The following is a 57671-nucleotide window of genomic DNA, read 5'->3' on the forward strand; positions in this document are numbered from 1 at the left end:
GAGTAGAAGTTGTTCATATGGATGGAGAAAGTTATCGGATGAAAAATCGTCAACAGCTTTTCGAGGCGGAAATGTAAAAGGCATCTTAGCGTAAAGTGTAAAAAACTACTTGACGGTTACAGCTTTTATATAGTATAGGCTATATCCAAAGCTTAAGACTTGGATTTTATAACGTCCTATTATACGGAATCGCTCTAGCTATTTTGTTATCAATTCAAGTAAACTTATCTTATAAAAAGAATGATTACTTATCCAACGAGTTAGACGTAACCGAACAAGCTTATTTGGTAGCGCAAATAAAGCCCCACTTTTTCTTCAACACATTAACAAGCGTTATGTCGTTATGTTATACAGATGGAAAAAAGGCTGCTTAATTATTATCACATTTCAGTAATTTTCTAAGACATTCCTTTGAATTTAACGCTAAAGATGTTTTTATTACGGTTGAAAGAGAATTGAAACTATTAAACTCTTATATCGCCATTGAACAAGCACGCTTCGATGAGAAATTACAAGTCGTGTTTGAAGTGTATGAAGAAGTTTTACAAGAGTCTATACTCCCTCTGTCAATCCAACCTTTAGTAGAAAATGCCATCCTTCATGGTATACGTCCAATAGATGAAGGTGGAATTATTACAGTGTCTATCAGTAAAAATGACACACATTTAAAGATTGCGGTTATTGATAATGGGATTGGGTTAACTCCAGAAAAAATATCAAACATAATAAATGATAAAACAACTAAGCAAGGTATAGGTATTTCTAATATTAATAAACGATTGGAAAAGTTTTATCAGACACAATTAACAATTGAAAGTGAATTGGGATTATGGACAAAGGTACAATTTGAGGTACCAATTAACTAAAAAAGGAGCTTAATTAAGTGTTAAAAGCTGTAATAGTTGATGATGAAAGATTAGTCTCAAATTTTTTGAAAATGCAATTAGAACATTCGAATTTAGTAAACGTTGTTGAGGAATTTATCAGACCCATCGATGCATTAAATGAAATTCCAGTGATTAAGCCAGATGTAGCTTTTCTTGATATCGAAATGCCAGGAATGAATGGAATTGAACTCGGTACGAAATTGTTAAATAAATTTCCGAATTTAGAAATTGTTTATGTTACAGCTTATAATCAATACGCCGTAGAAGCTTTTAAACTTTACGCGATACACTACATATTAAAACCATCCGACGAAGAAGATGTTCTTGAAGCAATACAAAGATTGATTGACAAGAAGAGTTATCAGATGATGCAAAGTGATAATTCATTAAAAATCGAACTCCTTGGACATATAAAAGTTTTCCAGAACGATAAAGAAATTCGTTTAAAATGGACTACTGTAAAAGTTGAAGAATTATTTTCTTTAATGGTCCTACATCGAAAAAATGGCATAGAAAAATGGCAAATTATCGAGAAGCTATGGCCTAGTATCGAAATGAAAAAGGCAGAACAAAATCTATACACAACCATTTACAGACTAAAGAAAACTTTTTTAGAAAGTGGTATTCAACTCACGATTGAAAACATTAAAGGTAAATATTATATAGAATTATCCGATTGTTCAATAGATATTGAAGAGAAAACAGATTGGAGTATTGATCAACTTTTTGGAGATCGGGTTTATAAATGGAAGCAAGAATTAATAAGAAGCTAAAGAATAATAGAAAGGAGAATTTGAGTACACTCAAATTCTCCTTATTTGTTAGACTAGAGTTGTTTCAACTTCTTTTGGTTTAACGGGTTTTTTTGAACTGGCTAATTCAGCACATTCTTTAAAGGCGAAATGTTTACATCCAAGACAAGCGCTTCTGTTTATACAACCTAATGCGCAATTGATTGCATCTCCTGTATGAACAAAGAAGTTTTGCTCACCAATTTCATTCGTTAAACCACTTTGATCCATTGCAAGTTTTAAAGATGGACGAACTTCAGTTACTAACAACGTTCCCCCGTGACTTTTAAAATCAGTAATAATATTTCTGAAATATTCCTCTCCCGTTGTATCAATGAAAGGCACTTTTCTTAATCGTAAAATAAGTACTTTAGGTTTTGCATTAATAGAAGACAAGATTGATTGCTCAAAGGTTTGAGCAGCCCCGAAGAATAACGGCCCTTCCACTGTGTAAATACTCACTTGTGGACAATCATGGTTTGGACTTACAACATGAGGTAATACTTTCCCATTACTGCTTTCATGATCTGGTAAAACTTTCGAAACAACTAACATTTCACTCATACGTTTTGCAAATAGAATAATCGCTAGTAGTAGACCAACTTCAACAGCAACAGTTAAACTTGTAAATACAGTTAAAAGGAACGTAATTACTAAAACTAATGAATCCCCAGATTTTAATTTTAATATATGAGCAAAATGTTTTCGCTCACTCATATTCCAAGCAACCATCATTAATACTGGTGCTAAAGCTGCTAATGGAATATGTGTTGCAAGAGGTGCAAAAACAAGTAACGTTAATAAAACGAACACCCCATGAATAACACCAGACATTGGTGAAGTAGCACCGGATTTAATGTTTGTTGCTGTTCGAGCAATTGCTCCAGTAGCAGGTATACCTCCAAAGAATGGTGTCACGATATTTGCAATCCCTTGCCCGATTAACTCTCGATTACTATTATGTTTACTGTTTGTCATACCATCTGCTACAACTGCAGATAATAACGATTCAATACCACCAAGCATGGCAATAACAAATGCAGGTCCAATCAACATTTGTATTCTATCTAAAGTAATTTCCGGAATTCCAAAGGACGGTAATGAATTTGGAATTGCTCCATAAGTAGAACCAATTGTCGCAACTTGACCACTGAAAAATAGTGCAGTTACAACAGAAGAAACAATAATTCCTACTAATGCTCCCGGAACTTTTGGTAATACTTTTGGTGTTAATAACATAATAACGAAACAAATCGCAGCAACTAAAATACTATAAATACTCATAGTATTTAAGTGACTAGCAATCTCTTTCATATTATCGATAAAACGTTCGTGTTGCTCAATCCCTTTTAGACCTAAGAAATTAGAAATTTGACCGGTAAATATGATGACAGCAATACCAGCTGTAAATCCGATTGTTACTGGTCTAGGTATATATTTAATTAATACCCCTAGTTTGAAGACTCCCATCAATACGAGCATGACGCCAGCCATCAATCCTGCGATTAATAAATTCTCGTATCCATAAGAAATAACGATTCCTAATAGAATTGGAACAAAGGCACCAGTAGGACCCCCAATTTGATATTTTGACCCACCTAATAGTGAAATTAAAATCCCCGCGATGACTGCGGTATAAATTCCGTACTCGGGCTTTACACCTGAAGCAATTGCAAAGGACATTGCTAATGGAATTGCGACAATCCCTACAATTGTTCCAGATAATAAATCCTTCTTAAAATGATCAAATGAATACCCCTCAAATCTCCCTGTCCAAAACTTACTCATGTTATCCCTTCTTTTAATAGAATTTCACACAAAATTTCTCTTTCAGGCAAAAAATATCTCGGAAGTGAATATAGGTTAAATTATTCATATTCTAACATATTTTTGGAAAATAGAAAGAAAAAATTAGTAGCAAGTATGCTACTAACTTTTATTATCATTAAGTAATAATTGTCCTCATAATACCATCGAAAGATATTATTGACCAGTTATTTTTTAATGATATCTTTTATTAATGTTGGGGCTTCGACAGGTTCATTTGAAATAATAATATGTTTATACAATTTCTCAATTACTTCTGGAATATCTTCTTTGTTCGAATGGATTGTAACAAGAGATTCCCCATCCTTGACAGAATCCCCTACTTTTTTATGAAGTACTAATCCAACTGCTAAATCGATTGTTGACTCTTTAGTAGCGCGACCTGCACCGAGTAACATCGCTGCTACACCAACATCATCTGCTTCAATTTTTTCAACGTATCCTGATTGTTTAGCCGGAAGTTCAATTTGGAATTTCGCTTGAGGTAAAAGAGATGGATCATCAACAACCGATGCATCTCCACCTTGAGCAGTAATAAACTTCTTAAATACGTCTAAAGCTTTTCCGTTCTGAACTACTTCTTCAAGTAGTACTCTAGCTTCTTCTAATGATTTGGCTTTATTACCGAGTACAATCATTTGCGATCCAAGTGTATAGCATAATTCCATTAAATCTTTCGGACCGTTACCTTTTAATGTATCAATCGCTTCTTTTACTTCAAGGGCATTCCCAATAGCAAAGCCAAGGGGTTGACTCATATCAGAAATAATGGCCATTGTTTTTCTACCTACATTATTCCCAATTTGTACCATTGCTTGGGCTAAAGCTTTTGCATCTTCGTAAGTTTTCATGAATGCACCGTCGCCTGTTTTCACGTCTAAAACAATGGCATCTGCACCTGCAGCAATTTTCTTCGACATAATTGAACTCGCAATTAAAGGAATGCTTGGTACTGTACCGGTTACATCACGTAAAGCATACAATTTTTTGTCAGCTGGTGTTAAATTTCCACTTTGCCCTATTACCGCCGTTCCAATTTCATTTACCTGTTTCATAAATTGTTCATTGGAAAGTTCAACATGAAACCCTTTAATAGACTCTAATTTATCGATGGTTCCACCTGTATGCCCTAATCCACGTCCGCTCATTTTGGCTACAGGAACGCCCACTGCTGCAACCATTGCTGCAAGGGAAAGAGTTGTTGTATCCCCTACTCCGCCAGTGGAATGTTTATCCACTTTAATTCCTTCAATTCCAGATAAATCGATTTGGTCGCCTGATTCAACCATCGCCATTGTTAAATCAGCTCTCTCACGCTCATTCATATCTTGGAAATAAATTGCCATCATTAAACTACTTACTTGATAGTCAGGAATCGAACCATCTGTATAACCATCAACAAAGAAACGAATTTCTTCAGTAGTTAGCTCTTCCCCATTACGCTTTTTTTCAATAATATCAACCATTCTCACGGCTTTAACCCCCTACTTCAAATTCGATAAAAAACTTGTGCCAAATTGTGGTGCAGCTACATTAAAGTTTTCTGCAATCGTCGCAGCAATATCAGCAAATGTTTTACGTAAAGGTAATTCTGTGCCTTGTTCAAATCTTGGTGAATAAACAATTAACGGAACAAATTCACGTGTATGGTCTGTACCTGGGAATGTTGGGTCGTTTCCATGGTCAGCTGTAATAATTAATAAATCATCCTCATTTAATGCCGTTAACACTTCTGGTAAACGGCGGTCAAATTCCTCTAAAGCTTCTCCGTATCCGATTGGATCACGACGATGGCCAAAGTTCGCATCAAAATCAACTAAATTTAAGAAGCTGATTCCGTGGAAATCTCGTTTTACCACTTCAGCAAATTTATCCATTCCGTCATCATTATTTTTTGTGCGGACTGCATCTGTTACGCCTTCACCGTTGAAAATATCAGAAATTTTACCAATAGCAATTACGTCAAGTCCTGCATCCTTTAATTCATTCATTGTTGTTCGTCCGAATGGTTTTAAGGCATAGTCGTGACGATTGGATGTTCTTGTAAAGTTACCAGGCGTTCCGATAAATGGACGTGCAATTACACGACCCACTAAAAATTCAGGGTCTAACGTTAGTTCACGAGCAATTTCACATATTTTATATAGTTCATCTAAAGGAACAATTTCTTCGTGGGCTGCAATTTGTAACACTGGGTCTGCAGATGTATAGACGATAATAGCACCTGTTTCCATATGTTCTTTACCTAGTTCATCAATAATAGCAGTACCACTTGCAGGTTTATTCCCAATTACTTTTCGACCGATTTTTTCTTCTAACTGTTGGATTAATTCTTGAGGGAAACCTTCTGGGTACACTTTAAACGGTTTGTCGATATTTAAACCCATAATCTCCCAATGCCCCGTCATTGTATCTTTCCCGACAGACGCTTCTTGCATCATACCGTAAAACGCTTTTGGTTGCTCAGCTTTTGCAATTCCTTTTAATTCACGAATATTCGATAAACCAAGGGATTCCATATTCGGCATTGTTAAACCGTTCATTTTTTCTGCAATATGACCTAATGTGTCTGAACCTTCATCTCCAAAGTTTGCTGCATCAGGCGCTTCTCCAATGCCTACTGAATCCATTACTACTACATGTATTTTTTTAAAGGGTTTCATCATTTCGTCCTCCTCTTACAACGTTTATATTACCTAATTTGGCAAAAGAAATAAAGGTCAGACATCCGACAGACAATATTTTTTATGCATTATCTTAAGCTCTCGGATGAAATTGCTTATACACTTCGGATAATCTCGTCTTACTAATATGTGTATAAATTTGAGTTGTTGAGATGTCTGCATGTCCTAACATTTCTTGCACTGCTCGCAAATCCGCGCCATTTTCGATTAAATGCGTGGCAAAGCTATGTCTCAAAGTATGGGGTGTAATTTCTTTTTTGATATTTGCATTTGTTGCATGCTCTTTTAAGAGTTTCCAACAACCTTGTCGAGTTAAACGTTTTCCTCGCTGATTTATAAAAAATGCATCGGTTTTTGGATATTTACCTTGCAATTTATTCCGCGCAATTTGTAGATATTGATCACACGCTCGAATTGCACCTTTTCCAAGAGGCACAATTCTTTCTTTTCCCCCTTTTCCGTAAACGCGAACAAATCCCATCGTTAAATGGACATCCTCTAGGTTTAGTCCAATACATTCACTTATACGCATCCCTGTACCGTATAAAATTTCGAGCATTGCTACATCTCTAATGCCTTGTGGTTTATCACGGTTTGGTGTAGAAATTAAAGCATCAATTTCTTGGATGGATAAAACTTTTGGTAGTTTTTGTTCAATTTGAGGCATTTCTAAGTGTACAGTCGGGTCTTGCTCTGTCACTTTTTCGCGTAATAAAAATTGATGAAATGAGCGGATTGAGGAAATGTGACGAGCTATTGTACGTGCAGAAATTCCCTGATTCCGTAAGTTTTCTAAATGGATTAATATATGTGTTCTTTCTACGTGATTTAAACTTGATAGTCCCTGTTCTTTATTTAAATGATTTATATAATTCTCTAAATCTCGTCGATAGGAAGATAGTGTGTTAGTTGATAATTGTCGTTCAACTTGCAAAAAGTGAAGATAATCGTTTAGTGGATCTGTAAAATTTCTCATTTGGACAGGCCCCATTTCTATTTGCTACTTTTTATTTATTCTACCATGTAATGTCTAAAAACAAAAAAATCCCCTAGCGCAATAGGCACTAGGGGAAGTACTATTTACAGGTGACAATTAGGGCAATCTTTACATTTTGATGTGACACTATCTATTTTACAAAGAAGCTGGTAAATCTCTAAATCTAAGTTTAATAATTGATCCGTAAATTGATTTAGTAATGTTAATTCTGCATCACTTTTCCTTAGAACACTGTTTGTTATTTCCCCAAGCTTCACAATTAATTCTAATCGTTGTTCGTTTGTTTCAAGTAATCGTTTTTTAATGTCATGAATATCTAATTCCTTTTCGTAACTTGCTCTAACCAACCTGAATTCCCCCTTAAATTTAACAAAAATCCCCATCAATATAGTTATTACTGAAAATAAGTAACAATACATTAGTATTAAAGATATTATGGGGAGGTTCTAATTTATGCGTTCTAGCCACAATTGTGGAAAAATCGCCACAGATTCTGATGAATTATAGAATGCAGTTCCCCAGCAATTGATGGAGAAGATAACTTTCCATTTGCTCATCTTGTGAAAAGGAAATAAATAATGATAGGTATGCAGATTTTCAAATTCTATTCGTTGGATGAAGGTACTTGGCATTATGAGCGGGAAAAACGATATGTCTTTCAGTTAGTTGATGGTGTTCTAAAAATCGCAAACATTGAGGATACAAAAACTGTTTCAAAAACAAAGTTAGATTAAAAGTGAAAAGGTGTACTTAAGTCACTATCTTAGGTACACCTTTTAATTATTTTTCTTCATTTTGTTGGTCATGGCAACGATGACAAATTCCGTGGAATGTTAATCGGTGGTCTTTAATTATAAAGTTCCAACGTTTTTCTACGATAACTTCAACGTCATCTAGTAAGTCTTCTTGAATTTCGTCAACAGCACCACATTCGATACAAACAAGATGGTGGTGGAAATGCTTTGCCCCTTCTTGTCGCAAATCATAACGGGACACGCCATCACCGAAGTTAATTTTGTCAACAATCTTTAATTCTGTTAATAATTCTAATGTACGGTATACTGTCGCAAGACCGATTTCTGGTGCTTTATCTTTTACAAGTAAGTAAACGTCCTCTGCACTTAAATGGTCTTCTTCATGTTCTAATAGCACTGCAACTGTCGCTTCACGCTGCGGCGTCAGTTTGTAGCCAGCACTATGTAATTGCTTTTTTATTCGATCAATACGGCTTTCCATAAGACGCCCTCCTAAACTCATCTCATTATACCAAATGAGTGAAAGCTATTACAAGAGAGGGATACTTTATTAATAAAAACTTCAAAGCTTTCATGTCATTAGCTTGGAATAATATAAGTAATGACTAAATTTTCACCGATACAAATAATGGATATTGCAATAATTAGTGTAACAAAAAGCCTTTGGGAGAAGAAAAATTTTCGGTTATTGCCAACTTTCTTTGATGCATATACGGAACAAAGAAGGAAAAGTAGAATGCAATAAAGAAATTGAAAAGGAAACCACCATACACTATAAACTAATAGTGATTCTTGTTGAGTTAATAGAAATACCGAACTAAATCCAAAAAAAGTAGCTTTAACTGCTACGACAAAACGTGCTAACACATGAAAATAAGGATGAGTCGTGAAAAATAATACTAGGACAATCCAAGGTATAAGGGGAAAAATTGTATTCCATATGGTGATTTTTTCTAATTCCAAAACTCTCGGATCTATATATTTAATTAACTCCATGGCCTTGTCCAGGGGAAATAACTGAAAACAAACGACACCGCTTACAAAGCTAATTGCTAGAATCACTGCAAATTGGATTACTAGAGTGGAACGATACATAAGCATTCTCCTTTCGTTGTTACCATCTTATGCTCGTCCTCTATCAATATACCCTCCAATTTTCAATCCATTCTATCAAATTTACTTTTTTATAAGAGTTTATAAACTAAAAAAACTTGCCTAATTTGTTAGGCAAGTTATGATTTATTTAATTTCATCCAAAGCACTGCAAATGCTGTTTTTGCATCATAAATGCGACCGTCTTTCACCATTTCTTCTGCTTCTTCTACAGATACTTGCATTAGTTCAACAAATTCGTCTTCATCAAGCTCTGCCTTTTCTTCAATTTCAAATAATTGCTCCGCTACAAAAAGGTGTATTACTTCATCCGCAAATCCAGGCGATGTTGCAAAGGTTTGAAGACAACTTAATTTGTGACAGCCGTACCCTGTTTCTTCTTCTAGTTCTCTTCGTGCAGTGACTTCAGGTGCTTCTCCTGGTTCAAGTTTCCCCGCAGGAATTTCGATAATCGATCTTTCCAATGCTTTCCTGTATTGTTCAACAAGAATTAATTTTCCTTCATCCGTAATTGCAATAACCGCCACTGCCCCTGGATGATTTACGATTTCTCGTTTAGATTGATTGCCATTTGGAAGTAGAACATCATCAACTTTTAATGAGATTACTTTCCCATTAAAGATTTGATTAGAACTTATCGTTTTCTCTTCAAATTTTTTCATTAAGATTCCTCGCTTGTCGTGTTCATTACATTCATTGTACCATTGTAGTTAGAAATTTGTATGGCAGAAAGGCGTGTAATAAATGAAAAAAAGAGCTCTTGGGAATAGCTCTATCGAAATCACCGAATTAAGTTTAGGTTGTATGTCTTTACCAACTACTATTGAAGATGCGAAACCAGTGATCTATTCTGCCATTGATTATGGTATTAATTATTTTGATACGGCAGACCTGTATGATCATGGGATGAACGAAGAAATTGTCGGTGAACTTTTAAAACCACACCGTAATGAAATTGTACTTGCTACAAAGGTTGGAAACAGATGGAATACAGGAGAAAATGGATGGAGTTGGGATCCTTCCCCTTCTCACATTGAAAACGGATTAAAGGAAAGCTTACGTCGATTAAAAACGGATTATATTGATGTTTATCAATTACACGGCGGAACAATTAACGACCCCTGGGATGACATTATTGAAACATTTGAACAACTAAAGGAACAAGGGTATATTCGCGAATATGGTATATCTTCTATACGTCCAAATGTGTTTACATCATTTTTGAAGAACAGTAATGCCATTTCAAATATGATGCAATATAACATATTAGATCGCCGCGCTGAGGAATGGTTTGAACAAATTGCTTCTGCAGGTACCTCAGTCGTGACAAGAGGTTCCATTGCGAAAGGCATTCTTACAAGTGACTGGAAAAATAGAATACAAAATTATATGAGTTATTCTAGTGAAGAACTACAACAAGTTATCCAATCTTTAGAATCTCATTACGAAGATATACATGCTCTTGCATTTGCATTTAATTTGAAACATCCTGTAGTTGCATCAACAGTAATAGGAGCCCGCAATAAAGAACAACTTGAACAAAATATCAAGGCATACGAAAAAGCACAAGGTATAACAGACTTATCCTTCGTTAATCAAATTACAAAGAAAGATGTTTATACCGATCATCGATGAAAAAGTATATTTTCCTCATCATTTCAGTCCTTATCGTATTATTTATGGTTTCCAGTATGTCTTATGAACAGCAAACGATTGTACCATCTTTGCAAGTTTTGTTGAAGGACGAGCCATTCTATGATTTTCTAAGTAAATTCGAATTTTATTATTGGGGTAGAACGATTTCAGTTGAAACTCGTGGCTATTATTACTTTATTGAATTTTTAGTAAGAAAAGGACTACATTTTGTCGGTTATGGATTTGTCGGATTATTGTTCTATTTATTCTATCGCAAGTTCAAGTTAAAACTTGCGATTATTTATGCCATTGCTTCTACATTTTTAGTTGCTTCCCTAGACGAATTTCGCCAAACTTTTGTCGCAGGAAGAACTGGAATTTTTCAAGATGTATTATTAGATACAGCAGGTGCCATTACTTTCTTATTACTATTTAAAGTCATTTACTCAATTAGATATTTGTTTAAAACTAGTGAAGAATAATAATTTGCTCCCCTTCTGATGGGGAGTTTTTTGTATTTTTCAAAACTTTTTTATCCTCATTCTAGCTATATCACACAGCATTTTTCTACATAACTATATTAAAATTCATATGTCCGTGTCGTATTTCTAGTTATATAGCATTGAAAAAAACAAAATAGATTGATAATATTGAACACAACATTTGGAAGTAAATTAAATAACCGCGATGAACGCTATGGGGTAACTATAGCCGGAGCAATTTCTGGAGAGAACGCATTTGCGTCGCCGAAGGGTTCACAATCTCAGGCAAAAGGACAGAAAAGTAACAAGTATAAGAAGTAATACTATTTTGTCTTACTATTTTTATATATTTTATTTGTTATTTTTTATGTCTAATGAGATGGGATATCCTATCTCATTTTTTTATTTTCTATGGAATATGGTAATAAAAAGGAGGCATTCTTGTGGCACAGCAAGAATTAAAACGTGACTTAAAAAATCGTCATGTCCAATTAATCGCAATAGGTGGAACAATTGGGACAGGCTTATTTTTAGGTTCTGGAGCAGCCATTGAAAAAGCTGGTCCTTCAATTATTTTCGTTTATTTAATTATTGGTATTGCATTATTTTTTGTCATGAGAGCATTAGGAGAACTATTATTATCAAACACTCGCTATCAATCGTTTAATGATTTTGCCGTTGATTATATCGGTCCTTGGGCAGGATATGTTACAGGATGGACCTATTGGTTTTGCTGGATTATGACTGCAATGGCCGATATTATTGCTGTCGGAATGTACGTACAATATTGGTTTGACATTCCGCAATGGATTCCAGCCCTTGTATGTTTAGTTATTCTACTATTTTTCAATCTACTGACTGTAAAATTATTTGGTGAATTAGAATTTTGGTTTGCAATCATTAAAGTAATAACAATCGTTGCTTTAATTGTTGTGGGAATTGTCATGTTAGTTATTGGCTTTGAAACAAACACCGGTACTGTTTCAGTAAGTAATCTTTGGTCACACGGTGGTCTCTTCCCGAATGGCATTACTGGATTTTTATTCGCCTTCCAAATGGTTGTATTTTCCTTTGTAGGAGTTGAAATTGTTGGTGTGTCCGCAGCTGAAACTTCTGATCCAAAGAAGAACATCCCATCTGCCATTAACAAAATTCCAATGCGTATTTTGTTATTTTACATTGGAGCCATCTTTGTCATTTTATGTATAAATCCTTGGACAAGTCTTAGTGCAGAAAACAGTCCTTTTGTACAAGTATTTAGTTTAGTCGGAATTCCAGTAGCAGCTGGGATTATCAATTTCGTTGTTCTCACTTCTGCAGCTTCTGCATGTAATAGCGGACTATTTTCAACGAGTAGAATTATGTTCAACTTAAGTAAAAATAACCAAGGTGCAAAATCTTTAGGTAAATTAAATGGAAACTCTGTACCAAGCAACGCTCTTCTAGTTTCAACGGTTGTTGTATCAATTGGTGGATTATTAAGTTATGTGATTCCAGATTCTGCATTCAGTGTTGTAACAACAATTAGTGCCATTTGTTTTATTTGGGTATGGGCTATTATTTTAATATCACATATACGTTATACAAGAAAACGACCTGATTTACATAAAAAATCAACGTTTAAAGCTCCATTAACACCATTTATCAATTATGTTGTATTGCTATTATTTTTAGCAATTTTAGTTATTATGTTTATTTCTGAGGATACTAGATCTGCATTATTACTTACACCAGTTTGGTTTATACTATTGTTGTTTACTTATGGAATGAGAAAAAGCGCTAAGTAATCTTGATGATTACTTAACGCTTTTTTCTTTTGGCGGGATTATTTTTGATTTTGGCGGGATAATTCACTATTTTGGCGGAATTATCGTTTAATTTGACGGGATATTTTACCACCAATTAAAATTTCGAACCTTTATCTCCGTACTTTTCTAATAGCTCTTCAAAGCTCATATTTTTCTCACGTTGTTTTCGTTCAAATGCTAGTTTTGCTTGACGCTCTTCTTCTTTTGCTTGCTCTTCTGCAACTAGGCTTTGTTTCGCAGCTTTTAATTTTGCTAACACATCAGCATTTAGTTGATCTTTTAATGTTACAGAATCATCTTTATTAACCGTTTGTTTTTGTTTCTTTGCCATTTTCTTCACCTACTCAAAATAAAGTCACTTTTAGTTTAACATTTTTTAGCCAAATTTCACGAAAGAACTCTCTAATATAAAGAACCTATTAAAGTATATTTGCGTAAAATAATAATAACCATTCATGTATTAATACACTCGTATGAAGTGAATAGGAATATTCAATACTATGTAGGAATCGAGGTGTTTTTAATGAAACGAAAAAAAGTATTATGGCTATCTAGTATTATTACTACTCTCTCTGCTATCACTACTGGTTTTGGATTTATGGTGACGAATCGTTTAATGTATATAAAAAAGAAAGATGATCATTTCATTTACGATCGTGAATTAAAAGCACAACGTTTTGATGAAAATTGGTTTAACAATTGTCCGAAAGAAGAATTAAGCATTGATTCTCCAAACGGATATCCAATAAAAGGGATTTTCTTTAAACCCCTTAATACAAACAATACCATTATTATCTGTCACGGTGTAACGGAAAATAAAATTAATTCCGTTCGATATGCACGTATGTTTGAACGTCTAGGATTCAATTCTTTTGTATTTGATCATCGCCGACATGGTGAATCAGGTGGAAAGACAACAAGCTATGGATATTATGAAAAGTTCGATCTTGCAGCTGTTGTAAAAACTGTAAAAACTCTTATTGGTAATGATGCGATACTTGGTATTCACGGTGAATCAATGGGTGCAGCAAGTATGATTTTATATGCGGGATTAGTGGAAGATGGCGCAGACTTTTATATAGCAGATTGTGGTTTCTCTAATTTTTCCGAACTGATTGCTCAAATTGTGAAAAAGGAAACCATTTTACGAACAAAACTGCCAATTCATTTAGCAGACTTTTTCTTAAGATTGCGAGACGGTTATTCTTTAAAAAGCATTACACCAAAAGAGGCAGTAAAAAATATTCAAGCTCCAATGTTGTTCATTCATAGCATGGAGGATGATTTTATCTTACCGTACATGACAAAAGAAATGTACGAAGAAAAAAGCGAACCGAAAATGTTAAAGCTTTTTGAAAAAGGTGCTCATGCCCAAAGCTTTAATCAAAACCCACAAGAATATGAAGAGGTTGTATCGGAGTTTTTACAAAATTATGTACTCGTCAAAGAGTTGGAAAAGGAAATATCATAGTAAGGAGTGCTCATCGTGATGTGTAGCACTCTTTTTTGTTGTATATATGAATAAAACTTTCTGCTGATTTTCCACAATTTATATCTATCGATAATTTGAATACTATTTTTTTCTGAAATCCCCATCAAAATTTATATTCATTGAGGGGATGAATACATTTTCTGCTGTAATCTTCTTCAAATTTTGTATTCATTGTGGGGATGAATACATTTTCCGCTGTAATCCTCATCAATTTTTGTATTCATTGTGGGGATGAATACATTTTCTGCTGAGATCTTCATCAATTTTTGTATTCATTGTGGGGATGAATACATTTTCCGCTGTAATCCTCATCAATTTTTGTATTCATTGTGGGGATGAATACATTTTCTGCTGAGATCTTCATCAATTTTTGTATTCATTGAGGGGATGAATACATTTTCTGCTGTAATCCTCATCAATTTTTGTATTCATTGAGGGGATGAATACATTTTCTGCTGAGATCTTCATCAATTTTTATATTCATTGAGGGGATGAATACATTTTCCGCTGTAATCCTCATCAATTTTTGTATTCATTGTGGGGATGAATACATTTTCTGCTGAGATCTTCATCAATTTTTGTATTCATTGAGGGGATGAATACATTTTCTGCTGTAATCCTCATCAATTTTTGTATTCATTGTGGGGATGAATACATTTTCTGCTGAGATCTTCATCAATTTTTGTATTCATTCAGAGTTTACATATCATAAAATGAATATTCTTTCCTTCTCTCTTACATAGATAGATATAAATTATAATTGCCCCCCCACTTAGAATCGGTTCTCAGATGTACAAATAACAATTCAGCAAGATTCCTACCCATTTAAATCACCATCAACCATCATCATCCATTTTAAAACAAAATAAAAACAACAGTTCATTCAAATGAAGACTGTTGTTGTTTGTTTTGCGATTATTTATCTTGGAATTTGTTCATTTGTGCCATCATTTGACGAACTTGTTTCTCAGATGGTTTACGTCCCATTTGAGCCATCATGACACGAATCATTTGTTCATTAATTGGTGGGTTTTCTTTTAAATATTTCATCATATATTGACGCGCTAAATAGAAACCAAGTGCTGTTCCTCCAGCTAGTGCGATAATAACGATAATAATCCAAATCCATGTAGCCATTTGTGCCTACCTCCTCCACTTACGAATACATCGAGATAACTCTCCATGAAGGATTATACACTATAAATTTTATGGATACTAGCTTTTCACTTGTTTTTTCTATTTTTTCGACAAACTCAATCTAGTAAGAAACATGCTTAACTGGTTTTAACCAACCACATTCCGCTTCTTCTTTGTTAAAGGCAATAAAGGAATCATTCATTTGACTTAAAGAATGAAACAAATCTAGATCCAACATCCGTGAGCCTTCGCAAATTGCTTCTATATGGTAAGTACATAATTTTAGTTTTAGGCCACCTTTAAATTGGTGTTCAAATATAAAATAATCATCTTCCCTTTTTATATTTGGAAAGCTCTTTTTTAAATGTTCATATATAACACTTTGTTCTAAACTTCCTTCTATTGGTTCGCAGATAAAACTTAGCTGCTTACTAACAGAGGACTCGAGAGCTTGCCCTTTTGATGATACCATTTCTAGAAGCAATCTTTCTCTACCAAACACAAAAGATTGATATTGTTTTTTTATATTAAAAATCGAATATTTTCTCATATGCGTCCTCCTCTCTTTAAACTCATTATATAAGAAGAAATCTGAATTTTTTGTCAAAGAGTGTCATGATTTCATTTCTATTTTTGTCAAATAAGAGGGAAACTAACTTTTCGTATTGTTGTCCTAGTTCCTCTCAGCCTCTAGACCTAGTTGAAAATGCAATTCCAGTCCGTTTTAAGAAATTGGCAGGAGAGATAACATAGAGACATAACGAAAGGAGCTAGAAAAAATGAAAAAATTACTTATCTTACTTGCTGGAGGAATTGCTGCTATTGTTGCACTTAGTCTAACGGGGCCATTACTTGGATTTGCTTTTTCAGCATTGTTAGTCTTTGCTGGTATGCACTACTATGTAAAATCGAAATCAACTATTTCGAAAATCTTCTATGTAGTACTAGGGTTAATCGGTGTATTCTCAGCAATTTCAAATATTCCAGCGTTAATTGGTCTTGGTGCTTTAGCGGTAATTTATGTTCTATATAAAAAATGGAACAATGAGGAAGTTTCTTTTAGCAATGTAACAATTAAAGAAGATGATCCATTCACAAACTTTGAAAACGAATGGGCAAAACTTACAAAATAAGGGAGAGGTAAAAATGATGGGTTTATTAAAAAGATTTAAGTATACAATTGAGGCAGATTTACACGAAATGTTTGATAAAAAGGAACGTAAAAATCCAATCGCAATGTTAAATCAATATATCCGTGAAGCAGAAAAACAAACAGAACAAACTGGTAAATTACTAACACGTCAGGCACAATTAAAAGAGCAGTTAGAAAAAGAATTAAAAGAAACAACAGAAATGTTAGAAAAGCGTTCAAATCAACTTCAACTTGCCCAAGCAAATGGCGAAGAAGATTTAATTCTATTCGCAACACAAGAAGTGGAAGCTTACAAAACTCGCCAAGTTACTTTAGCTACAAGTCTTGAAAAAGCGGATGAAGAATTTATTTCTTTAGAACGCAAATTTGAGACAATGAAGCACAAAATTAAAGATATGAAAGTTCGTCAATTACAACTAATGGGTAAAGAAAATGTTACTCGTGCTCACCATAAAATGGATAATGTTTTAAAATCAAATGATGAAACGGATTTTAACGAGCTATCTTCATACATCGATAATCTTGCAAACAACATTGAAAAAGATTACGAACGTACTCAACTTGAAGCACGTTTAGCACAACTAGAAAAGACAAAAGCACTAGAAATGACAGAACAAAAGTAATTCGAACATGATATAATTGTCAAGGAGGCGTCTGAAAAGTCATTTTGAGACGCCTCCTTTGTGACTGGCGCTTTGCTTTCGTCACAGATAAATTGCGACGAGGATGGTGGCAATTTTTATTGCGACCACCGCAGGAGCAATATTTTCTAACATTTTATTAACAAAGTAATGAAAAGGGCTGTGTCTTACTACACAGCCCTACCTATGTAATAATGTAAAAAGGAGGGACCATTTTGAGCAGATTTAGTACAGATCAACTTACATTCATTACAATAATCGTATTATTAATTGTGTTCGTCGAGCTCACAATTTTTAATAATGGTGGCGCCTTTTTACTTATTGTTGGAGCACTACTACTCTATTACAGTTTTTCGAAAAATAAAAGAAGCTATTTTTGGCTAGGATGTTTCTTCTTATTTATTGCAGTTCTTACAGTATGGAGTTTACGTTTGCTCATTGTTGGCATACTCATTTATTTGCTATATAAACATGCTACAAAAGAACAAAAATATGTAACGGTTGATACAAACGATTTTCAAGTAAAGTCTATCGAAACGAATGAACTAATTGGATCAACTGCACCTCCAGTTGATAATTATAAATGGCAAGATGTACAAATTCAGCGTTTTATCGGGGATATTACCATTGATACGACAGAAACAATTTTACCTGCCGGAACATCCGTTATATCCATTCGTCAATCCATTGGGAAAGTGACGATTATTGTTCCTTATGAAATACCGTTCCGCCTACAATTTTCAACGATTTTAGGCGAAGCAAAACTACTTGGAAAAGGAAAAAAACGATTAATTAATGAACAGTTAGTGTTTGAAGATGGAAACCCAGAAGATGCAAAACGTAAACTAGTCATACATGTGGCAACATGGCTTGGCGATGTGGAGGTGATTCGTAAATGATTTCATTCTTCTTTCGTACTATCACACTTTTCTTTCTATTAACTGGCATGACATTTTTCTTCTGCTTTTTATTTTTCGGAGAACCCAACGAAAAAAATTGGGACATTTTATGGGAAAAGAATTTTGAACAATTACCTTATATCGCAATCATCTTTACTTTTATAAGTTTCTTAAGTATCGTTATTAGTCTTTGGATGAGTTCCGTTGCAAGATCAAGGGAATCTGCAGCAACTCGATATGTAAAGCAAGTGGCGGAACCTGATTTTTCATTAAAGAAGAAAAATGTCTCCCACGCATTGAAAAAGGCCTTACTACAAGCAAATGAACTAATTGATACTCAACGAAAAAGTTTACAACGATTAACAAACGAAAAAGCAGAAGCCAACGATAAAGTCATTCAAGAACGAATCATTGCTGAACGCCAACGACTAGCACGTGAATTACACGATTCTGTCTCTCAACAACTTTTTGCAGCTTCCATGTTACTTTCTGCCGTAACAGAGCAAGAGGAAGAATTAGGAAATTCCAAACATACATTACAGCAAGTGGAGAAAATTGTTCAACAAGCACAACTCGAAATGCGCGCTTTACTGCTACATTTAAGACCAATTGCATTACGAAACAATACACTTGCTCAAGGATTAACTGAATTAATTGTTGAATTGCAACAAAAAGTTTACTTTAATATTGTTTATAAAATAGAAGAAGTTGCATTATCGAAGGCTGAAGAAGATCATTTATTTCGAATCGCTCAGGAAGCATTATCCAACACGTTACGCCATTCCAAAGCAACTGAAGTGGAATTGCTGTTAGTGGCAAGGGACAACTTTGGTATTTTGCGTATTCAAGATAATGGGCAAGGATTCAATATGGAAGAAGATAAATCCACTTCTTATGGTCTAAAAAACATTGCAGAACGCGCTGTAGAAATTGGTTGTACGTACAAAATCGTTTCTGTACCAGATGTTGGAACGATTGTTGAAGTCAAGGTACCGTTAAAAACAAATATTGAATCCGATGAGCTAGATACGGAAGTCAATGCAACGGAGTCTGAATAATTAGCCCCCTATCAAAATAAATGAGGTGATAGTTTGATAAATGTATTAATAGCAGATGATCATGAAATGGTTCGAATCGGAGTATCTGCTTATCTTTCCGCACAACCAGACATGACGGTTGTGGGAGAAGCAGAAAATGGCGCTAAAGCCGTTGAACTTGCTTTACAATTAAGACCTGATATTATTCTAATGGATAACGTGATGCCAGTAATGACAGGAGCCGAAGCCACAGCACAAATTATTCAAAAATGGCCAGAAGCAAAAATAATGATGGTTACTAGTTTTCTAGATGATGATAAAGTGTATCCTGCTTTAGAAGCTGGAGCAATCAGTTATATTTTGAAAACATCTAATGCAAAACAAATCGCAGAAGCCATTCGGAAAACGATGAAAGGCGAAACTGTACTCGAACCAGAAGTAACAACAAAGATGATTTCAAAAATGAGAAGTGGTACTGCAACCGCGCTACATGACCAATTAACAGATCGGGAATCCGAAATTCTCTTATTAATAGCGCAAGGCAAAACAAATCAAGAAATTGCCGATGAATTATTTATTGCATTAAAAACAGTAAAAACTCATGTGAGCAATATTTTAGCAAAACTCGAAGTACAAGATCGTACACAAGCGGTTGTTTATGCTTTTCAAAATGGATTGGTCAAATAAAAAAATTTACGGGCATTCACGAATTGACATGAATACCCGTTTTATTTTTATATTTTAAATTGCTCCACTTCTACTTGAAGTCTTTCAGCTAATTCCGCTAAAAATTCTGCACTAGAAGATATCTCTTCATTTGCCGCGATTTGTTGTTTTGATGCTGCACTCGTTTCTGTTGAAAGTTGTACCCCATTATTTGCAAGATTCTGAATCTGATGGACGTTATCTAATACCGTTTCCGCCATCCCATGAATTTGTTCAATCGCTGTTGAAACAGATTCTACCCGGACCACCACATCCCCTACACTTGTTTCAATTTGATTAAACACCTCAAGGGAATCACTTGTTTTACTCAATCCTTGATCTACTTTATCTCCACCAACTGCAATGACTTTAACAGCTTCACTACTTGCGGACTGAATTTGTTGAACCATAGATGTAATTTCTATTGCGGAATTTTTCGATTGCTCTGCTAACTTACGAACTTCTTCAGCAACTACCGCAAACCCTTTACCATATTCCCCTGCACGAGCTGCTTCAATGGCTGCATTAAGTGCAAGTAAATTTGTTTGATCTGAAATCTCTGTAATTAAAGATGTAATCCTTTGAATTTCGTTGGATTGCCTTTCTACCTTTTTCATAATATTTGAAGTTTCACTAAAGGCATCATGAATATTATTCATGTGATGAACTACATCCGTTACAACAGCAGATCCTGACTTAACTAATTTTTGAACTCCATTTGCCGACCCTAGCATTAATTCATTATCAGAAGCTATTTGTGAAACCGCGTCATTTAACTCAGCAATAGCTTGTACAGCTGAATGCATCAAATTCGATTGTTCTTCACTTGTTAACATTTGTTGCTCGGCTGATGATGAAACCATTTGAGAAGATGCTAATGTTTCTTCAGCCGTTGAAGATAACTGCTCAGCGTTTGTTGCAAGCTGAATAGACGATGAACGAACATTTGTCACAACATTTCGTATGTCAGCTAACATCTTATTGAAGGTTTCAGCCATTGTGCCAGTTTCATCGTTATTTTTTATTTTTATAGGTTCAATTAAGAAATTTCCATTCGCTACTTCTTCAAGAGCTTTGGTAACTTTTAAAATTGGTGACGCAATCATTTTACTTATGAATGATGAAATTAATATGCCTAGTAATATACTAATAATTGTAACAATAGTAAATCCTGTATTCGCTGCTTTTCGGAAAGATTCCAAATTTGTTTGTGACACAAGAATATCGTTCTCAAAAATTACTTTTAATTCATCTAAAGTGCCTATTAACTTTTCATTCAATATTTTTGATTCAATAAAAGTGGCTTCATTTAATCTACCTCTTTGAACTTGTTCTATTAATTTATCATTCGTAGCAAAATATTCTTCAGAATTCATTTTAAACGTTTCAATTAATGCAGCCGATTGGTCATCGATTCCCAGTGCAAATACCGCATCAATAGCTGTCAGTCGCTCCTCGATTGTAGAATTAATAATATCCAAGGATTCAGGATCTTCAAAAGACACATACTCCAACAATGTAGCACCTATAATTCTTTGACTTTGTTCGATTTCAGTAATCTTTGCAATCTTCTGCATATCGATTTCTAGTATTTCTTTATATCGATTCGTTAAATCAAATAGACCGACAATCGCTAAAATAGTAACTGCAATTAACAAGAATAAAATTGAGCTAAAACCCATCCACATTTTTTTCTTAATAGAAAATCTCAAGTAAGTGCACCACCTTTTTTAAGCTTCTTACTATTAATCGTACATATTTGGCAGTACTATAGAAAGGGTATTTTCTCATATTATGGAAAATTATACAATTTGAATATTTATTCAATAAAGGACTTTAGTGATACTTTTTCGAGTTTATTCGTCAATTTTATTTTTAAATAAGGTTTAGGGTTATTTTGAGAGATTGGTTGTGGATAAATAAGTAAGAGTGGATTCTAGTGTGTACTTAATTTCTGTGATAAAAGGTAAATTACGATTTGTAGTGACAGTCTTAATTGAAATGAACGTCAAATCTCATGCGAAATTTGATTCTAGTGACCTTCATTGCCTGGTTGAACGTCAAATCTCATGCGAAATTTGATTCTAGTGACCTTCATAACCTGGTTAAACGTCAAATCTCATGCGAAATTTGATTCTAGTGACCTTCATAACCTAGTTGAACGTCAAATCTCATGTGAATTTGATTCTAGTGATCTTCATCACCTGATTGAACGTCAAATCTTATGCGAAATTTTATTCTAGTGACCTTCATAACCTGGTTGAACGTCAAATCTCATGCGAAATTTGATTCTAGTGACCTTCATATCAAAGAGCACATCAAATCTCATGATAGATTACATACAACTGAATTTCATATTACACTTATTTCCAATCCCCCCTCCTCCTCCATACAATATAACTCTCAAAATCAATTTTTCTTCAGCTTCATGGATGTTTTTATAGTTACCCGCAGCATTTATCTAAACCAATAGCTTCTCCAAACAACCAGAAAATCATAAATGAACATTTTATTGTTCAAAACGGCCAAAATTTTGGCCATACCAAGTTCAAAATCTATTAAAATATGCCTTTTTTACAGGTTTAATAGTTGGCATCGGTTTTGCTTATATAAAAGTATAACCAGAAAGGGGAGGAATTTTAATGAAAGCAGCAGTAGTAAATGAGTTCAAAAAATCTTTAGAAATCAAAGAGGTTGAAAAACCAACGTTAGAAAGTGGAGAGGTTTTAGTTAAGATTGAAGCTTGTGGCGTATGTCATACTGATTTACATGCAGCACACGGTGACTGGCCAGTAAAACCAAAATTACCGTTAATCCCTGGTCATGAAGGCGTTGGTATTGTTGTTGAAGTTGCTAATGATGTTTCTTCTATTAAAGTAGGAGATCGTGTTGGAATTCCTTGGTTATATTCTGCTTGTGGTGAATGTGAATACTGTTTATCTGGACAAGAAACACTTTGTGAAGATCAATTAAATGGTGGATATTCTGTAGATGGTGGATATGCAGAATATTGTAAAGCACCAGCTGACTATGTTGCTCGTATTCCAAAAGAAGCTGACCCAGTACAAATTGCACCAATTTTATGTGCAGGTGTAACAACTTATAAAGCATTAAAAGTTTCCGGTGCAAAACCAGGTGAATGGGTAGCAATTTATGGTATCGGTGGTCTTGGTCACATTGCGCTACAATATGCTAAAGCAATGGGATTAAATGTTGTTGCTGTAGATATTAGCGATGACAAATCAAAATTAGCCCTTGAACTAGGTGCTGATATCGCAATTAACGGTCTAAAAGAAGATCCAGTAGCAACAATCAAAGAAAAAGTTGGTGGCGTTCATGCAGCAGTAAGTGTTGCCGTGAGCAAAAAAGCATTTGAACAAGCTTACCAATCAGTTAAACGTGGCGGAACACTTGTTGTAGTTGGGTTACCAAATGATGAACTACCAATTCCAATTTTCGACACTGTATTAAATGGTGTAACTGTAAAAGGTTCAATTGTTGGAACAAGAAAAGATATGCAAGAAGCTATTGATTTTGCTGTACGTGGTAAAGTACGTGCAATGATTGAAACTACTGAACTTGAAAATATTAATGAAGTATTCAAACGTATGGAAGAAGGAAAAATTAACGGTCGCATTGTTTTAACTCTCGAATAATAGCACTTACCAAGGTTGTTCAAGTCGAATTGTTGTCGATTTGGACAACCTTTTTATTTTGGAAAAAAGGGAAAAACTCACTTCTATTGAATTAAAACTATATAAGATTTTTTAGGAGGTACATATGAACGTTCATAAATTTGTATTACCAGAAATCATCTTCGGCAATTATACTCTCTCGCAAATTGGCGATTGTTGTCTACGATTAGGTGCTTCTAATGTTTTGATTGTCAGTGATGAGGGTATAGCAGAAGCAGGCTGGCTCGATAAAGTCGTTGAAAACTGTAAAGAAGCGGGATTAAAATATACAACCTTCACGGATATTACTGTTAATCCAAAAGATTACGAAGTCGAAAAAGGTAGAGAAATTTATTTAGAAAATCATTGCGATGCAGTGATAGGCGTTGGTGGTGGAAGTACAATTGACGCTGCAAAAGCAATTGCATTACTTTCTACAAATGAAGGACATATTCGTGATTATGAAGGTGTTGATAAAATTAAACACCCCCTTCCCCCTCAAATCATGGTTCCAACGACAGCAGGTTCTGGATCAGAAGTTTCACAGTTTTCGATTATCCTAAATTCAGAAGAACGAAAAAAAATGACAATTATCTCAAAGTCATTAATTCCTGATATCGCAATTGTTGACCCTGAAACACTTGTTACTAAAAGTACACAACTGACAATTTCTACAGGCATAGATGTATTAACCCATGGAATTGAATCGTACATTAGTTTAGCTGCAACCCCATTAACAGATGTTCACGCAAAAAATGCAATCTCTCTAGTAGGTCAATATTTACGCTCATCAGTAGCATCTAAATACAATAAAGAAGCAAAAACGCATATGGCAATGGCAAGTCTTCAAGCTGGAATTGCATTTTCAAACGCAATTTTAGGGGCTGTTCATGCTATGAGTCATGCAGTTGGTGGCAGATATCCGGTTTTACATGGTGATATTAACTCTATTCTTCTTCCCCATGTAATGGAGTTTAACTTATTAGCCAATCCAGAAAAATTTGCGGATATTGCCTACTTACTTGGACTTAAAGACCCGAACATTTCGAAAATGGAAGCAGGAAAAATCGCTATTAAACTAGTAAATGAATTAATTGAAGATATCGGTGCACCACAAAAACTTTCTGAATTAGAAGTGAAAGATAGTGAGATAACTGAAATGAGTTATACAGCTTTGCATGATGCATGTATGTTAACGAACCCAAGAGACGTGACCATCGATGACATTGAACAACTATTCAGAAAGGCCTGGTAAATTTGGTATTAAAAGAGCGAGAATCGTTAATCGGTAAATTAACAGGCATCCAATCCTCAAAAAAGAGCTATTACAGTGAATTAAAAGTAATGGTTGAAGAATTAAAAAAGAAAAACATGCAATTAGAAGTCATCAATGAAGTAACCCAAAGTATCAATATCGAAATGTCCATTGATGAAATGTTAAGTAATATTTTTGAGAAAATAAAAGCATTTATCGCCATCGATCGAATAAGTTTAGCACTCTATGAAAATAATGAGCTTTTTTTATCAAATGTCTATCCAATAGACTCCATTCACTTTCCAATTGGACATCAATTTCAAAAGGAAAACTCCCTTTATTGGAATTCTATCCTATCTCTTGAAAAGGTTTTATTCAAGCTAGAAAGTGAGTCGCTAACCTATGAAGAAGAAGCTGCTTATCATTCGTTAGGAATAAAAAGCATCCTAATCATACCTCTTGTTAGTAAAAAAGCGGTCATTGGAGTATTAAGCATTGGGAGTAAGGAATTAAACCACTTTAGTGAGTCTGATTTATCATTTTTCCAACAGCTTTCAAATCAAATTGCCGTTTGTATTGAAAATGTAAAGCTGTATCAGAAAGTTTTGGATTCAAAAAAGGAATGGGAAGAAACTTTTCGTGCTGTATCAGATTTGATTTTTGTAACTGATACAAATGGCACCATTTTAAAGTGTAATAATTCAGCCAATAAATTTTTTGATTCATATATTATCGGTCAAAACTTGCAAAATCTGCTTGAACTTCCCGATTTAGCGATTATAGAAGAAAATTATTATCAAGAGTTTCATTATAAGCAACATTTGTTTGAATTACGGGCATATCCAATTACTAACAAAAATTATCAAATCTATTCTTATATCATTTACATTATTGATATTACAGAAAAACGAAAAATGGAAGCACAACTCATTCAATCAGGTAAACTTGCGGCGATTGGAGAAATTGCAGCTGGAATTGCTCATGAATTAAACAACCCATTAACTGCTATACTAGGAAACTCCCAATTATTATTACGTGTTGGAAAATCTGATGAGCGAACCAATAAATTGCTATCAGATATTTATGTGTGTGGAAAAAGATGCAAAAACATTATCCAAAATTTACTCACGTTCTCTCGCCAAGACGAATATAGTTTTGAAGATTTCTGCATAAACGAAGCAGTGGAACAAGTGTTAGATATTATTGGCGATCAATTTAATAAGCTCAACATAACAATAAAAAAAGATTTGCCGAAGAATCTTCATTGCGTCCAAGGAAATATCCAACAAATCGGGCAGATCATTTTGAACCTGCTCATTAATGCAAAAGACGCTCTTGAAGAAAAAGATACTGAACAAAAAGTTATCCTCGTTGAATCAAAAGAAGTAATAGAAAATGAAAAGAAATGGGTTGTACTTTCTATAAAGGATAATGGTTGTGGAATTCCTAACCATCGACTACAAGATGTGTTTAATCCATTTTTCACAACAAAAGAACCAGGGAAAGGTACAGGACTCGGTCTATCTGTTAGTTTAGGAATTGCAGAAAAACATAATGGTTTCATTGAAATCGATAGTACTTACATGGAAGGTAGCGAATTCAGAATAAAATTACCAGCGAAATGCCAATAGAGAGGTTGTGTTCATAAATTGAAACATATTTTAATTATGGACGATGAAATTGAAGTTGGAAATTTCTTTAGACATTTATTGGAGGAAAAAGGATTACAAGTAAGTGTTGCAACAAATAAAAATGATTTTTCTACCTTAATATCAGAAATTACTTTCGACCTAGCTTTAATTGATTTAAAACTGCCCGATTCAAATGGAATTGAATTATTAAAACTACTAAAAAATTCACAACAAACTTGTAAAGCTATCATTATGACCGGTTATAGCACCGTCAAAACTGCCGTGGAAGCACTGAAAAATGGCGCGAATGACTATATTGAAAAACCTTTTGATGATTTAGATCAATTAGAAAAAACATTGGACAAACATTTAAATATAGAGCCAATTGCCAACCAAGAAGAGACAAATCAATTAGCTTCTAAACTAGGGTTTATTATTGGACAAAATAAAGAAATGAATGAATTAGCCAAACTTGCCGAAAAAATTGCCAAGAAAAATATCAATATATTGATAGAAGGTGAAACAGGTACAGGTAAAGAGGTACTTGCCAATTTTATTCATAATGTGAGTTTACGCTACAATCAACCGTTTATCCGAATCAACTGTGGTGCCATCCCAGAGACTTTACTAGAAAGTGAATTATTTGGACACGAAAAAGGTGCATTTACAGGTGCAGTAAAGTTGAAAAAAGGGATTTTTGAGATTGCTAATAATGGAACACTTTTCTTAGATGAAATTGGAGAGGCAAGTTTAGGAATCCAAGTACAGTTGTTACGAGTATTAGAAACCGGTGAATATTATCGTGTAGGTGGCGAATCCGTTCGAAAAACAAACACACGAATCATTGCAGCAACGAACAGAGATTTAGCAAAGTCAGTAGAAGAAAAAACGTTTCGGGAAGACTTGTTATATCGATTAGATGTTGTAAAACTAAACCTTCCTCCTTTAAGAAAGCGCCGGGAAGATCTTGAATTATATCTAAAATTCTTTTTGAAAAAGGTAAATGCTAGTCATTTGTCCTTTTCACAAGAATGTTTAGACATTATGAGAAATTATGAGTGGCCAGGAAATGTCCGGGAACTATTTAATATTGTTAAACGCGCAGTCGCTTTAATGGACGAAGATGAAAGCATCATTACACCAACATTTTTACCTGAGAAAATATTGCATAATTCTGGACAACAACCAGAATTACAATATAGTGAAGATGATTTAGAGTCCTACTTATCGAATTGGACAAGGCATATTTTAACGATGTGGGATAGAAATAAAGACATTCAATTAGACGATGTGCTTTATTCGGTGAAAGAATTAGAAAAACAAGTTGGACGTTCATTTGTTTTAAAATCCCTAAAGAATCATGTTGGAGACCGAAAAAAGACAGCGGATTCATTAAAAATCACGCCTCGTCAGTTAAAATATTTATTGAATGAAAAAGGAAAAGTATAGAAAAAATATGTGCCCAAGAAGTAATTACTTCTTGGGCACCTTTTTCTTCTCTTAGGAATTATTGCTTCTGCGGTGGTCGCATCAAGATGCCACCATCCTCGGCGCAAAAGGGAGGTCTCAAAATGAATTTTCAGACCTCCCTTTTTTTATAAAGCTTTTACTTTAGAAACAACATTGTCTACTGTGAAACCGTATTTTTCCATTACAACTTCACCAGGAGCACTTGCACCGAATTGATCGATTGCTAAAACGTCTCCTTCAAAGCCTGTATATTTATGCCAACCGAATGAAGAACCCATTTCAATAGCAAGACGTTTTGTCACCGCTTTTGGAAGTACAGATTCTTTATATTCTGCTGATTGTTGTTCGAAACGATCCATTGATGGCATTGAAACAACAGATGCATCAATTCCTTCAGCACGTAATTTCGCCTGCGCTTCAACAGCAAGAGAAACTTCTGAACCTGTTGCAATTAGGATTGCATCTGGCGTTTCTTTTGTAGCTGGTGAAACCACATATGCACCTTTAGCCACTCCATCTTTTGCAAGTTGTGCTGAATTTTCTAATACTGGTAAGTTTTGACGAGAAAGAACTAGCACAGTTGGAACATTTTTAGATTGAATTGCTAATTTCCAAGCTTCTGCAGATTCGTTTGCATCAGCTGGACGAATTACTGAAAGATTTGGCATTGCACGTAAAGATGCTAAATGTTCGATTGGTTCGTGCGTTGGACCATCTTCCCCTACTGCGATTGAATCATGAGTAAATACATAAGTTACAGGTAGACCCATTAATGCAGATAAACGAACTGCTGGACGTACATAATCCGAGAATACGAAGAATGTACCACCGAATACGTTTAAACCACCATGTAGTGCCATACCGTTTAATGCAGCACCCATTGCAAATTCACGAACACCAAACCAAATGTTACGGCCTTCTGGAGTTTCAGGTGAGAAATCGCCTTCACCCTTCATAGTTGTTTTGTTTGATCCAGCTAGGTCAGCACTTCCTCCAAAGAATGAAGGTACTTTTTTCGCTAATGCGTTAATCACTTCACCTGATGAAGAACGTGTTGCAACTGATTTACCTGCTTCATATACTGGTACTTCTGCATCAAAGTCTGCTGGTAATTCGTTGTTCATTGCTTTGATGAATTGCTCAGCTAACTCAGGATATTCTGCTTTGTAACTTTCAAATTTCGCATTCCAATCTGCTTCTGGTTGAACACCTTGTTTTTCAGCAGCTTCTTTAAAAGTTGTGTAAACTTCTTCTGGAATTTGGAATGGTTCATGTTCCCAACCATATGTTGTTTTAGTTAAAACAACCTCATCTGCACCAAGTGGAGCACCGTGCGAATCTGATTTACCAGATTTGTTTGGTGAACCGTAACCAATAACTGTTTTTACTTCAATTAATGTTGGTTTGCCTTTTGATTGTTTTGCTTGCTCAATTGCTGCATTGATTGCATCAATATCATTACCATCTGCAACATGAAGATAGTTCCAACCATAAGACTCAAAACGTTTTTGGATGTTTTCTGAGAATGATTTTGCTAAATCACCGTCTAAAGAAATATCATTTGAATCGTATAACACGATTAATTTTTCTAATTGTAAATGTCCAGCTAAAGAGATTGCCTCTGCAGCTACACCTTCCATTAAGTCCCCATCACCACAAAGTGCAAATGTGTAGTGATCTACAATTTCATGACCTGGTTTGTTATATGTAGCAGCTAAATGTTTTTCAGCCATAGCCATACCAACAGTCATTGCAATACCTTGTCCAAGTGGTCCTGTTGTCGCTTCAACACCTACTGTATGGCCATATTCAGGATGTCCTGGAGTTTTAGAACCCCATTGACGGAAGTTTTTAATTTCTTCCATATCTAAACCATATCCGCCTAAATGTAATAAGCTATAAAGTAACATAGAACCATGACCAGCCGAAAGAACGAAGCGATCGCGGTTATACCAGTTTGGATTTTGTGGGTTGTGACGTAATTGTTTCGTCCATAAAGTGTATGCCATTGGAGCTGCACCCATTGGTAAACCTGGATGGCCCGAATTAGCTTTCTCAATTGCATCAATAGATAATGTTCGGATAGCGTTAATTGCTAATAGATCCGCGTTTTGTGCCATTATTTGACATCCTTTCTCGTGCTAATGTGTATACTTTTACAGTTTAGACAAGATTGTGTAAGAAAACAATCCTATTTACAGACATTTTCGGATTTATGACATACTTTTTTTGAATTGTGCTACATCATTAAACAATGCAGCTATGTCAATGTATAGCCACGCACTGTTTTAAAGTTTTTACTCTATTAATTCAATTTATTCTTTTGGATATTTTTTATTTTTTCTGGCGTTACTTCATTGCCATTCGAATCATACACTTGCACATTTTCGATTGTATTTCTAAATGAGTTACGGAAGGATTCTAGATATTCTTTACGAAGAAGTGTGCGTTCTTTTGCTTCTTCTTCAGTTAATGTTCCAGCCTTTGCTTTTTTAGATAGTGCATTAATTCGTTCGATTTTTTCTTTGGATAACATATTTCTCTCACCTTTCAATCTTCACTACTTAAAAGGTAAGTAAAAAAGACTGGGAGCGCAAGTAATAAACCTTAACAAATTGGGCATTAATTTTATAAAAAGTCGCTATTTAATAAGGTTTCTTTCTTATATAAATAGATTAAACCATATATTTTTAAGAGTCTTGGGGGAAATTTTGATGAAGAGTTGTAAGCAGGTGCTGTCTTCTAATAAGTAAAAAAATAAGCGGAATTGGTAAACGTTTTGTTCTCCAATTCTGCTTCTATCATGTAGAAGGGGAATTATTAAATTTCGTAGATTATAGGATGAATGAGATAGAAAAAAACTCACTTCAGTTTATGTATATGTGAATTAATCAAGTTTCTTTCTTCTAAACCATTGTGTTGCGATCCATTTTTCGCCTGTAACGACTGGAGCGCCGCCATGTAATGTTAATTCATTTAATGTTTGATCGTTGTAGAAGTATTCAAAGTATACAGCCATTCCTTTTTTAGGATACACTTTTAGGCCAAGTTTTGGGAAATACGTCTCTCCACCATCTTCCACATCACTTAAATATAATACAACCGTACAAATGCGATTATTGCTTGCTGATTTACTTGTTGCTGCGAAATAATCAAAATGCTCTTTATATTCTTGCCCAGGTTTATAGTTTAAAATATGCAAACCTTCCGCATGCTCTACAGGGATACCCACTATAGAAGAAACTCTTTTTTCAATTTTTGACACAATCTCATCATTAACGTCCGTAAGAAATGATCCACTACTCGTTCGGATATCACTAACGACTTTTTCTACTCCAATTTTAGAACGTTGAAGGCGATTCTTTGATAATTCGATGAGTCTATCGCATTCTTCACCATCTAATACAGAACCTAATACAACAACTAACGGTTCTTCGTATTTCGCCAATACATCAATTACTCTGTCCTCTGTTTTAACTTTGTTTCCAGTGAAATTAAAGATTGTTTGTTCCTTTGAACGAATCTCAGCTACATTTGTAGTCATTTCCAAATTCCTCCATTTAATGGAATTAAAAGTTAATATATATGAATTTTACAATAATTTTTGTCTCTTATCATTAATTTTTTATGAAGTTACTAGTTTTATAGGATAAAAATGTATTTTATATAATCACTTTCGCCTACGGAAATTTTTCTTTATGAAATTTTCATTGTATATGGGATTTTACGCAATTTTTTGTTGAGGTGAATCAAAGCAGAAAATGAAATTGACATTGCATTCATGGGAAAATTGTTGAGATGTTTAGTGATAGTTTAAAGGTTAAATGGGGCAAAAAATGGGGCAGTTCTTTATGAACCAACCCCAAGTAAGTTATATATATGCATTTCTTAAATAATTGCAACACTTAAAGAACAAGTGTTAGTCTTCTAGACCTTCTATATATTCAGTGTATCTTCGATGAACTGTTGCCTTACTAACTTGAAACCCTAATCCTCTTAATGTTGAAGCGATTTCTTGGAAAGTAAGTCCCTTTTCCCGCAAATTCACTATTTCTTCAATAGGCACATCAATTCTTTCACGGCCTTCGTGATTTTGACGATTTTTTATATTCAACTCAGGACGATAGCCATTTTCAACAGCTCGTTTCATCCCTCTTTTAATCTTCGCATTATGGATCTTTCGTTGATATTCCTCCACAATCGCCAATATTTCAAGAAGCATTGTATCCATTTCGTTTAATGTTAGTGGACCAGCATAATTTAATGAATAAACGGTTGTTCCACTTTTTTGAAGTAAGTGTAGAATTGCCATTCTTGCATTTCCTCGTCCTAAACGGGTTTCATCCTGTATAAACAATGCAGAAATATTGTGCTCTTTTATATAGTCCATCATATCTAATAGGCCTTCTCTCTCTACATCGTAGCCACTCTGTTGATCTTGATAAGTTGCTAGAACTCGATAACCCATTTGTTCAGCATAACGGGATAATTCTTCTTGTTGTCTTTTGAGAGAAGTTTCCTGTGTATTTTTTTCTGTACTCACTCTTGTGTAAATTACTGCACTTTTATTCATTGATCTTTACTCGCTACCTCTATTGAATGAGAATCCTCATTCATTTTATTTTGGGCAATGTAATGACTATCTTCAGCAATTGGGATAGTGATAACTTGTCCAGCAATAATTATCTCATTGTTTAAGTGGTTTTCCAATTGTACAAGATTAATCCATTCTTGTGGCTTCATTTCTCCACGATAATGTTCTGCTAAAGTCCAAAGTGTATCACCATGTTGAATTTCTATTTGTTCGTATGTTGTTTTCCCGTTATCTGTTATTAATAAAATGCCTACTATTACAACAAATGCAATAAATAGTACAACGATGTAATTATTTTTCTGTAACCAATACATACTATCAACCCCTAATCGAATGTTTGTTCGGAATCTATGTTCCTAATTTAATACGAACACATGTTTTTGTCAATAACATTTTCGAACCTATGTTTGCATTTCCAATCTTTCACTGCTATACTATATGTAATTAATAGAGATAGATATTCACTTAAAGAGGTGAGAAAGTTGAAAAAATTATCAAAAAGACAAGAAGATATACTAGCTTTTATTAAAGAGGAAGTACGTACGAAGGGATATCCACCATCTGTTCGAGAAATTGGAGAAGCAGTAGGTCTTGCATCAAGTTCCACTGTACACGGCCATCTAGCACGTTTAGAAAGTAAAGGTCTAATTCGCCGAGACCCTACGAAACCACGTGCAATTGAAATATTAGAAAATGAAAGTGACACTGTTCAAAAACAATCCGTAATCCATGTTCCTCTAGTTGGGAAAGTTACTGCAGGTTTACCAATTACAGCAATTGAAAATATAGAAGAATACTTCCCTCTACCAGATACATATGGAACGGGTGAAGAAAATCTATTTATACTTGAGATAATGGGAGAGTCCATGATAGAAGCAGGTATATTAGACGGAGATTATGTCATTGTTAAACAAACCTCAACAGCCGACAATGGGGATATTGTTGTAGCTATGACTGAAGATGACGAAGCTACGGTAAAACGTTTCTTTAAAGAAAAAACACATTTTAGATTACAACCAGAAAACTCAAGTATGGATCCGATTTTAGTAAACCAAGTTACGATTTTAGGCAAGGTAGTTGGCTTATACCGTAATATTCAATAAAAAAGGTTGTCACTTTAGTCATAACTAGACTGAAGGACAACCATTTTTTGTGAGGTTAAGATTTTTATTTGAGTAAGTATGTCTTGTGCGTTTGGCATTCGGTTTGGTGCACTTAGACCACTTCTTGTGCGCTTAGTATTCTCTCTCGTGCACTTAACCCTGAACTTGTGCGTTTAGCACTCCCTTTTTGTTCACTTTTTGATTAAGTTACACCTTGTTCCAAACAAGCTTCAATAAACGCCTTAAACAACTTTGAAGAATGCTCCTCCCCTTTTACAGCCATTTCTTCTGGGTGCCATTGAACAGCTAAACAAAACGGGTAGTCATTTAATTCCATTGCTTCGATAATGCCATCGCTCGCACTTGCAGAAATTTGGAATAATGCAGGAACATCCTTAACTGCCTGATGATGAAGAGAATTTACTGCAATACGATTTTTTCCAAGTATGTTATGCAATTTAGTACCTTCCGTTATCTCAATAAAATGGGCAAGTTCATGTCTTAATGCATTTTGTTTGTGCAATAATGGCTCAGCTTCGTATTGAGCATTAATATCTTGATATAATGTTCCACCTAGCGCTACATTTAATAGCTGAATGCCTCGGCAAATTGCAAAAACAGGTAGCTTATGATTTAACGCCGCATGAGCAAGAGCAATTTCTACTTTGTCCCGTTCCAACATTACTTCACCGAGTTTGGGATGTGGCTCTTCTTGAAAATAGTGAGGATGTATATCGACCCCACCAGTTAACAATAGACCGTCAATCGAATCGATTACTTGCCTGACATCTTTTTCAACACCAAAAGGAATACAAAATGGAATCCCACCAGCATCTAGTACCGATTTAACATAAGGAGAGTTAATACAATACTTTCCATCACTCGTTGTCATGGTAATCCCGATGATTGGCTTCACAAAACCACCTCCACTATAAACTATTCGAAGGGGGCTATAAATCATTCCTGACAATAAAAAAGGAGTTGTCTGAAAAGTCATTTTGAGACAACTCCTTTGCGACGAGGATAGTGGAAATTTATTTCGACTACCGCAGGAGCAATAATTCATAAGAGATATTTATCATGAAAGAAAAGAGGTGTCCAAAAAATTATTACTTTTTGGACACCTCCTAAAATAAACTAATATACCAATCTAACATGTTTTCTCCATAGAAATAGACAATTATTGCAGCAAGTGCAATGGATGGACCAAAAGGCACAGGATTTTTTCTTCCTTGACCACGCACCTTTAATACAATAATTCCAACAATCATACCTATTACGGAAGCTAAGAACAGTGTAATTAAAGTATTGGCAGTACCTAATACTAACCCAATAAGGAAGAAAAGCTTAATATCTCCCCCACCCATTCCGCCTTTCGAAATGACAGCAATTAATAAAAGAATACCAAACCCAACTACTGCACCTAGTATACAATCCCACCAATTGTCTAAAGGTGATAAAATTCTTCCTAAAACTAAAAATGGTAAAAAGAATAATAGAATTTTATCAGGAATTAACATATACGCGATATCAGATACAACAATTATCATTAATAACGAAATGAAGAATAAAGCAACTGCCGTTTCAATAGTGATTCCTAATTGCCAGACAGCAAAACCAAATAAAATCCCTGTGACAAATTCAGTTAATAAATAAATCGGTGATATTTTTACGCCACAGCTACGGCATTTACCACCTAAAAATATGTATGAAAAAACAGGTATTAAGTCAAGTGCTGTTAATCTACGCTGACAAGATGTGCAATGGGAAGGTGGGGTCACAATTGATTCTTTCTTTGGAACCCTCAACCCAACAACGTTAAAAAATGAACCAAAAATGAGTCCAAATAATAACGCAAAAATAGCATATGCAATGTCCATGGAAAACGCTCCTTACTTATACCTGTTTCAATTATTCGGTACCTTCATGATAAAACGTTGTTACTTGTACAGAAACCGTTACTGTTTCCTCTTCATTTTGGATGACACTTTCTTCACCTGGTAATTCAAAATTTAACGCATCGATGTGCATAATTCGTTCTAAATTTTCAATTTCCTCGATAAATGTTAACAAACTATTGTAATCAGGAGCTTCAACATCCAGAACGAAAGTAATGAGTTTTAATTCACTCGGTAATGTTGAAATGTCAATTGAGGAGATAGGTGTTTCTTTCTCTTCTCCTTCCTCTTCTTCACCATCTGTATTCTCTTCAGGTGCTGTTTGTTCCTGCTTCATTGATTCCGACACAAGGGAATCGTAATTGTTAAAATTGATATTTAATACCCTTGTCCCAGAAACATACTCGATTTCTTCAATATTTAGTAGCAACTGATCAATTTCACGACTTTGTGGTAATCTCTTGCGAAGCGAAAAAATATTCGTTTCTATGGCTTGTTCATTTTCTAAATTTGCAATTTGTTCTTGCATTGACCTGATTTCAGTCCGTGTACTCGAAATAGTGTTTTGTGTTGAGTTCAACTCTTCTTTTTTTGGCAATACTACATAGTAATAAAAGGCAAACAATACTGCTGCGACAAAAGCTATTACTAATAATAGACTTGAATTTTTATTACCGGAGAAAAGTTTCATCACTCTTCACCTCCAGTAGATAAATAGGTTTCATCTATAACTAAAGTTAGATTCGTTGTATATCGTGGTTGTTCATTAAAGTTAGTAGAGCTTTCCGCTGTGTCTCCTGATTCTACTACTAATTCAAAGTTCGATATAGTGGAAACTTGCACATCTAAAAAATAATCACTGTTATTTAAACGAGTTACATAGTTGGATATATCGTTCATCGTTTCAAAATCGATCCAAACCGTCACACTTTTTTCTGTAAATTCGTACGTTCTTAAGAAAGAGTTATTAGGTTGTAAATTCAAAATTTCTTTTATTAACGGTGAAACATGATAAGAAATTTGGTCTAAAAATTGTACAGATTGCTCTAAACTAATATTGGATTTTGAATCGTTGTAAACGTTTAGCTGGGATTGAAGTTGATCTCGTTGAGCAAGAAGAGCTTGTTCTTCATTTACTATCGATACTAATGAGCTTCTTGCACTAAAATATTGCCAAACTAAAAGACTAAATATAAGTAAGGCGATAATCGCTAATAAAATATAGAGTAATTTTGTGTTATTTGGTCGCCGTTCTACCTTGGGCAAAAGGTTTATATCTGGAATCATGGGTGAACCTCCTTAAGGGCGAGGCCTAATAATGCAGCATGTTTCCCTTTAAAATTAGGAAAATGTTTCGCAATCACTTCATCAGTAACCATTTTTGAAGGGACCACTAAGTTATTGTTTAATGTTTCTGTAATCTGTTCTAAAAACGGATTATCCCCCATGACAAGAATTTCGTCAACACCCTTTTCACCCTTATGTAAAGAGTAACGGAAGAAGTTCATCATACGATCAAGTTCAAGTACCTCATCCATCACTTGCATTAAATAACTTTGTGAGTCACCTTGTAACGAGAATTGTACTTCTTGTTCAGATTCAATAGTGGCTGCCCATTTATGTAAGTCAGTTTCAATCGTTTGGAAACGCAAAAACTCCACTTGTCCTAGTGAATAAATACAAATGGAAAGTTCATTGATGGACCAATCAGCAACTAAATATGTTCGTTCCCCATCTAGATAACCGATTTTCTCTAATAATCGTAAATTACAAAGAGAACGAATATCAGCTACTTCGGGCTCCATTTTAATATCTAAAAATAGCGATGTGAGTTTAGAAATTTCATCAGAAGGTGCAGCAAAAATAACCGCTTGTCCATCATTAGGATCATGATCATATACGTCCACTAATGGATCTTCAAAAGGAACGCGAATTGATTCGCCAAGCTCCATTTGCACATATTCTAACAATTTATCAGACTCAACATCTTCAGGGTGTTCGAAGGTTTTTAAAAGAACAGACGTATCCGGCACAAAAAGGCGGACATTTTGCTTTTTCCCGCCCCATTTTGATGCATATTTTTTGAAAATATCAAACAACGTCATTTCATCTTCAATGACAGATTCAACAATCGTTCCATTTTCTAATGGTATTTCAAAAAGCTGTGATTGTTCCAAGCTCGGCCCCTTTACCACAAGTGCACGTATGATGTAATCTCGAAGTTCGATGGATAGATGTAATTTTTTTTTTGAGTTAAACATGCGGGGACCTCCTAATAATCCAGATATATGTTTTTAGTTAAACAATTGAACACCCAATTAATTTGGATGTTCTTTAATTAACTAATTTTAACTATCTCCACCTCCAGTAGGAGTATCATTTTTTTTTATGCCAGTGTCTTTTAAATCTGGTGAATCAACTTTCAGTATATCAAGATAAACATTGTCTAAATCATATTTCTTCTTATTTACTTCTGCTTCTCCATCTAATGCAATTACATTTTTTGTTTTTGAACCTACAGTCACATCATGATCTAAAACAGCTGTTGTTTCATTTACAGAGCCTGATGATTCTAAATAACCTGCAGTTTTTAAGTCAGCAACTGTGATTGATGCTGAAAGGTTACCATTTTCCACTTTATATAAGTTGGCGGCATTAATAACGTTTGCAATATCAGCTTTCATACCTTTAATACGTGAATCCTCAATTATATTTCCAATAGCAGGTACTGCAATTGCTGCTACAATTGCCAAAATTACCACTACTGCTAATAATTCAATTAATGTTAAACCTTTTTGGTTATTTAAACGCTTGTTCATTTGTTTAAACATATTATTTCCTCCTAAATTAATCATACTTTTAACACATGGTTTTCGCACGAATATTTTTCGCATTGTTTTCACCTCCTTGCAAACCTTCCTTACAAATAAGAAATTCAAATTTTACATTTGCTCATATAAACTAAACATTGGCATCATTATTGCTAAAACAATAAGACCTACAACACCAGCTAGAATAAGAATCATAAGTGGCTCGATTAAAGACTTTAATGTGTCAACTGTTCTGTCTACTTCTTCCTCATAAAAATCTGCAACTTTTCCCAACATTAAATCTAATGAACCTGTAGATTCACCTATTTTTGTCATAGATGAAACAAGTGGAGGAAACAGCCAACTCCTTTCAAAAGGACCAGATAAAGATTGTCCCTTTTCTAAGCTATTCCTCGCCTCTTTAATTATTTTACCAAGTACTGGATTACCTACTACCTTTTCTACTATTGTTAATGCATTTAATATTGGTACTGCACTACTAAATAAGGAGGATAGAGTTCTTGTCATTCGAGCAATAGCTGATTTTTGAAATAACTTCCCAAATATCGGGATTTTTAATAATATTAAATTGATAGAATAATTAAATTGATAATTTTTTTTATATAATAATTGAAAACCTAAAACTATAAATAAAATTATAGAGATTACTATCCACCAATAATTTTGTAAAAAGTTACTAATAGAAATAGTATATACAGTAATTAATGGTAGCTCAGCGCCCATATCTTCAAATGAAGTAACAAAACTCGGTACTATAAAAATCAGTAAGAATAACACAACAACTATTGTTATAAAAAGTAAAATCGCTGGATAAGTTAATGCAGATTGCACTTTCTTTTTTAACTTAAATTGTTTTTCAAACATGTTGGCAAGGCGTTCTAATGTATCGTCCATATTCCCGGTTGCTTCCCCTGAACTAATCATGTTCGCGAAAAGTTGAGGGAAAGCTTTTGGGTGCTTACTTGCTGCTTTTGAAAAAGGTGTTCCAGCTCGTACATCTTCTTCAACTTCATACAAAACTTTTTTCAATGCTTTACTTGTTGTTTGTTCAGCTAAAATTTTTGTAGCTTCAACTATGGAAATCCCAGCTCGAATTAGCGTTGCAAATTGACGACAATAGATAACAAAGTCCTCGTTTTTTACTTTTCCGCTAGCCCCTAGCTTGATTTCCGCATGCAGTATGCTTTTAGATTCCTCGAGTTGACGTGGGTTGATGCCTTGTTCACGAAGTTTCGCAATGGCTGCTTTTTTCGTGGGCGCATCGACAGTTCCCTTTTTTTGTGCACCTTGTTTTGTTCGACCGGTATATTTGTAAACCGTCAACTATATTCACCAACATTCATGTATGGTCTTGCTTCTTCTAATGAAACCTTACCTGTAGAGACAAGCGTTTGAATAGAACTCTCCAAAGTATGCATTCCTATAGCTCTGCTCGTTTGCATAACACTTGGAATTTGATGAACTTTCTCTGTACGAATTAAGTTCGCAATGGCTGGTACACTTACTAAAATTTCAGTTGCAGCAACACGTCCACTATTATCCTTAAGTGGGAATAATCGTTGTGAAATAATTCCTTGTAGAACGTTTGCAAGTTGTACACGTATTTGCCCCTGTTGATGCGGTGGGAACACATCAATAATTCGGTCAATGGATGTCGGTGCACTTGATGTATGTAATGTCCCTAATACGAGGTGTCCCGTTTCAGCAGCAGTAATTGCTGTTGAAATCGTTTCTAAATCTCGCATCTCACCAACTAAAATAATGTCTGGATCTTGACGTAATGCAGCACGTAAACCTGTTGCAAAAGATTCAGTATCTACACCAATTTCTCGTTGATTGACAATAGACTGTTTATGGCTATGTAAATACTCAATCGGATCCTCAAGTGTAATAATATGTTTTGCTTTTGATTCATTTACATAGTCAATCATTGCCGCAAGAGTCGTTGATTTACCTGACCCTGTTGGACCTGTTACTAAAATTAATCCTTGAGGTTTCTCCATCAGTTTATAAAGTACATCCGGCATGTGCAATGACTCAATTGTCGGTATTTTCGATGATATCAGTCGCAGTACTAAAGCACTAGAATTTTTTTGGTGAAAGGCATTTACACGGAATCGACATAAGTCATCTAAGGAAAAATTAAAATCTGTTTCCCCATTACTCTTATACTCTGCAACTTTATGCTCAGGTATAATGTCATATACCATATCATACAAAATTTCAGGTGTTAAAATTTCATTACCATATTGCTCGAGCTTACCATTTCGACGATAAATTGGAGGAACCCCAACAGTTAAATGTAAGTCTGATGCTTTCTCTGTATATGCACGCATTAGTAAATCGCGAATTGATAATATACTCATAGAAAAACTCCCTATTCTGTTGTAGCTACTCGAACTACTTCCTCAGTTGTTGTTAAACCATCTATAACTTTAAGTAGGCCATCTACTAATAAAGTATTGTATCCTTCTTTATTCATATAATCTTGCAATTGTGCCGTACTACCGTTATTTAAAATCAAATCTTTTATATTGCGATCAACTGGTAATACTTCGTGAATTGCTAAGCGGCCTTTATAACCAGTTTGATTACAAGAAGGACAACCTCGTCCCTTTTTCAATGTCGTTACATGTAATCCATTATCTGCAAAAATTTCTTTTTCCCGTTCAGTTGCTTCAGTCGTTTCAGCACAGTCTCGACAAATTCTTCGCACTAAACGTTGTGCTACTACCCCAACGAGTGATGATGAAATTAATAATGGTTCAATACCCATATCTCTTAAGCGGGCAATCGATTCAACTGCACTATTTGTATGCAGTGTACTTAATACTAAATGTCCTGTTAATGAAGCACGTACAGCAATTTCAGCTGTCTCCAAGTCACGTATCTCCCCAATCATGATAATATCAGGGTCTTGACGCAAGATTGATCGTAAACCTGAAGCAAAGGTTAAGCCAACATCTTCATTTACTTGAATTTGGTTTACACCAATTAATTGATATTCAACAGGATCTTCAACTGTAATAATATTGACATCTTCATTATTTAAATTTGACAGAGCAGCATATAAAGTCGATGATTTACCTGACCCTGTTGGACCTGTAATCAATACAATTCCATTAGGGCGTGCAATCATATCACGAAATAGATTTTCATTTTTTCTTGTAAATCCGAGTTTTGTTATATCATTTGCTGCATTTGTGACATCAAGAATACGCATTACGATTTTTTCACCGTATATCGTTGGTAATGTTGAAAGACGAATATCAATCGGCTTAAAGTTTACCGTTGTTCGAATACGTCCGTCTTGGGGTGTACGGTTGTCGGTAATGTTTAAATCCCCCATAATTTTTACACGGGCTGTCATCATATTTTGCATATGTTTTGGTAAAGATCGCTCTGTTCGTAATATTCCATCAATTCGATATCGAACTTTAAATTCGTTTTCATGTGGGTCAAAGTGAATATCACTCGCTTTTTGAGCAACACCATTTGCAATGATTTGGTTTACTAATCGGACAATTGGTGAATCCTCATCAGTCATCTCTTGTTGTGGTGGGGCATCAGCAGTAGTAGCAGCTAAACCAATATCAGAAAGTGCAGCTTCCATGGATTCTTGGAGGTCATAATATTTCGTAATTGTTCGATATAAATCATCTTTTGCAGCAATACTGGTCTCAATTTGACATCCAGTTGCCATACGTACTTCTTCAATAGCGAAGTAATCCATAGGGTCAGCCATCGCAATAAATAGTTTATTTCGATCTCGACGAATCGGCATAACCATTGCCCGTTTTGCCAACTCTGCGGGAACTAAATGTAGTAATTCAGGGTCAATCGTAAACTGATTTAAGTGTACGTGTGGAATGCCTAATTGAAACTCTAAAACTTCTATTAATTGTTGTTCTGTAATAATTTTTTGTTTAATGAGGAAATCCCCAATTTTTTCTTCCCTACTTTTTGTTGTAAGGGCATAGTCTAGTTGCTCACTCGTAATCGCTCCAGCATCTACAAGTAAATCCCCTAGGCGTTTACGTGAAGAAGGTTTCATCTACTGTTCTCCTCTCTATGGAGTGACTAAATTTCCACCTTTATCATAATAGCTACCTGGTGGCAATTCATCTTCATCTTTTGGTAAGTCATTCGGAACTAAATCAGATGGGTTGCCTGGCAAATAATTGTCTAAGTCAGGTAATCCATCTCCATTTAAATCAAGATTCAAATCATCATCTGTTAGCGGATTTTCTGAATCAGATTCTAGTACTTGTCTTGAAGATTTTAGAACAATTTGATTTGTCGGAGGATAATAGTCACGACTAATTTGTTCTTCTACGATATTACCATTTTTTTCAATAGTTCGATAGACCGAAATTCTTACACCATTCTTACCTTCTTGTATGATTTTAGCTTGTCCAGTAGGTAAATCTGTTGAGAATCGATTTATAATTCTTGGCATAATGATTTCATCCTGATTAACCTGGACAGTGACTTCACTTTCTTTCAAACTAGAGTAAATTTCAAGTTTTAACCTTTCATTTTCAATACTAGCTTTAATAAGAGCAGGTGATTCTGTTGTATTAGCAAATCGTAAATCTTTATTTTCAAGCTCACTCACAGCAGCTTCAATTCCAGGTTCTAAATAATTGGGAATTTCGTTCTGTGAATGACGTTCAAGAATATTAAAACTTGTTTGTAATACACTGTTATACAGTACTGATGCTAGGAAATTTAGACCTATTTTGTTTGAGATCTCACTATTTTCACCTAGCGTTTCTAACAATGAAAAAGTTTCATTTGGATTGATAACTGTTTCATTAATTGCTTGAGCTAAATAGGATATTCCTAATGCCCCTTCCGGAATTTTTTCCATTGAAAGGGATAATCGATCATTTTCGATGATTGATAAATCTGTAACTTCTGCTTCTATATTATGTTCCTTTAGATAGGAAGCTTGTCCTAAAACTCGATTAATTGTTTCTTCACTATCCCAAATAGATACATTTTCAATAGTATTCATTGCATCCTCTGAAATTGTAACCTCTAATGGTAAATGTACAATTTTCTCTTTTGACCAGAAATCATACCAAGGTTTGTCGGTCAGCATTTCATATTGCGTAATGGTTGATTCTACATTAAATTGAAGTTCGTTAGCATCTATAGTTAGTTCAGTTCCGCCACCATTGATTATAACTGCTTCTGCTTTCCAACTCTGAATTGCATCCATTAAAACTTTTTGAATTTCTGCATTTTTGAGACCACTAACTTCGACTCCACCAATTGTTGATCCGGTTGTTGCTGTTTCGTCTGCAGAGACTGTATGTGTTCTAATTGAACATATCGAAAAGATAAATAACAATAAGGTAATTGAGATTGATATAATTAATTTTTTTCTCTTGAACAAAATACTTCACCTCTTAGTCATATTTTAGAGAAGTAATATACTGTAACAAATTAAATTAATTCTTTATTCATACAAGAATAGCATACAATATTTATCAAATAAATATATATTACTATTGCACTATATAAATTATATAATTTATGACATTTCATAATCTCATAAAGTCTTTATAGCTATTAATAACCAATTAAAGTATAATATTTCCCAAATCAACTTTAAAAATATAAGTAACTCAAAATTGATTTGTACAAAAGAAAAGAGTGGATTTATTTAATGAAATATGAAAAGGGTTTTACATTAATAGAGGTTGTAGCTTCAATCCTATTAATATCAATATTACTAATATCATTTTTCGGAGTATTTAAGAATATTTATAAATCTAATGCTATCAATGATAACAATATAGTAGCTATGAATTTAGCAAGATATAAATCAGCTGAATTCACTGAAAAAGGCACAAATTCAACTACCGATCCCGATGCAGTAGATTTAACGGAATTTAATTCTGATATAGATCCTTCAAAAAGCGAATATTGTTCTAAAGAAGAAATTGAAGATCAATTTATAATTAAGATTTTTATAAAAAAAATGGGTGAAGGAAACACGGATGATTTTTACCAAGAGCCTCACCAAGTTATAATTGTAGTGAAAAATATGGAAGATAAGATTCTTTCCGAAACCTACACATATATATACCATCAAGGAGTTGTGTCATGTGGATAAAAAGATGATAAATCAAAATGGTATATCTTTAGTTGAAATCCTAGCTACTATATCGGTTCTTTCAATCATAGTTGTATTGATTTTTGGAATATTAATTAACGGTTTAAACACTGCATCCAAAGCAAAGGAAAATGCATTACTACAACAAAAAGCAAATTATGTATTAGCAATATTACGAGAAGAACATGAAAAAGGCAATTGTTATAGAATTAGTATATCTAATGATTATCATGAAGTTCGTATCGATTCATCATGCGATAATATAATAGATACAACAATAAATGATAGTCAATTTAAATTTGATATTAATGGAGTCTCACCAACAACACCAATTGATATAGTTGATAAAATCACTTATATTTCAATTGTCATAATCGGGAAGAATGATTCTTATGAGATTAACACTAATCTATCAAGATTGTAGGTGGGATAAATGAAACATCAAAAGAACAATAATGGTTTTGCTTTAGTAACCGTATTAATAATAATTGTTATTTTTACACTATTAGGAACAGTATTAATAAATATATCATTTACAAATGCTAAACAATTAAATAAAACTGAAGATAATATGCAGGCTGTTGATCTATCTGAAATGGGGATAATATATTATAAAAATGCATTTATTAAAAACGCATATAATACATTTGATACTGCAGTAAGCACAGCTAAATCAGAATTAATTAACCAAGGAAGAGAAATAACAGTAGATAATATCTTAAATGAATTGTCAATTAGTGTTAATGATTTTAAACTTCCAATACGAATTCCAAAAGAAATACCTGTATCTACCCATAGATTCGAAATAATCGAAAACAGTCTAAGCATATCCTCTAGAAATCTAAAAGTAATTTTTGAAAGTAATGGAATTATGAATGGAAGCACATCTAAAATTACAGCAACTATCAATCTGAATATAGAGGAGGTAATAGATACTATTCTAAATGGAGGAAGCGGTACTGGTGATGGTTCTGGATCTAGTGGGAATGCCAATAGAGGTAAAACATTAATGGATATAACTCTTTCGAAAGATGGACTAAACGATTGTACAACATGTACTAAATTAAAGAGTGGGACTGTAGGATACTTCTACAAAACACTTACAAACAATGCAAGTATACACAATACAATTGCCTATATATCAGGTAGTTTACTCTCTTCTAATAAAAGTAATAGTTCAATAAAAAACTCACATCTCTATATTACTGAAAATGTAGATTTTGAAAATCTTAATGCTGGAGTAGAAAAATTAAAATTATTTGTTGGTAAAACAGCAACTATACATAATTTAAACGGGACTATTAAAAATTCAACTATTTATGTCACTAAAGATTTAATCTTTCATAATAAAGTTAAGGAAATAAAAAATTCAAAAATTTGTGTAGGGGGACAATTAACTGCAAAGAGTTTTCCCGAGCCTGACGATACTTGGAAAGAAGGTATTTATACATGTATGAGATTTGGTAATATAAATGAATCCGGCAATGATTCTGGGACTGATGTTTCTACGGTAATAGAAGAAATTAAAAGTCAGGTAGAAAAGGGTGAAATAACCTATAACTAACTTTTTTAAGCGTCTCTCAAGAGGGGGGCGCTTTTTTGAATTTAATGGACTATCAATTCTGATAACTTACCTGCTAGTGGAGGTTAAAGTATTACTTTTTCAACAGATTTCAATTAGCAAGTTACCAACATCTTGCAAAAGACAATGAATATAACGAAAAATACAAATTTAGTAATCAATAATCGAATTTTTGAAAACTAAATGTGACAACCATTAGTAAATAATCGGTAGATTTTCGTAACATTGTAGTTTTATGACGGAGTTTGAAGTACATTGTAATTGAGAAATGTTTCAATTACGTACGGAGAAGGTGTATCTTCATGTCCAAAGTAAAAATTACATCCATCACTCTAATTATCTTGTTATTAATCGGTGGTGCACTTACGATATTTTATGATGTTTCAGACAAAGCGAAGAAATTTTCAGAGGAAGAAATTGCATCAGCATCTGAAATTGCTCAAGAAGAATTGAGTGATGCCTTTGTTGCAGCAGAGTCCTATACATTTGAGGAACGTGCCGAAGCTATTCAATCTATTGGGTACAGCGAACCTGAAATTGATAAGACGACCATGACATTTGAAAAGCATAATGAAGGCGAGGTTTATATTTTATTAAAATTACAACCTCATGAAAGTTATGATAATTTATCACGAGTGCTTGTACAAATCTTTGATAAAGAAAACGGCTCCCTCATTACTGAACTATCAAACGTATTAACATGGAAGAAATAGACGAAAAAGCATTGGAGTAATTCATGAGCTCCAATGCTTTTTAAATTGTATAAAATAGTCAGAATCGTTTGTGTACCGGGTACATATTAAACAATTAATACATTTTTAAGTACTGCTCACGTTCCCAAGGGTGTACTGTTGTACGGAACATTTCGAATTCGATTTCTTTTGCTTCTTTGAAGTTTGCGTAGATGTGCTCGCCTAGTGCTGCTTTTACCACTTCATCTTTTTCAAGAGCAACTAATGCATCGTCAAGAGCAGCTGGTAAGTTATCGATTCCGTTTGCTTTGCGTTCTTCTTCACTCATGATATAGATGTTACGGTTAATAGCTGGTGGTGGTGTTAAACCTTCACGAATACCTTCTAAACCTGACTCTAAAATAACCGCTAAAGCTAAGTATGGGTTTGCAGCTGGGTCAACAGAACGTACTTCAATACGTGTTGATAAACCACGAGCAGATGGGACACGAATTAAAGGTGAACGGTTTTGAGCAGACCATGCTACGTAACATGGCGCTTCATAACCAGGAACTAAACGTTTATAAGAGTTGATAGTTGGGTTTGTAATTGCTGTGAACCCTTGTACGTGTCTTAAAACTCCTGCCATGAATTGCATAGCTGTTTCAGATAAACCTAGTTCAGCATCTTTATCGTAGAATGCATTTTCATTTCCTTTGAATAATGAAACGTTACAGTGCATACCAGATCCTGCTTCACCAAATAATGGTTTTGGCATGAATGTTGCGTGTAAACCGTGTTTACGAGCAATTGTTTTTACTACTAATTTGAACGTTTGGATGTTGTCACAAGCTTCAACTACGTTCGCATATTTAAAGTCGATTTCATGTTGACCAGGTGCTACTTCATGGTGAGAAGCTTCAATTTCAAAGCCCATTTCTTCAAGTTCTAACACGATATCACGACGGCAGTTTTCACCAAGGTCAGTTGGTGCTAAGTCGAAATAACCACCATGGTCATTTACTTCTAGTGTTGGTTCGCCTTTATCATCTAATTTAAATAAGAAGAATTCTGGCTCTGGACCAAGGTTGAAATGAGTAAAGCCTAGTTCTTCCATACCTTTTAATACACGTTTTAAATTATTACGAGGATCCCCTGCGAATGGTTCACCTTGTGCTGTATAAATATCACAGATAAAACGAGCAACTTTACCATTTCCAGTAGTCCATGGGAATACCATAAAAGTATCAAGATCAGGATATAAGTACATGTCAGATTCTTCAATACGAACAAATCCTTCAATTGAAGAACCATCAAACATCATTTTATTGTCTAATGCTTTATCTAATTGACTTACGGGAATTTCTACGTTTTTAATTGTTCCTAAAATGTCTGTAAATTGTAATCGAATGTATTTTACTTCTTTTTCTTCTACAAGACGTTTTATGTCGTCTTTTGTGTATTTACCCACAGTATTCCACACTCCTACTTTTTTACCTAACGAAAAATTTATAATTTACGCGTCTTATTGATAAAAACGCGATAAATCCCCTTGACGTAACGTTGATTTTTGGTGACGATTTGCATTTCGCATTTCTTCACGCAAAATTCGACGTAGTTCTGAATCAGAAATTTCTTTTTCAGCTTGCACGGATTGAACCGCAGCATTTTTTTTCATATCAAATAATTTTTTAATACCTGCCATGTTAATGCCTTGTTCAAGCATATCTTTTATCTCAAGTAAAGTATCGACATCATTTAAAGAAAACATTCTTCGATTCCCATCAGATCTATGGGGCTGAATTAAATCGTGTTCTTCATAATAGCGAATTTGTCGAGCGGAAAGTTCGGTTAATTGCATTACTGTACCGATTGGTAATAGTGGCATAGATCTTCTTAATTCACTAGATTTTTTCTTTTCACTCATTTAATTCACCTCCCTTTGTCTTATAATACGCTCGGTTAGTTATAATGTCAATGTTATGTTAGGAAAACTAACATTAATAACAAAATTTAATAGAAATCGACTAAAATTTAGAATTGAACGAAAAAAACAGGAGACTTGTGAACAATCTCCCGTCTTAAAACTATCTTCTTTTTTTCGTAACCTCTACTATATTGAAAAATACATTTAAGAAATTTAAATATAATCCTAGAGCAACTCCAATTACTTCATTGTCTCTTGCAAAACTTTTGCGAATATTATTTAAATCATAAACAGTATAAATAGCAAATAATAATACAAACAATCCAGCTAACACTAGAATCACATGACTACTAATAGGAATAAAAATATAAATAAATGCAAAGACAACAAATACAATGGCCACTGAAATTGCATAAATTGCACTATCGGAAATTTCTGCAATTAACTTTAACCCTAAAAAGGCGAGTAATAAAAAGATTATAACGGTTCCAATAAAGACAGATAAAACTAAAGCTTTTCCAAGCCAACCAATGAGCAATGTGATGATTAAGAAATGAAAGACACCCATGAAAAATGGAATCAAATAATACAAAATAACATTTGCAAGTTTCATTAAGTAAATCAAAACCAATAGACCAATACAAATGATGGATAAAGTAACGACAATCCACATTGGTAAAGCAATTGCAATTAGAGCACCAAGTACAGTTAGAATCCACATTACAGCAAAATGTTTCAATATGAGGTCGTAGTTCCGATTTCTACTTATCTGCCTCATACACAACCCCAATCTTTATAGATTTATTAATTACTATATTTCAATGAAGTTGTGGTTATTAATGATTTTACCGATATATTGAACCGTTATTTTGTTATTTTCAGCAACTAGCTTCGTTACACTCGCACCATCAATTTCTTCAAAGACCCATATTTGATTACAATCTAACCCTAGAACATTCATAAGTAATGCTCGTATAGCAACACCATGGGTAATCAATAAAATTTTCCCGCTTTTATATTGATTGAGACAATCCGTAAGAAGTTCGGTCATCCGCGCACTCACTTGCAAAAAAGATTCACCACTATCTGGAGTGTAACATTGAGGTTCGTTACAATAAGCAAAATAACGATCATAATCTTCATCCCAAATATCTGAAATTTTTCGTCCTTGCCAGCTCCCAAGATGAATTTCTTTTAACCGGTCATCCAGTTTTATTTGCATTGTGTTACTAACTAATATTTCCGCCGTCTCCACCGCTCTTTGTAGTGGGCTTGAATAAACAGCATCAAATGTTAACTGCTGTAATTCGTGTTGTAATGCTTTTACTTGTTCCCTACCATAGTCTGTTAAACTCGAATTTAACCATCCTTGAAGGCGCCCTTCTTTATTCCACTCTGTTTCTCCATGCCGAACAAAATATAATTCCACTTTACTCATGCCAATCCGCCAAAACTTCTTTAAATTTATCCATTGCCTCACGATTTTTCATACCGATTCGAAGCCATTTCCCGTTCATACCTTCATAATTGTTCGTATGTCGTAGAACAATCCCTTCTCTTAAACAATGGAAATAGACGTTTTCGGTTTCATCTGGATTTTGCAATTGGAAGCATAAAAAGTTAGCCGTACTGTTCGTAACAGTGCAATGATATGACTTTAAGAAATGGATAATTTCGTTTTTGATAGCGAGATTTTCGTTTATGCTTCGTAGTCGAAATTCTTCATCTTTTAAACATTCAATTCCAATGGAAATGGCTAAATTATTTACATTCCAGTGGGGCAAACGGTTTCGCAGAGTACTTACTAAGTCTGGTCGGCCAATTAAATAACCAAGGCGTATTCCCGCTATTCCATACATTTTCGTCATCGATCTGACTACTGTTACATTTTCATGAGATGTCACAAATTCGATTGCAGAATGTTCTTCACCTGTCCAATCCATAAATGCTTCGTCAATTAAAAGAGAACAAACGACACTTTCACCATGCTCAATTAACTCTAAAATTGCATTCTTTTGAATTAATGCTCCTGTTGGATTATTTGGATTGCATAAATAAAGGCAATCGGCAGCCTTCATATGACATTTTATTTCATCTAAAGGTAATTCATAATTTACAAGGTCATTCACTGTAACATTTACAATTTCTGCTCCAGCAGCTTCGAGCGTCATTTTATATTCTGAAAAAGTTGGGTGGACTAGTATCACTTTTTTCCCCTTATATAGTTGGGCATAAAAAGTTAGTAACTCTGCCCCCCCATTTCCTACTAAGATACATTCAGGTGAAACTTTGTGTTTCTCTGCTATTATCGTTCGAAGCGGTTCTGCCAAAGGATTTGGATAAGCTGTGATTTTTGGAAGTAATTGTTGCCATAAGTTTTCAATTTGTTTCGGATAACCTAAAAAGTTTACATTTTCACTTAAATCGTAAACAATCTCTGGCATGTCCAATTTGAAATTTTTATACAATTGTTCATAATTCGCTCCATGGGAAGGAAACTGCAACATAAACACCTCCTACGATGATCAAAAATAACCAGGATACGATAAACATTTGTGTAATCGCATCTTTTATATGTTCTTTTTGTAATGTTTGCTCTGGTACTCCCATATAGGCACGGAATGACGTAATTCCCTTATATGTATTGAACCCGCCTAGTTGAATTCCTAGCTGATAAGCAGTAGCCGCCTCCAAATATCCACTGTTCGGGCTTGGATGTTTTTTCGCATCAACTAACCAACATTTCAATCGTTCCATAAAATTTCGTTTCGTTTTATTTTTTGTGAATAAAAGTAAAAATCCTGTGATTCGACTTGGGATAAAGTTCGCAATATCGTCCAGTCTTGCAGCAACTTTCCCAAATTCCATATATTTTTCATTTTTATAGCCAATCATTGAATCCAGAGTATTAATGGCTTTATACGCCCATAAACCAGTAGCTCCAAATAAAATGGCATAAAACAGTGGAGCGGTTACACCATCACTCGTATTTTCCGACACCGTTTCCACAACGCCGCGCACAATTTCAGGTTCCTCTAAATGCTCTGTATCACGTCCTACGATCCAAGACAACTTCAAGCGAGCTTCATCTAAATCAGATTTATCTAACGCATCATAAACAATCATTGCCGCCTCTTTTAAACTTTTTTGAGCAAGACCAATGGCAATTAATATCATTTCTATAAACAGACCGACAAATATATTAATTTTGTAGGATAGCGTTACAATTGTAAAAGTTATACCCGTTACAACCCCAATAACAAACAATGCGGTAAAGGCACCTTTTACAATACGAAATCTTCCACTATTTAATTTTTTCGAAAGTAGTGCAATGAATGAACCAATCCATTTGATAGGGTGAGGCATTTTTGGAGGATCTCCAATGATTAAATCTAGAAGTTGTCCAAAAATCACAGCGATAATGTGCATTTATCGATTCCCCTTTTTATATTCCAGAAAACTTTCTACAGAACGATTCATTGTGTTATACAATCCTTTTCCAATTAGTTTACCTAGTTTTGTGATGGAACCACCAAATTCATGTCTTTCCCCTGTTTGCGTTGAGGCGATACATATACTATCTGTTGAGGTACCCGTTGCAATTGTCCCTGATTGTGGATCTCGGATATCGTGTTCTGAAAGGATTTTTGTTTTCACTTCGACTGCACCACACAACCCCTGAATAAGTGCCTCATCCGTTAAATGGCCATTTATGAAAATGAAGGTATTAATTGTACCAACTCTCGGGGGATGGGCGTATTCGTGTGAGCGAGTAATATCTACCGCATTCCCAAGACCTGTAGTAACGAGGACGACAATGGACGTATCGCCATCCTCATAAAAGTCCATAAATGCAAACTTCATATCAACAGCCGTCATCATTGCTACCGTTTGATGTAACGAATAACTACTAGTTTGAATAAATTGCTTCATTTCTTCGTGGGCATCTAAAGGATTATAACTAATGTCTACCGTCCGATTAATAAAGTACTTGTATTCCCCATAGCCAGGGTTGTGCATGGCCGAGCTAAACGTTCGAAGGGGGTGTGGTGCTTCAACAGCAATATATTCTCCATAGTTCTTAATATTATCTAATGTTAGCATGTGTGAACCTCGTTATTGCTAAATTTATTTGCTTTTGATTGAGACTTATTTGCTTTTCTATAAGAGTTATTTGCTTTTACCTGAAACTTATTTGCTTTTAAGCTTCTCGAATTTTCTGCACCGCGCTACAAATAGCATATTTCACATGTTCATAGGTTAATCCGCCTTGTACGTAAGCAGTAAATGGCGGACGAATTGGACCGTCAGCTGTTAATTCAATACTTGACCCTTGTACAAATGTTCCCGCTGCCATTATTACGTCATCTTCATAACCCGGCATATAGGCAGGAACCGGTGCAAAATGGGCATTAATTGGGGAGGCTGCTTGGATTTCCTGACAAAACGCTACCATTTGCTCTGCTGTTTGGAATGAAACGGATTGAATAAGGTCTGTACGTTTCGCAGTGTAATGAGGGAACGTTTGCATTCCTACTTCTTCTAGCATTGCGGATGTAAAGATTGCCCCTTTTAAGCTTTGTGCCACTACATGAGGTGCTAAGAAAAATCCTTGGTAAAAATCAGCTAATGTATTTAAAGAAGCACCCGCTTCAGCACCAATTCCCGGTGACGTCATACGATAAGCACATTTTTCTACTAAGTCAGCACGACCTGCAATATAGCCTCCGATTTTAGCTAAGCCCCCTCCTGGATTTTTAATAAGAGAACCTGCCATTAAATCTGCCCCTACTTCTGTTGGTTCCATCGCTTCAACAAATTCCCCGTAGCAGTTATCCACGAAAATTACAACGTCCTGCTTGATTTCACGAATTTTTTCACACATTAGGCGAATCTCATCAATCGAAAATGAAGGTCTTGTCGCATAGCCTTTTGAACGTTGAATGGCGACCATTTTTGTCTTATCAGTAATGGCAGATTGAACCCCATCCCAATTAATTTCTCGATCATCAATTAAATCTACATGTCGATAGCCAATGCCAAAATCTTTTAATGATCCTGTATCCTTTTCTCCACCGTCCACTATCGATTGAAGGGTATCATAGGGCTTACCAGTTATGTATACTAGTTCATCACCAGGGCGTAAAACTCCAAATAGGCTTAGAGTTATGGCATGGGTACCAGAAATGATTTGGCTACGAACAATCGTTGCTTCTGCTCCAAAGGTTTCCGCATAGACACGTTCTAAATTATCACGGCCTTCATCGTCATACCCGTAGCCTGTTGATGGATATAAATGAAAATCACTTACTTGATGTTTGCGAAAAGCAGCTAATACTTTCTGTTGATTGAAAAATGCCATTTCGTCAACTTTTGTAAGGTATGGCTTAATTTTTTCTTCAACTTGATTTGCAAGTTGAATCGTTTCTTCTTTTATATTTGAAATAAATGTCATGTATAATTACTCCCTTATTTATCGTCCTCTACCATCTTAACAATTCCTATAGGCATTTCAACTATTTTTTAGACAAGGACGTTTAATGGGTTCCAACGAAGCAAAACATTAGAGCACATAGAAAAATAAACGTTAAGGCTCCTCCTAAAACATTTTGATTATGGGTGCTTTTCCCATCCTTTAAATGTTTTAAAAAAGTAGTGAAATTTAAAAACCATAATACCCCTATTGCTGGTACGACAAGAAACATCATCATTAACATCAGTTGTCCCCCTATAAAATAAAAGAACTGATAATTATAATGAATTACCAGTCCTCATGTATTTTATTTAAATTCTAATTCTCCATCGTAAGCCATCATGCCGCCTTCTAAGTTAACTACTTGGAAGCCTTGAGACTCTAAATATTGGCAGGCTTTTTCGCTGCGAACTCCGCCTCGACAAACAAGAATATATTCTTTTGATGAATCAAGTTCGTTTGCACGTTCAGGAATTTGTCCAAGTGGGATATGAATTGCTCCAGGAATCATTCCTTCCTCTACTTCATTATCTTCACGTACATCTACTATATTTAAATCTTCATTTGCATCTAACAGGTTAATTAGTTCTTCCGTTGACATTGTTTTCATTTAACAGAACCTCCAAATTTGATATACACTGTAATTATAGAGAAAAAAGAAAAAATCGGCTAGTATTTATCACTTCGCCGATTAATTGTTTATTGATTTACTTCATCTTCCGAACTTAGTGAAACATGTTTAGAAGGGACGAACGTTGAAATTGCGTGTTTGTAAATAAGGTGCTGTTTACCATCAGATTCTATTAGTACTGTAAAATTATCATATGATTTTACTAACCCTTTCAGCTGAAAACCATTTAATAAAAAGACAGTAACGAATAGATTGTTTTTGCGTAGGTTGTTAAGAAACGTATCCTGTAAATTGATTGATTTCATGCCGTACACACCTCTTCTATATCTTTTTTTCTTATATTGGAAGTATTCGGCAAAAGGAAATTAATTTCCTTCTTGATTTATAAAATTTTTTGAAAACGCTTCAATTTTCGCCCAGTCATTCCCAATCCACTGCACATCCATTTTATTTCGGAAGTAGGTTAGTTGTCTTTTTGCATATCTGCGCGAGTTTTGTTTTAGCTGTTCAATGGCATCCTCCAACGACAAAAGTCCATCAAAATATGCATATAGTTCCTTATAACCAATCGCTTGAACCGATTGTACGTTACGAATATTTCTATCCCATAATGACTTTACTTCTTGTAGTAAGCCTTTTTCCATCATCAAATCCACTCTTAAATTAATTCGTTCGTAAAGTTTTTCCCGATCCATATCCATTCCAATGATTAGATGATTGTAAAGTGGGACATTTCCTCGATTTAGTTCCTCGGTTGCCTTTGATACCCCATGTAATTCTACTAACTCGAGTGCCCGTATGACACGGCGAGTATTATTTGGATGAATGTGGCTTGCCGTTTCTGGATCGAGCTTTGCCAATCGTTCATGCATTGCTTCTGGACCAATCTTTGCTAACTCATCATAATATTTTTTCCGCGCTTCTTCGTCTACATCTTCTTTTGTAAATTGAAAGTCATACAATACCGCTTGTACATACAAACCTGTGCCACCAACGATAATTGGCAGCTTGTTGCGTTGTTGAATTTCACGAATTTTCGCACGTACTAAGGTTTGATATTCGGCTACAGAAAAACTTTCTGTTGGCTCTTTGAAATCAAGCAAATGGTGCGGAATCCCTTCCATTTCTTCTTTAGTCACTTTTGCAGTACCAATATCAAGCCCTTTATATATTTGCATGGAGTCTCCGTTAATTATTTCCCCATTAAATTCTTTTGCCATCTTAATACTTAATGCTGTTTTTCCTGAAGCGGTAGGACCAACTATAGCTACAACCTCAATTTCTTTTTCCTTCATTTTTTAACCACCGTGACACCACATGAAACACATGCTCTTTATTTTTTTCTTTTAAAATTTCATGGCGCATACCTTCAAAAAGATATACAACTACATTAGATAAACCGATTTTTTTATATTGATTGGCAACTTTGAAGACACCAGCACCTCGATTGCCAACAGGATCTTCACTCCCACTTATTAAAAGGATGGGTAAGTTTTTTCGAATGTTTTCTAATTCAGATTGTTGATTGATTAAAAGCAAGCCGTCTGTTAAATCAACAAAAAATCGATTCGTTGGGACAAATCCACAGTTTGGATCTTTTATATACGTTTCAACTTCTTCTTCATTCGTACACAACCAATCAAAAGCCGTTTTAACATTAGCGATGTTTTTATTAAAACTACCAAAACTCAATTCGCTCATGATTGAACTAAGGGTTGTTGGACCTTGAACTAAACAAAGTGTTCTAGCAAGAGTATTACCTATTCTGTGTGCAAATGTTGTACTCCCGGTTCCACATAAGATGCATTTATCAATGTCATTATAGAGTTGTATATAACGACGGGCAATAAAGGAACCCATACTATGTCCAAATAGTACAGTTTCATTTTCTGAATAGAGACGAAAGTTTTGAACAAGCTCATAAACGTCTTGCACCACTCGTTCAAAACCATCTTGGTCAGCAAAAAAACCAAGTCTTCCATTCAGTTCCGCTGTTTTACCATGTCCACGATGATCGTGAACAATGACAATATAACCTTGCTCACATAAATTCATAGCGAAAGCATCATACCGACCACCATGTTCTGACATCCCATGCAAAATGTGAAAATTTCCAATGGGATTGCTTGATGGTTCATAAATCCGTACAAAAATTTCATGCCCATCACTCATTGAGACCACTTTTGTTAGTTTTTTCAACCCTATCACGCACCTTTATATTGTTGCTTCATCAATAAATTGTTCCAACTGCATTTGATAGAATATTTTCTCACTTTCTGAATAGCCGATTGTATTACTCATCACTTCGATAACTTCATCTTTGTATTTTTTTACTAATTCCATATCGAAATAAAGATATCCTGTTCGTCGTATGAAAAAATCACTTGGCGTCAAAGCCATTTCAAAATAGATGGAATATAAAAGCTCTGCGTATAAGGGATTTGGCAGATTCGTTTCATTTCCTTTGCGAATAAAATGAAAAACATCATCTACATTCGTTCCATATTTCTCTACTAATTGTTTCGATTCATTATATGAAATTCCTAGTTGCTCTCCCTCTTTCGCTTTGTTTGCAACAAAGTCATGAAAGTTGATAGAATTTAATCCCTTAGCGCCAGATAAAGGTAAAAACTTCGTGTTGCTCTTTTGGGCATGTTTAAATTTATGTTTTTTTATAATTTCATCTACAATTGTTTCAGCCATTTGTCGATACCCAGTAAGCTTCCCTCCTGCTATCGTGACAAGCCCACTAGGAGAGGAC

61 protein-coding genes, 1 pseudogene and 1 riboswitch (1 of these 63 running past the window's edge) are annotated in these 57671 nt (G+C 34.6%); of the genes and pseudogenes, 22 read left to right on the forward strand and 40 right to left on the reverse strand.

Annotated features, from left to right (window positions below):
* Positions 1–284 precede the first annotated feature (284 nt).
* The 3 genes and pseudogenes from D8M03_RS17955 to D8M03_RS06355 form a co-directional block, all read left to right on the forward strand.
* Positions 285–500: pseudogene (locus D8M03_RS17955) on the forward strand (histidine kinase); the annotation flags it as partial.
* 27 nt (positions 501–527) lie between these two features.
* Complete coding sequence (locus D8M03_RS06350; protein WP_281272149.1) at positions 528–866, forward strand: sensor histidine kinase; 339 nt, start codon at positions 528–530, stop codon at positions 864–866.
* Between the two features lie 17 nt (positions 867–883).
* Positions 884–1660 carry a response regulator gene (locus D8M03_RS06355; RefSeq protein ID WP_121213943.1) on the forward strand — a complete coding sequence of 259 codons (777 nt, stop codon included), beginning with the start codon at positions 884–886 and terminating at the stop codon, positions 1658–1660.
* Between the two features lie 48 nt (positions 1661–1708).
* Here D8M03_RS06355 and D8M03_RS06360 read toward each other — a convergent pair whose 3' ends face one another.
* From D8M03_RS06360 to D8M03_RS06380, 5 genes are all read right to left on the reverse strand, one after another.
* Positions 1709–3466 (reverse strand): SulP family inorganic anion transporter, encoded by a 1758-nt coding sequence (locus tag D8M03_RS06360; protein WP_121213944.1) that lies wholly within the window; start codon positions 3464–3466, stop codon positions 1709–1711.
* 206 nt (positions 3467–3672) lie between these two features.
* Entirely contained in the window at positions 3673–4977 is a 1305-nt protein-coding gene (locus tag D8M03_RS06365) for a pyrimidine-nucleoside phosphorylase (protein WP_121213945.1), read from the reverse strand.
* A 12-nt stretch (positions 4978–4989) separates the two neighbouring features.
* Positions 4990–6168 carry a phosphopentomutase gene (gene deoB / locus D8M03_RS06370; RefSeq protein WP_121213946.1) on the reverse strand — a complete coding sequence of 393 codons (1179 nt, stop codon included), beginning with the start codon at positions 6166–6168 and terminating at the stop codon, positions 4990–4992.
* Positions 6169–6262: 94 nt separating this feature from the next.
* On the reverse strand, positions 6263–7165 hold the full coding sequence (xerD, locus tag D8M03_RS06375; protein ID WP_121213947.1) for a site-specific tyrosine recombinase XerD: 903 nt from the start codon (positions 7163–7165) through the stop codon (positions 6263–6265).
* Positions 7166–7269: 104 nt separating this feature from the next.
* Complete coding sequence (locus tag D8M03_RS06380; protein ID WP_121213948.1) at positions 7270–7533, reverse strand: hypothetical protein; 264 nt, start codon at positions 7531–7533, stop codon at positions 7270–7272.
* Between the two features lie 231 nt (positions 7534–7764).
* Here D8M03_RS06380 and D8M03_RS17675 point away from each other — a divergent pair, with 231 nt between their 5' ends.
* Entirely contained in the window at positions 7765–7920 is a 156-nt protein-coding gene (locus tag D8M03_RS17675) for a hypothetical protein (RefSeq protein ID WP_170148398.1), read from the forward strand.
* 46 nt (positions 7921–7966) lie between these two features.
* Here the strand turns inward: D8M03_RS17675 and fur are convergent, their stop codons facing one another.
* From fur to D8M03_RS06395, 3 genes are all read right to left on the reverse strand, one after another.
* The gene (fur, locus tag D8M03_RS06385) at positions 7967–8422 is read right to left on the reverse strand and encodes a ferric iron uptake transcriptional regulator (RefSeq protein WP_121213949.1); all 456 of its coding nucleotides are present in this window, start codon (positions 8420–8422) and stop codon (positions 7967–7969) included.
* Between the two features lie 98 nt (positions 8423–8520).
* Positions 8521–9036: a hypothetical protein gene (locus D8M03_RS06390; RefSeq protein WP_121213950.1), complete on the reverse strand. Its 516-nt coding sequence runs from the start codon at positions 9034–9036 to the stop codon at positions 8521–8523.
* Between the two features lie 137 nt (positions 9037–9173).
* Positions 9174–9716 carry an NUDIX domain-containing protein gene (locus D8M03_RS06395; RefSeq protein ID WP_121213951.1) on the reverse strand — a complete coding sequence of 181 codons (543 nt, stop codon included), beginning with the start codon at positions 9714–9716 and terminating at the stop codon, positions 9174–9176.
* 82 nt (positions 9717–9798) lie between these two features.
* Here D8M03_RS06395 and D8M03_RS06400 point away from each other — a divergent pair, with 82 nt between their 5' ends.
* From D8M03_RS06400 to D8M03_RS06410, 3 genes are all read left to right on the forward strand, one after another.
* Entirely contained in the window at positions 9799–10689 is an 891-nt protein-coding gene (locus D8M03_RS06400; RefSeq protein WP_121213952.1) for an aldo/keto reductase, read from the forward strand.
* Positions 10686–11171: a VanZ family protein gene (locus D8M03_RS06405; protein ID WP_121213953.1), complete on the forward strand. Its 486-nt coding sequence runs from the start codon at positions 10686–10688 to the stop codon at positions 11169–11171. Before D8M03_RS06400 ends, D8M03_RS06405 begins: the two co-directional genes overlap by 4 nt.
* A gap of 231 nt (positions 11172–11402) precedes the next feature.
* A riboswitch (glycine riboswitch) is annotated at positions 11403–11478 on the forward strand.
* A gap of 136 nt (positions 11479–11614) precedes the next feature.
* The gene (locus D8M03_RS06410) at positions 11615–12958 is read left to right on the forward strand and encodes an amino acid permease (protein WP_121213954.1); all 1344 of its coding nucleotides are present in this window, start codon (positions 11615–11617) and stop codon (positions 12956–12958) included.
* 115 nt (positions 12959–13073) lie between these two features.
* Here the strand turns inward: D8M03_RS06410 and D8M03_RS06415 are convergent, their stop codons facing one another.
* Entirely contained in the window at positions 13074–13310 is a 237-nt protein-coding gene (locus D8M03_RS06415) for a YqkE family protein (protein WP_121213955.1), read from the reverse strand.
* Between the two features lie 192 nt (positions 13311–13502).
* Between D8M03_RS06415 and D8M03_RS06420 the strand changes: the two genes are divergently transcribed.
* On the forward strand, positions 13503–14450 hold the full coding sequence (locus D8M03_RS06420) for an alpha/beta hydrolase (protein WP_121213956.1): 948 nt from the start codon (positions 13503–13505) through the stop codon (positions 14448–14450).
* A gap of 936 nt (positions 14451–15386) precedes the next feature.
* Here D8M03_RS06420 and D8M03_RS06425 read toward each other — a convergent pair.
* A complete protein-coding gene (locus D8M03_RS06425) occupies positions 15387–15608 on the reverse strand; it encodes a YneF family protein (protein ID WP_121213957.1) in 222 nt (73 codons plus the stop codon).
* 121 nt (positions 15609–15729) lie between these two features.
* A complete protein-coding gene (gene sirA / locus D8M03_RS06430; protein WP_121213958.1) occupies positions 15730–16158 on the reverse strand; it encodes a sporulation inhibitor of replication protein SirA in 429 nt (142 codons plus the stop codon).
* 229 nt (positions 16159–16387) lie between these two features.
* Between sirA and D8M03_RS06435 the strand changes: the two genes are divergently transcribed.
* From D8M03_RS06435 to D8M03_RS06455, 5 genes are all read left to right on the forward strand, one after another.
* A complete protein-coding gene (locus tag D8M03_RS06435; protein WP_121213959.1) occupies positions 16388–16741 on the forward strand; it encodes a lmo0954 family membrane protein in 354 nt (117 codons plus the stop codon).
* A gap of 13 nt (positions 16742–16754) precedes the next feature.
* Positions 16755–17384, forward strand: coding sequence for a PspA/IM30 family protein (locus tag D8M03_RS06440; protein WP_414674152.1), 630 nt, complete (start codon positions 16755–16757; stop codon positions 17382–17384).
* A gap of 233 nt (positions 17385–17617) precedes the next feature.
* The gene (gene liaF / locus D8M03_RS06445; RefSeq protein WP_121213960.1) at positions 17618–18301 is read left to right on the forward strand and encodes a cell wall-active antibiotics response protein LiaF; all 684 of its coding nucleotides are present in this window, start codon (positions 17618–17620) and stop codon (positions 18299–18301) included.
* A complete protein-coding gene (locus D8M03_RS06450) occupies positions 18298–19359 on the forward strand; it encodes a sensor histidine kinase (RefSeq protein ID WP_121213961.1) in 1062 nt (353 codons plus the stop codon). The genes liaF and D8M03_RS06450 overlap by 4 nt, the downstream gene beginning before the upstream one ends.
* A gap of 33 nt (positions 19360–19392) precedes the next feature.
* Positions 19393–20025, forward strand: a complete 633-nt coding sequence (locus D8M03_RS06455) for a response regulator (protein ID WP_121213962.1) — start codon at positions 19393–19395, stop codon at positions 20023–20025.
* Between the two features lie 47 nt (positions 20026–20072).
* Here D8M03_RS06455 and D8M03_RS06460 read toward each other — a convergent pair whose 3' ends face one another.
* Positions 20073–21755: a methyl-accepting chemotaxis protein gene (locus D8M03_RS06460; RefSeq protein ID WP_121213963.1), complete on the reverse strand. Its 1683-nt coding sequence runs from the start codon at positions 21753–21755 to the stop codon at positions 20073–20075.
* A gap of 930 nt (positions 21756–22685) precedes the next feature.
* On the opposite strand from D8M03_RS06460, the gene adhP reads away from it, so the two are divergent.
* The 4 genes from adhP (at position 22686) to D8M03_RS06480 (ending at position 28052) form a co-directional block, all read left to right on the forward strand.
* The gene (gene adhP, locus D8M03_RS06465) at positions 22686–23699 is read left to right on the forward strand and encodes an alcohol dehydrogenase AdhP (protein ID WP_121213964.1); all 1014 of its coding nucleotides are present in this window, start codon (positions 22686–22688) and stop codon (positions 23697–23699) included.
* A 124-nt stretch (positions 23700–23823) separates the two neighbouring features.
* A complete protein-coding gene (locus D8M03_RS06470) occupies positions 23824–24972 on the forward strand; it encodes an iron-containing alcohol dehydrogenase (protein WP_121213965.1) in 1149 nt (382 codons plus the stop codon).
* A gap of 2 nt (positions 24973–24974) precedes the next feature.
* The gene (locus D8M03_RS06475) at positions 24975–26603 is read left to right on the forward strand and encodes a sensor histidine kinase (RefSeq protein WP_121213966.1); all 1629 of its coding nucleotides are present in this window, start codon (positions 24975–24977) and stop codon (positions 26601–26603) included.
* Between the two features lie 18 nt (positions 26604–26621).
* Positions 26622–28052 carry a sigma-54-dependent transcriptional regulator gene (locus tag D8M03_RS06480; RefSeq protein WP_121213967.1) on the forward strand — a complete coding sequence of 477 codons (1431 nt, stop codon included), beginning with the start codon at positions 26622–26624 and terminating at the stop codon, positions 28050–28052.
* A 146-nt stretch (positions 28053–28198) separates the two neighbouring features.
* Here the strand turns inward: D8M03_RS06480 and tkt are convergent, their stop codons facing one another.
* The 5 genes from tkt to yneA all read right to left on the reverse strand — a co-directional run bounded on the left by tkt (position 28199) and on the right by yneA (position 32981).
* Positions 28199–30193 carry a transketolase gene (tkt, locus tag D8M03_RS06485; RefSeq protein ID WP_121213968.1) on the reverse strand — a complete coding sequence of 665 codons (1995 nt, stop codon included), beginning with the start codon at positions 30191–30193 and terminating at the stop codon, positions 28199–28201.
* A 185-nt stretch (positions 30194–30378) separates the two neighbouring features.
* A complete protein-coding gene (locus D8M03_RS06490) occupies positions 30379–30609 on the reverse strand; it encodes a DUF896 domain-containing protein (protein ID WP_121213969.1) in 231 nt (76 codons plus the stop codon).
* A 351-nt stretch (positions 30610–30960) separates the two neighbouring features.
* The gene (locus tag D8M03_RS06495) at positions 30961–31617 is read right to left on the reverse strand and encodes a 2OG-Fe(II) oxygenase (RefSeq protein WP_121213970.1); all 657 of its coding nucleotides are present in this window, start codon (positions 31615–31617) and stop codon (positions 30961–30963) included.
* A 375-nt stretch (positions 31618–31992) separates the two neighbouring features.
* Complete coding sequence (locus D8M03_RS06500; protein ID WP_121213971.1) at positions 31993–32646, reverse strand: YneB family resolvase-like protein; 654 nt, start codon at positions 32644–32646, stop codon at positions 31993–31995.
* Positions 32643–32981, reverse strand: coding sequence for a cell division suppressor protein YneA (gene yneA / locus D8M03_RS06505; RefSeq protein WP_121213972.1), 339 nt, complete (start codon positions 32979–32981; stop codon positions 32643–32645). The genes D8M03_RS06500 and yneA overlap by 4 nt, the downstream gene beginning before the upstream one ends.
* Before the next feature lie 168 nt (positions 32982–33149).
* On the opposite strand from yneA, the gene lexA reads away from it, so the two are divergent.
* Complete coding sequence (gene lexA / locus D8M03_RS06510; protein ID WP_121213973.1) at positions 33150–33770, forward strand: transcriptional repressor LexA; 621 nt, start codon at positions 33150–33152, stop codon at positions 33768–33770.
* Between the two features lie 202 nt (positions 33771–33972).
* Here lexA and D8M03_RS06515 read toward each other — a convergent pair whose 3' ends face one another.
* From D8M03_RS06515 to D8M03_RS06560, 10 genes are all read right to left on the reverse strand, one after another.
* Positions 33973–34767, reverse strand: a complete 795-nt coding sequence (locus tag D8M03_RS06515) for a gamma-glutamyl-gamma-aminobutyrate hydrolase family protein (protein ID WP_245987493.1) — start codon at positions 34765–34767, stop codon at positions 33973–33975.
* Positions 34768–34897: 130 nt separating this feature from the next.
* Positions 34898–35650 (reverse strand): prepilin peptidase, encoded by a 753-nt coding sequence (locus D8M03_RS06520; RefSeq protein WP_121213974.1) that lies wholly within the window; start codon positions 35648–35650, stop codon positions 34898–34900.
* Positions 35651–35681: 31 nt separating this feature from the next.
* Complete coding sequence (locus D8M03_RS06525) at positions 35682–36359, reverse strand: potassium transporter (RefSeq protein WP_121213975.1); 678 nt, start codon at positions 36357–36359, stop codon at positions 35682–35684.
* Positions 36359–36955 (reverse strand): aldolase/citrate lyase/malate synthase family protein, encoded by a 597-nt coding sequence (locus tag D8M03_RS06530; RefSeq protein ID WP_121213976.1) that lies wholly within the window; start codon positions 36953–36955, stop codon positions 36359–36361. Before D8M03_RS06530 ends, D8M03_RS06525 begins: the two co-directional genes overlap by 1 nt.
* Positions 36952–37929: a type IV pilus biogenesis protein PilM gene (pilM, locus tag D8M03_RS06535; RefSeq protein WP_121213977.1), complete on the reverse strand. Its 978-nt coding sequence runs from the start codon at positions 37927–37929 to the stop codon at positions 36952–36954. The genes D8M03_RS06530 and pilM overlap by 4 nt, the downstream gene beginning before the upstream one ends.
* 87 nt (positions 37930–38016) lie before the next feature.
* Positions 38017–38499, reverse strand: a complete 483-nt coding sequence (locus tag D8M03_RS06540) for a prepilin-type N-terminal cleavage/methylation domain-containing protein (RefSeq protein WP_121214012.1) — start codon at positions 38497–38499, stop codon at positions 38017–38019.
* A 111-nt stretch (positions 38500–38610) separates the two neighbouring features.
* Positions 38611–39822: a type II secretion system F family protein gene (locus tag D8M03_RS06545; RefSeq protein WP_121213978.1), complete on the reverse strand. Its 1212-nt coding sequence runs from the start codon at positions 39820–39822 to the stop codon at positions 38611–38613.
* A complete protein-coding gene (locus D8M03_RS06550; protein ID WP_121213979.1) occupies positions 39819–40865 on the reverse strand; it encodes a type IV pilus twitching motility protein PilT in 1047 nt (348 codons plus the stop codon). The genes D8M03_RS06545 and D8M03_RS06550 overlap by 4 nt, the downstream gene beginning before the upstream one ends.
* Positions 40866–40876: 11 nt before the next feature.
* Positions 40877–42553 carry a GspE/PulE family protein gene (locus D8M03_RS06555; RefSeq protein ID WP_121213980.1) on the reverse strand — a complete coding sequence of 559 codons (1677 nt, stop codon included), beginning with the start codon at positions 42551–42553 and terminating at the stop codon, positions 40877–40879.
* Between the two features lie 15 nt (positions 42554–42568).
* Positions 42569–43903, reverse strand: a complete 1335-nt coding sequence (locus tag D8M03_RS06560) for a VanW family protein (RefSeq protein ID WP_121213981.1) — start codon at positions 43901–43903, stop codon at positions 42569–42571.
* 273 nt (positions 43904–44176) lie between these two features.
* Here D8M03_RS06560 and D8M03_RS06565 point away from each other — a divergent pair, with 273 nt between their 5' ends.
* The 4 genes from D8M03_RS06565 (at position 44177) to D8M03_RS06580 (ending at position 46921) form a co-directional block, all read left to right on the forward strand.
* The gene (locus D8M03_RS06565; protein ID WP_121213982.1) at positions 44177–44626 is read left to right on the forward strand and encodes a prepilin-type N-terminal cleavage/methylation domain-containing protein; all 450 of its coding nucleotides are present in this window, start codon (positions 44177–44179) and stop codon (positions 44624–44626) included.
* Complete coding sequence (locus D8M03_RS06570) at positions 44619–45050, forward strand: PilW family protein (RefSeq protein ID WP_121213983.1); 432 nt, start codon at positions 44619–44621, stop codon at positions 45048–45050. Before D8M03_RS06565 ends, D8M03_RS06570 begins: the two co-directional genes overlap by 8 nt.
* A 9-nt stretch (positions 45051–45059) precedes the next feature.
* Positions 45060–46190 carry a hypothetical protein gene (locus tag D8M03_RS06575; RefSeq protein WP_121213984.1) on the forward strand — a complete coding sequence of 377 codons (1131 nt, stop codon included), beginning with the start codon at positions 45060–45062 and terminating at the stop codon, positions 46188–46190.
* A gap of 320 nt (positions 46191–46510) precedes the next feature.
* On the forward strand, positions 46511–46921 hold the full coding sequence (locus D8M03_RS06580) for a hypothetical protein (protein WP_121213985.1): 411 nt from the start codon (positions 46511–46513) through the stop codon (positions 46919–46921).
* Between the two features lie 94 nt (positions 46922–47015).
* On the opposite strand, the gene glnA is transcribed toward D8M03_RS06580, so the two are convergent.
* The 13 genes from glnA to D8M03_RS06650 all read right to left on the reverse strand — a co-directional run.
* Positions 47016–48350 carry a type I glutamate--ammonia ligase gene (gene glnA / locus D8M03_RS06585; RefSeq protein ID WP_121213986.1) on the reverse strand — a complete coding sequence of 445 codons (1335 nt, stop codon included), beginning with the start codon at positions 48348–48350 and terminating at the stop codon, positions 47016–47018.
* 54 nt (positions 48351–48404) lie between these two features.
* Positions 48405–48806 (reverse strand): MerR family transcriptional regulator, encoded by a 402-nt coding sequence (locus tag D8M03_RS06590; RefSeq protein WP_121213987.1) that lies wholly within the window; start codon positions 48804–48806, stop codon positions 48405–48407.
* 160 nt (positions 48807–48966) lie between these two features.
* Positions 48967–49584: a Bax inhibitor-1 family protein gene (locus D8M03_RS06595; RefSeq protein WP_121213988.1), complete on the reverse strand. Its 618-nt coding sequence runs from the start codon at positions 49582–49584 to the stop codon at positions 48967–48969.
* Between the two features lie 33 nt (positions 49585–49617).
* Positions 49618–50244, reverse strand: coding sequence for a histidine phosphatase family protein (locus D8M03_RS06600; protein ID WP_121213989.1), 627 nt, complete (start codon positions 50242–50244; stop codon positions 49618–49620).
* Complete coding sequence (locus D8M03_RS06605; protein ID WP_121213990.1) at positions 50237–51313, reverse strand: pyridoxal phosphate-dependent aminotransferase; 1077 nt, start codon at positions 51311–51313, stop codon at positions 50237–50239. The genes D8M03_RS06600 and D8M03_RS06605 overlap by 8 nt, the downstream gene beginning before the upstream one ends.
* Positions 51279–52235, reverse strand: coding sequence for an adenosylcobinamide-phosphate synthase CbiB (gene cbiB, locus D8M03_RS06610; RefSeq protein WP_121213991.1), 957 nt, complete (start codon positions 52233–52235; stop codon positions 51279–51281). Before cbiB ends, D8M03_RS06605 begins: the two co-directional genes overlap by 35 nt.
* Positions 52236–52910 (reverse strand): adenosylcobinamide amidohydrolase, encoded by a 675-nt coding sequence (locus D8M03_RS06615; protein ID WP_121213992.1) that lies wholly within the window; start codon positions 52908–52910, stop codon positions 52236–52238.
* A gap of 97 nt (positions 52911–53007) precedes the next feature.
* On the reverse strand, positions 53008–54261 hold the full coding sequence (locus D8M03_RS06620) for a methionine gamma-lyase family protein (RefSeq protein WP_121213993.1): 1254 nt from the start codon (positions 54259–54261) through the stop codon (positions 53008–53010).
* Between the two features lie 325 nt (positions 54262–54586).
* Positions 54587–54889, reverse strand: a complete 303-nt coding sequence (locus D8M03_RS06630; protein ID WP_121213995.1) for a rhodanese-like domain-containing protein — start codon at positions 54887–54889, stop codon at positions 54587–54589.
* 89 nt (positions 54890–54978) lie between these two features.
* Complete coding sequence (hfq, locus tag D8M03_RS06635) at positions 54979–55215, reverse strand: RNA chaperone Hfq (RefSeq protein WP_097072243.1); 237 nt, start codon at positions 55213–55215, stop codon at positions 54979–54981.
* A 60-nt stretch (positions 55216–55275) separates the two neighbouring features.
* Complete coding sequence (gene miaA, locus D8M03_RS06640; RefSeq protein ID WP_121213996.1) at positions 55276–56205, reverse strand: tRNA (adenosine(37)-N6)-dimethylallyltransferase MiaA; 930 nt, start codon at positions 56203–56205, stop codon at positions 55276–55278.
* A complete protein-coding gene (locus D8M03_RS06645; RefSeq protein ID WP_170148399.1) occupies positions 56186–57109 on the reverse strand; it encodes an alpha/beta fold hydrolase in 924 nt (307 codons plus the stop codon). Before D8M03_RS06645 ends, miaA begins: the two co-directional genes overlap by 20 nt.
* A gap of 15 nt (positions 57110–57124) precedes the next feature.
* Positions 57125–57671 carry the 3' end of a glycerol-3-phosphate dehydrogenase/oxidase gene (locus D8M03_RS06650; protein WP_121213997.1) on the reverse strand. It continues 1076 nt past the right edge of the window, so the window shows 547 of its 1623 coding nt (coding positions 1077–1623); its start codon lies beyond the right edge, outside the window — the gene reads right to left on this strand; its stop codon occupies positions 57125–57127.

Origin of the sequence: Ureibacillus endophyticus (assembly GCF_003628435.1) — a bacterium.
Lineage (GTDB): Bacteria > Bacillota > Bacilli > Bacillales_A > Planococcaceae > Ureibacillus > Ureibacillus endophyticus.

Excerpts from the sequence above, each read along its gene's own strand:
- D8M03_RS06565 (WP_121213982.1), top strand. The coding sequence starts at position 44,177 with ATGAAATATGAAAAGGGTTTTACATTAATAGAGGTTGTAGCTTCAATC.
- D8M03_RS06575 (WP_121213984.1), top strand. The coding sequence starts at position 45,060 with ATGAAACATCAAAAGAACAATAATGGTTTTGCTTTAGTAACCGTATTA.
- D8M03_RS06425 (WP_121213957.1), bottom strand. The coding sequence starts at position 15,608 with ATGGCTACATGGATTTGGATTATTATCGTTATTATCGCACTAGCTGGA.
- D8M03_RS06490 (WP_121213969.1), bottom strand. The coding sequence starts at position 30,609 with ATGTTATCCAAAGAAAAAATCGAACGAATTAATGCACTATCTAAAAAA.
- D8M03_RS06550 (WP_121213979.1), bottom strand. The coding sequence starts at position 40,865 with ATGAGTATATTATCAATTCGCGATTTACTAATGCGTGCATATACAGAG.
- D8M03_RS06615 (WP_121213992.1), bottom strand. The coding sequence starts at position 52,910 with ATGCTAACATTAGATAATATTAAGAACTATGGAGAATATATTGCTGTT.
- D8M03_RS06500 (WP_121213971.1), bottom strand. The coding sequence starts at position 32,646 with ATGAATAAAAGTGCAGTAATTTACACAAGAGTGAGTACAGAAAAAAAT.
- pilM (WP_121213977.1), bottom strand. The coding sequence starts at position 37,929 with ATGTTTAACTCAAAAAAAAAATTACATCTATCCATCGAACTTCGAGAT.
- D8M03_RS06605 (WP_121213990.1), bottom strand. The coding sequence starts at position 51,313 with ATGTTGCAGTTTCCTTCCCATGGAGCGAATTATGAACAATTGTATAAA.
- D8M03_RS06620 (WP_121213993.1), bottom strand. The coding sequence starts at position 54,261 with ATGACATTTATTTCAAATATAAAAGAAGAAACGATTCAACTTGCAAAT.
- D8M03_RS06450 (WP_121213961.1), top strand. The coding sequence starts at position 18,298 with ATGATTTCATTCTTCTTTCGTACTATCACACTTTTCTTTCTATTAACT.
- D8M03_RS06440 (WP_414674152.1), top strand. The coding sequence starts at position 16,755 with ATGATGGGTTTATTAAAAAGATTTAAGTATACAATTGAGGCAGATTTA.
- D8M03_RS06590 (WP_121213987.1), bottom strand. The coding sequence starts at position 48,806 with ATGAGTGAAAAGAAAAAATCTAGTGAATTAAGAAGATCTATGCCACTA.
- D8M03_RS06515 (WP_245987493.1), bottom strand. The coding sequence starts at position 34,767 with ATGACTTTTCAGACAACTCCTTTTTTATTGTCAGGAATGATTTATAGC.
- D8M03_RS06405 (WP_121213953.1), top strand. The coding sequence starts at position 10,686 with ATGAAAAAGTATATTTTCCTCATCATTTCAGTCCTTATCGTATTATTT.
- D8M03_RS06400 (WP_121213952.1), top strand. The coding sequence starts at position 9,799 with ATGAAAAAAAGAGCTCTTGGGAATAGCTCTATCGAAATCACCGAATTA.
- D8M03_RS17675 (WP_170148398.1), top strand. The coding sequence starts at position 7,765 with ATGATAGGTATGCAGATTTTCAAATTCTATTCGTTGGATGAAGGTACT.
- D8M03_RS06525 (WP_121213975.1), bottom strand. The coding sequence starts at position 36,359 with ATGAAACTTTTCTCCGGTAATAAAAATTCAAGTCTATTATTAGTAATA.
- xerD (WP_121213947.1), bottom strand. The coding sequence starts at position 7,165 with ATGAGAAATTTTACAGATCCACTAAACGATTATCTTCACTTTTTGCAA.
- yneA (WP_121213972.1), bottom strand. The coding sequence starts at position 32,981 with ATGTATTGGTTACAGAAAAATAATTACATCGTTGTACTATTTATTGCA.
- miaA (WP_121213996.1), bottom strand. The coding sequence starts at position 56,205 with ATGAAGGAAAAAGAAATTGAGGTTGTAGCTATAGTTGGTCCTACCGCT.
- D8M03_RS06600 (WP_121213989.1), bottom strand. The coding sequence starts at position 50,244 with ATGAGTAAAGTGGAATTATATTTTGTTCGGCATGGAGAAACAGAGTGG.
- cbiB (WP_121213991.1), bottom strand. The coding sequence starts at position 52,235 with ATGCACATTATCGCTGTGATTTTTGGACAACTTCTAGATTTAATCATT.
- hfq (WP_097072243.1), bottom strand. The coding sequence starts at position 55,215 with ATGAAATCAATCAATTTACAGGATACGTTTCTTAACAACCTACGCAAA.
- D8M03_RS06390 (WP_121213950.1), bottom strand. The coding sequence starts at position 9,036 with ATGTATCGTTCCACTCTAGTAATCCAATTTGCAGTGATTCTAGCAATT.
- adhP (WP_121213964.1), top strand. The coding sequence starts at position 22,686 with ATGAAAGCAGCAGTAGTAAATGAGTTCAAAAAATCTTTAGAAATCAAA.
- D8M03_RS06415 (WP_121213955.1), bottom strand. The coding sequence starts at position 13,310 with ATGGCAAAGAAACAAAAACAAACGGTTAATAAAGATGATTCTGTAACA.
- D8M03_RS06395 (WP_121213951.1), bottom strand. The coding sequence starts at position 9,716 with ATGAAAAAATTTGAAGAGAAAACGATAAGTTCTAATCAAATCTTTAAT.
- fur (WP_121213949.1), bottom strand. The coding sequence starts at position 8,422 with ATGGAAAGCCGTATTGATCGAATAAAAAAGCAATTACATAGTGCTGGC.
- deoB (WP_121213946.1), bottom strand. The coding sequence starts at position 6,168 with ATGAAACCCTTTAAAAAAATACATGTAGTAGTAATGGATTCAGTAGGC.
- sirA (WP_121213958.1), bottom strand. The coding sequence starts at position 16,158 with ATGAGAAAATATTCGATTTTTAATATAAAAAAACAATATCAATCTTTT.
- D8M03_RS06420 (WP_121213956.1), top strand. The coding sequence starts at position 13,503 with ATGAAACGAAAAAAAGTATTATGGCTATCTAGTATTATTACTACTCTC.
- D8M03_RS06435 (WP_121213959.1), top strand. The coding sequence starts at position 16,388 with ATGAAAAAATTACTTATCTTACTTGCTGGAGGAATTGCTGCTATTGTT.
- D8M03_RS06495 (WP_121213970.1), bottom strand. The coding sequence starts at position 31,617 with ATGACTACAAATGTAGCTGAGATTCGTTCAAAGGAACAAACAATCTTT.
- D8M03_RS06360 (WP_121213944.1), bottom strand. The coding sequence starts at position 3,466 with ATGAGTAAGTTTTGGACAGGGAGATTTGAGGGGTATTCATTTGATCAT.
- D8M03_RS06470 (WP_121213965.1), top strand. The coding sequence starts at position 23,824 with ATGAACGTTCATAAATTTGTATTACCAGAAATCATCTTCGGCAATTAT.
- D8M03_RS06555 (WP_121213980.1), bottom strand. The coding sequence starts at position 42,553 with ATGAAACCTTCTTCACGTAAACGCCTAGGGGATTTACTTGTAGATGCT.
- D8M03_RS06595 (WP_121213988.1), bottom strand. The coding sequence starts at position 49,584 with ATGAGGCAGATAAGTAGAAATCGGAACTACGACCTCATATTGAAACAT.
- tkt (WP_121213968.1), bottom strand. The coding sequence starts at position 30,193 with ATGGCACAAAACGCGGATCTATTAGCAATTAACGCTATCCGAACATTA.
- D8M03_RS06540 (WP_121214012.1), bottom strand. The coding sequence starts at position 38,499 with ATGTTTAAACAAATGAACAAGCGTTTAAATAACCAAAAAGGTTTAACA.
- D8M03_RS06530 (WP_121213976.1), bottom strand. The coding sequence starts at position 36,955 with ATGATTCCAGATATAAACCTTTTGCCCAAGGTAGAACGGCGACCAAAT.
- D8M03_RS06520 (WP_121213974.1), bottom strand. The coding sequence starts at position 35,650 with ATGGACATTGCATATGCTATTTTTGCGTTATTATTTGGACTCATTTTT.
- D8M03_RS06580 (WP_121213985.1), top strand. The coding sequence starts at position 46,511 with ATGTCCAAAGTAAAAATTACATCCATCACTCTAATTATCTTGTTATTA.
- D8M03_RS06630 (WP_121213995.1), bottom strand. The coding sequence starts at position 54,889 with ATGAAAACAATGTCAACGGAAGAACTAATTAACCTGTTAGATGCAAAT.